Raw genomic sequence first — 55,433 nt, 5'->3', positions numbered from 1 at the left:
CGGAGTGCAGCACGCCGCCCACGCGGTAGTAGATGCCGCCCAGGTCGGGGCGCACGACCAGCGGATCACCGTAGGCCGGCCCGGCTCCAGCGTCGGCAGCCTGTGGTCGGGACACCGCGACCTGATGGGAAGCGGAGGCGTAGTCGAGCACCCCTGTTGAGGCGAACCACGGCACGGTGAGTGGTCCGTGGTCGGCTTGGTGCCAGGTAAGTGTGAACATGTCCGGGGCGATGACGATCGACGCGGAACCCGCGGTGGAAATGGATCGGGACTCCATGTCCGGAGACCTCCTGGCGGCGTCGCGGCCGGCCCGGCGGGCCGACGCCCCCAGGACGTGGGGGCGGAGTGCGATCCGCCGCACCTGGGGCGGGGTGTCCAGCGCGGTCTGCTGGACACCCCGCCCCAGGTGCGGCATGCTTCCGGCGTCCCCAGGGCTGGCGACGGTGCGCCTCGCGTGCCCCTGGGGCACCGTGCGGGACGCTGCCGTCGCCGCAGCGACGCGACTACACTGAAGACGTCGGTCGGGTCACTGAACCCCTCGCGCCGACACTGCCGATCGCAGTCTTGGCCGATCTGCCTCCGGGCGGTGAGCCCTTCGGGGCTTGTGCGAGCGGCACCAAGGCGTGTCCCGTCTTCGGGCGGGACACGCCTTTCCTTTTGTCCGGGCACCTGCCCCCGCCGGCATGAACGGCAACTCCTCCGGACCGTAACTCCGTCAAGCACTGGATACGAGTCCATCCGACGTCCATATGAGTTGGCTCTGCGGGGTACCGTGGCGAGCGAAGCGGAATCGGAGTACAGGTCATGGGGAGGTCGAGAGATGGCCGAGTCGACGAAGTCCGGGCGCGGCCGTACGCGCCGGTCAACCAGGGTCAGCCGCCAGCTTGAGCTGGCGCGGCAGCGCAATGCTGCGCAGTTGGCACGGCAACGGGAGCAGGAACAGGCTGTCGAGCAGTCACTGCAGGTGTTCTTCGACGCGGCTGATCAGCAAGTCGCGGCGGAGGAAGACTGCCGGCAGCGGATCGAGCCGCACGAACGTGCCATCGCGCAGTTGCGTGAGCAGCGCGACCGGGTGTTGGCGCAGCAGGAGAGGAACCAGGCATTGGCCGCACTGGCCATCCATGAGGCGGACCGGACGGTGGAGCAGGTCGCCGAGCTGTTGGGACTCGGTGAGAAGGCCGCCCGGCGGCTGATCGCGGTGGGACGTGCGGCCCTGGCAGAGGACGCAGCCGCCGAACAGGCGGCGGACGGCACGCAGCCGTCGGGGCTTGCATCGGGTGAAGTGGCACAGGGGCGGCGGGCGTCCGCCAGGCACGACGCTCCCGTGATCGCACGGCCGACGGCGCCCGACGGTCCGGTGGGCGGCGCGCAGACCTGGCCTGGCGAACCGACTGGTGGCCTGGGCGGGTCGGAGGCCGCCACGATCGGTGCATAGAACGGGCGGTGGGGGCGGACCGAATCGGTCCGCCCCCACCGCCCGTTCAGGTGGAATTCAGTGCTTTCGGGACAGCGACCGCTGCTGCTGGGGCTCGGTGTACATCCGAGGCCGTGCCCTGGACGTGGAATGCGTGGCACGGAACCAGCGCGCCCACGGTACCGCCGTGGCCACTGCGCCGATCAGCATCAGCAGCAGGGCGACATTGAACAGAGCACCCGGCTGGCCGACGGCGACCGTCAGCGGCGCGAGGACGGCACCGGCCGCAGCGCCGAGGAGTACCCGATGACCGGTTACCCTGGGCAGCAGCCAGAACCGGGTCAGCCGGGCGACGCCAGCGGTGAGCAGTGCCCCGAATACGGCCAGGACCGGCAGTGCCGTCACCCACGTGCCAGCGGGCGAGAACACCCGGCCGGTCAGCACGACGATCAGGCCCGCCGCAGCGGCGCCGACATAGGCGCCCACACCGGCCGCGCCGATCAGGCGCAGGAAGACGACGAACGTGGTGACCCTCATGTCGTCCGAGGGTAGGGCACCCGCACGGCGTGGTCTTCCGACATTGTCGGTCCGGGTCCGCCGCGCAGGCCGTGGCGTGCCGGTGGCACCGGCCAGCCCTGGCCGGTGCCCGACCGGGCTGGAACGAAGTGCGGTCACTGCGGTGCCTGCCCGGTACGGCCGGGGTCCGCGCCACAGGCGGAGCGGTGTGACCTCGACGGTGTTCGGCGGGACCGGACCGCACCGATGACGCCGGACGTGCTCACCGGGCCTGCTCGGCTACGGCGCGAGCACGGGTGGCCTGCTTGCGCAGCTCCTGCGCGGCGGCACGCGGACTGCGCAGGGCGTACCGGAACCAGGCGACCTGTCGCGCCCACTCCTCGATGCACAGTGAGCACCGTTCCAGGCTCGGCGGGTGTCCGGTGGTGTGCCAGTACGAGTAGACGCGACGACCACCGCACGCCTCGCAGTGGGCCCGCCAGTACTTGCAGACCGGGGTTTCGGTGAACCAGCCCTGACTGTCGCACGACGGGCACAGGCACTGGCCCACGCCGACCGCCGCCACGGGCGGAGTGCTCGGCAGCGCGATGCAATCCGGGCCGTCGCCGAAGAACATCTCGTAGCGCAGGCCGCCGAAGTCGACGGCGTGGTCGAAGGCGTCGGCGCCGGGAGCGTAGGTGCCGATGGGCATGCTCGGAGACCCTCCTACAGAAGTGATGGTGAAGGTGGCCGGGGCGGTACCGGTGCTGTATGGGAGACCTGCGGATACCGGCCGCGATGCCGGGCAGTAACCACGTACCTGGCACCGCGCGAGGTCAACGGCCGATCTCGGTCCGGTGCCAGGCGGTTGCGCCAGCGCAGTCGAAGCTGTAGCCGATCTTGTGCGCGGTTCCGCGGTCGCAGTAGCCAACCGGACAGTCGAGGTGAGGGCAGTCGGCGAAGTCGCCGTGCTCGCAGCAGCCGCAGACGAAGGCGTACAGACCTCGAACGTCACGCACCAGCACCACCTGGCAGCCCGTGTCGGGCAGTTCGTATATCGCGAGCACGTCGTAGTCGCCCGGCAGGTGCACCGGGCGTCCGACGAGACTGGAGCCGATACCGGCGATCTCGTCGGAGGACAGCCGACTCGTCAGCTCCTCCTGGCCCTCTTCGTCGGGAACGGCTGGCGGCACCAGAGCGAGCAGTCCGGTGCCGCCAGCCCACCCCAGCAGGAACGCCTCGGCTAGGCCGCGCGAGTCGAACGGGCCGGACCATTGGCGCGGCGCGTCGGCGGCAGTGGCCAGCAGCGCGCTGGTTGCCTCGTCAACATCGACCCCGCCGGGGCGGGGGCCGGCGACCGGGTCGAGGCCCGGATCGCGGGGCGCGGCGTGGAAGCGGCCGCCGTCGGTCACAGTCAGGAATCCGAGCAGGGTGTGGCCGCCGTTGTAGGACACCGCCTCGAGCACCGTGTCGCCGAACCTGCCGAGGACGACGTGGTCGAGCAAGGCCAGGCCAGTGGGCACGCAGTGCTCGGCAGGCGACATCGACGCCGGGTAGCGGGGCAGATCGCCGTCGACGCAGGTCGAGGTCGCGGCTGACGGCATCACCTGCCGGTGCGGCGGCGACGGGGTGGCGGCGGAGTCGACGTAAAGGCGTGGCCGGGGGCGGGGCGCGGGCGGCAGCGGCGCACGGTAGGTGGCGTTGTCATGGCGCGTCCAGCGCAGTTCACCGGCCGTCTCGTGGGTGGCGTGCGGAGTGGCCGCAGTCAGGCGAGGCGTGACGGGATCCATGTCGGCGGACCAGTCGTCCCAGTCCTGGTGGTGCCACAGCTCGGTGCCGTTCCCGTCCTCGTCGGTGCCGAGCACGGCGATCAACTCGGTCCGGCGGCCGGTGAGCTGCACCAGGATGGCGGTGGCGTTCCGGTGCCGCCACCGCAGCAGCTGCGCGACCCGGCCCATGGTGTGGCGGAACCTGAGGATATCGATGATGCGGTTGTCCGTTGTGGCTTGGCTCATCCAGTGTTCTCCCAGGAAGGCAACTGGTTCTTTTCGAGGTCGAGCGGGACGCCGCGCACGCGTCCACTAGGACGGCGCCAGGCTGAGGCGGCAGGTCGGCGGCCGCGTCGGTGGAGGGCGCCCGGCCGGTCAGAGCGGTCGCCCGTCCCAGCCGACCAGCTCGCCGTCCCAGCCGATGCGGGGCATGACGGCCAACCAGTCCTGCTCGCGCTGTTCGTCCTCGGTCAGCTCGTCGTAGTCCGGCTCGTCATCGAAGCCGTCCTCCGGATGTGGCGACGCAGGAGTCGTGTCGAAACTGTGCTCGATGCGGGCACGTAGGGCGTTGGCCAAGCCTGTCGCGAGGTCATGGTCGACCAGAACGTTGATCCGGCCGACCAAGTCGTCCCCGAGTTGGTGCAACAGGTAGGTGCAGGCATCCGGGTCGACCTCGTGCACTGCCAGCACGGTGTCATGCATCAGCTTGGCTGCGCGGTCGCTGGCAGAGAGCCGGGTGTTCGGCTGGCTCATCTCGTCTTCTCCCTGACGATCTTCGTGTCGGTCCGGGGTCGGCGCTTCGATGCGTCGTCCCGCTGATCCGGTTGGCGGGTGACAACGGGCAAGGGTCCTCGGCCGGGCACGGCCACCGGTGAAGTGGGCGTGCCCAGCCGAGGGGTGAGCGGGCAGCAGCGTCGTGCGGGGGTGACGCGCGCCTCGGCTCTGCGGGAAAGCGCAAGCTGTTCGGTGGGGTGCGGAGAGCGAAGTGCCCGCAGGACCGGCGGAGCCGCGACACTCCGCGTCTGGGAGGGCTCTCACCATCTGACCGGACGCGATCGTGACCGTGCTCGGCACACCGGATCGTCGATTGACGCTCGCACGATGGTTCGTGCAGGCGTCAACCATGTGGGGCGCATGACGACGGGATTGCTGCCTGATCGCGGGAAGGTCAGGCGCAGGACTTGATCAGGAGGAGGCTGCCGCCCCCTGGGTTCAGGAGGTGGTCGAGGAGAGGCCCTCCAGCTGCAGACCGGCCAGGTCGTCGATGGCCTGGATCTCCTTGCCGCAGTACACGGTGCCATCGTCGAGTTCCATGTCTGCACGAAGTTTGCCCAGCAAGCGGCGGAGGGCCCGAAGATCACCGGACGTCATCGGCGTATACAGGACAGAGCTCGCTGCCTAGCAGGGAACGGGATGTGCGGGGCCGGCCGGGCTGCGACGTCCGGCCGGCCCCGGTCGGTCAGAACGGCGGCTCGTCGCCGAAGCCGCCGCTGCCAGCGGGCGGAGCCGAGCCCCACGGGTCGCTGGCCGGCGCGCCGTTGTCGCCGGAGCCCTGTCCGTCTGAGCCCTGGGCGCGGGTGACCTTGTTGACCTTGGCGGTGGCGTAGCGCAGCGACGGACCGATCTCGTCGACCTCCAGCTCGACGACGGTGCGCTGCTGGCCTTCCTTGGTCTCGAAAGAGCGCTGTCGCAGGCGGCCGGTGACGATGACCCGGGCGCCGCGGGTCAGCGTCTCGGCCACGTTCTCGGCGGGCTGACGCCAGAGGCTGCACCTCATGAACAGCGGATTGCCGTCCTCCCATTCGTTGGTCTGACGGTTGAAGAAGCGGGGGGTGGAGGCGACGGTGAAGTTCGCGACGGCCGCACCTGCCTGAGTGAAGCGCAGTTCCGGGTCGGTGGTGAGGTTGCCGACGAGGGTGGTGACGGTCTCTCCGGCCATGGCGGACACTCCCTTGCGGATCGGTGGTTCGGCCACCGACACCCCTCAGCCTTGACTCCACCTGCTGGCAGTGCCATCGAGTGGGTTCGGCCCCGAGGGGTGTCGATCTGCGGAGTGCGGATCAGGTCGTGACAGGGCCCCGAAGGGGGCGGCGGGGGTTCCGGCCCGTGCTTTTGGGCCGGGTTCATCGGCGCGGACCCTGCCATGACCTGATTTGCTTGGAGCAGATCGACACCCCCGGTCTGAACCCGCGCCTGCCTCTATCGCCGACCTATCATTTTTCCGATCATCCGGCCGTCGAGGTGTGCAGGGCGGTCCAGCGGCGCAGGACCCTCCAGCCGTCCCTGGTGAGGTCGAGCCGGTGGGTCTCGCACGACCGGCTATCGACGTCGGCGAACAGCCACAGCCCGACGTATACCAGCCCGGCGTGGCGCAGCCGACGGATCAGCTCGGCGTCGCGAGGGTGGGGACGGACGGCGCGCTGGTAGCCGTGGTCGTCGACGAGGACCTCGTAGAGGTCGCCGCCCCAGACGGTGAACCGGTCCTGTGTGACCTGCTGCAGGAGTCGGTGCACAGGCCAATCGGCCAGCGGGCCCTGGTGCGGGCGGGCGCGTGACACCGGCAACGTCCCGGCGTCGAGCAGTTCCTCCTGGAGCGACTGCTGCCGTCGACGGCGCCGCGCGCGATGTCCTGCTCCGGATGCCGGTGGCGCGGGCGGTGCCGATGGTGCGGCACCGTTGCGGCAGACCGGACATCGGTGGTTGACCAGGGTGATCTCGCCGCCGGCGGCGGCGGTGAAATCGACGTCACCGCACTGTGCGCACTGGTGGGACAGCAGCGTAGGGTCGGCGCCGCGACGTTCGCAGACGACGTGCAGTCCGCCATAGATGATCGTAGCCGCCAAGCGCTCGGCGACCTGTTGCTCGGCCAGTTCGGCGACGACCTCGGCGGTGGTGTCGGTGACCAGGGTGGCCAGATGTCCGGCTCGGTGGGCGAGCCGGGAATGGCGCAGCGGGTCGCGGCGGCCGTCGATGCTCAGCGTGAACTGGTCGGCCCGCCAGTCGAGGGTGACCGGAACACGGACGCCCGCGGCGGCGAGGGTGATCCGTGCGGTCGCGGTCAGCCCGTTGGTGTCCCAGTCGATGGTGGGCACCCAGACCTGCGGGGTTAGGTGCGCCACGACGGCGCGGCTGAGGGTGGCAGCGGCCGATTCGCCGGGCTGGTGGGCTTCGGGCAGCGTACTGCCGGTATCCGACGGGACAGTGGTACGGGCATAGGTCATGTGGGACTCCGGGACGCGGAATGCCCGCTGTGCGGGCGGCAGAAGATGCCTGCAGGCTCGGCAAGGCGTATTGCGGCCCGAGGTCGGCGACTCCTGTCGGTTCCGCGGGTGATTGGGGCGCTTGGACCGCACGAGGCCGCCACGCCCCGGCCGGACCGTGGCGGGAACTGCTGGAGGTCGTGTTTGGACGCGGGACCTATCGGTCGGCCAGGCGTTCGATGTGGACGGGCACGGTCGGGGACACCCGACCAGGAGGTGACGATCCGGCCACCCCGGTGGCAGGCGGTCACGGCATCGTCGGCGCACGTCGGGAACTCCGCTTAGGCGGCGGTGAGCGCGCCGACCTCGGCCCCGCACGCTGGCTGCGACACCGGGGTGGAGCGGTGCACGCCTTCTATGGAGGCGGTGTAGGCGGCCAGCGGGCCTGTACCACAGTGACGGCGGGCGAGTCGGACGGTGGCGCCCGGCGGGCGGTCCGCGCGGCCAGCGCGATCAGCAGTGGCAGTTCGGTGTGGTCGAGGTAGCCGTCGCGGTCGGCGGTATCGAGCAGATCGCGCACGGCTTCGACAGCGTCGGCCGCGTAGCGATCGACGTCGACCTTGGCGGTGTCGTCGATGACCTCCCGCAAGTCCACGAACCATTGGAGGCCTTGGACGGTGTCGAGCAGAGCCACTGCGGCGGGCCAGGAGTCCGCTGCTGGCCAACTGACGAGGGTGGGCGGCAGCGGACTCCTGTTCAGGACAACGTAGGCATAGGCGCGCCGCGCTCGAACAGGGCGCTCCTACGGATGGCGGGCCCGCTGGTGGCGGGGAACGTGGTGGTCCAGATCCCTGCCTCGCGGGCGAGGCGGACGGTGTGGGTGGCTCCCGGCGAGTCGTTCAGGATGAACGCCAGGCACCGTTCGGCGCTGAGATCGATGGCGGCCTGCACCATCTCCTCGTTGCGGCGGAACCCCGCATCGTGGCGGTACCGGCCGTTCTGGACCCACTGCGCGGGGTACCGGTCGACCCGGCCGCCCCAGTGCGTCCAGCAGCCCTCGCAGAGCCGGTCGGCGCCACGCGGGCAGGCCCCCGACATCAGGATCGTGTCCGGGTGCCACACCGTCGCCAGCACGTCACGGATGATGCCGACGCCGGTCCACAACTGCGAACCGGTGATCAGCACCCGTTGGAACGGCCACTCCGGCACAAGCCACCTCCGAAATCGACGAAGTCCCGCCGTATGCGGGGCGGAGGCGGTCTACGTGGTCGGGGCTGTGGGGTCCAGCGCGGTGTGCTGGACCCCACAGCCCCGACCACGTGCCTTGCGCCAGCCCCGCACACGGCGGGACTTCGGTGTGTGCGCGTCGAGGTCCCTCACCGATTGGCTTTCTCCCGTGCTTCGGCGCGGGCGATCCGACCGTTCAGCACGGTCAGCCGCTGGCTCAACCGGGTGTAGGTCTCCAGTGCCCGGTCCATCCGGTCGAACCGGCGGCGGCCAGCGCTACGGGCGGCGCGGGAGCTCGAGCGCGGGGAGAGGTTCGCTGCGGCCCTGTCCGGCGTGTCGTCCGTCCCGGCGATCGCGGCCATGCGCTGCACCAACTGGTCGCGTTCCTGGCGCAGCGACTCGGCGGAGCGGTAACGGCGCGGCCTGCGGACCGGACGCGTCGCGGGCGCGGGTTCGGGCAACTGCACCAGCAGTTCTTCGCCGGGCAGGATGAACCACTCCAGCAGGGCGGGAAACCCCGGCTTCATGCCGGGCTTGGTGTGCTTCTGCTCCCACGCGCGTTGGCGCTCGACCAGAACCTCGATGTACTGCTCGCCGGTCATCGGCATGGTGATCGGGGCGAAACCGTCGACGATGAGTTGGACGCTCACTGCCCACCTCGCGGGACGGCGGCGCCCGCCGGCTTGACGATGATCTCGATCAGGAACGCGACGATTCTGTACTTCACTGCGAGTCCTTGTTCGGCTATCGACCGCAGCGCGGCATCCGCGCGACGGATGGCAATGGACCGAAGGTCCGAATCGGTTCCCGCGCGGGAACCGATTCGGACCTTCGGGTACGGCTGGAACAGTGATGGTCAGTGCAGGTGACGGGGTCGGTCGTCGCAGCCGACGAGGTGGTGGGCCAGCCAGCGCGCCGCAGCGTCGGGTCTGCTGTGGGAATCCAGCAGACCGACCAGCGCATTCACTTCACGGCAGGTCAGGACGACGGCGATGTCGGCTGCGAGGTCGGGGTCGGCGAAGACATCGAGGAACACGTCGAGCGGGTCGTAGACGAGCGGTCCGGCTCTAGGCATGGCGGGACCTCCTCTCTGGAACCGGTGGGAGCTGCTGCTGGCGGAAGGGATCGGTGCATCCGGAAGCCGTCACAAGGGGAGGGCACACACCGCCGTCCTCCCGTGCAGTGGCGATCAGAGAGCCAGACGCGCGTTGTCCCACGCCTCGTTGCTGTCGAACACCGCATTGCACCCGTTGGTGTGCTCGCGGCACGCAACCTGCTCTGGCTTCAGACCGATCTGCTCAAAGTAGAAGATTTCGCCGCTTGCGGGCAGTCCACACGCGCTGCTGTGGGTGCACACGCCGTTGCGACGCAGGTTGTGCAGCCGGTCGGCCTCCACGGCGGCCTCGGCCATTTCGATGTCGGCGTCGCGGATCAGCGGAGGATCGGGGTCCTCCCAGGGGTCGAACTCCTCGTACATAGGGACTCCCTCGGGTAGGTGGTGTGCGATCGGAAGCGAAATGGTTCGCATTGCGTTGGTTGTGCTCTTCGCACCGGGCGGATCGGTGGGATGGAGGGGGCACGGTGTCGGTCACCCGACCGTGTCGCGTGAACCGGGCACTGGCATGGGACGGCGTGTTCGGGGACCACGTCGGGGCGGGTTCAGCGGCGGGGTGCGGCTAGGGTGAACGCGGTGGCGGGCAGGATGCGCGGTCCCCACGCGCCGTGTACGGTCACGGGGACCTTCAGCGATCCGAACCCGCCCTGGTCGGCGATGTGTTCGGCCAGTTCGACGAAGCGTCTGCCGTCGTGGAAGCGGGTCCAGCCGCAGGAGCACACCGGTGGGCTCCCGCCGCTGCGGGGAACGTTGGACGGGTAGTGGGTGTCCTCGTAGTGGCCGGGGTGCACGATGGGGCCGCTGTAGACGTTGCGTTCCGACAGGCACTCCCAATTGGCGTACTGCTCGGGGTGTCGACGCGGATGCCTGTCCGCGTGCGGCACTCCCGTGGTATTCGCGGGGCGGTCGCGGTTGTCGTCAGGGCTGATCCCTGGTGTGGGCGGGTACAGGTCGCCTCCTGAACGTGGTCGGGGCGGACGGCGGAGGCGGGGCTGGGGGTCAGTGCACGCGGAAGCCGCCGTGCCGGGCGGCGGTGCGCAGGAAGGGAACGAGGTCGTCGGCGAACGCGGCCGGGTGCAGCGCGCCGGAGCCGGTGGCGGACTCATAGGCAGCCAGGGCCTCGGTGCACTCCTGGGCGGTGACGTGCCAGTCGTCGCCGCTGGCGAGCTTGTGAACGGGAATGCCGGGCAGCCAGTCGTCGCCGTGGCTGCCGTGGTCGACCCGGACGAGCTCCAGGGCCTGCACGTAGGCGCGGGCGCGGTAGGTGACCGCCTCCCCGTCGCGGAAGTCGCTGCGGTCCAGGTGGTCGCCGTCGGGAAACTGCGGCACTGGGCTGGCGTGCGCCATGCCCAGGTCGAGCATCGCACGGCACAGGTGGGTCGTGTCGAGGCCGAACCCGCGCTCGATGCGGGTGTTCCGCCCGGCGTCGGGGGCGTCCTGGACGGTCATCGCATAGGGCACGCGGGATTTCCTTCCGCTCAGTGTCTGCCGATCACCGGCCGCGCTGGTCGGTTCCGGCGGTGGACGGTGCTGCGGCCGGTCCGCACCCGTGAGTCAGGGCATGGACCGGCCGCGGCAGCGGTGTGCTCAGTCGGAGACGGACTCGGCGTCTTAGGAAGTGGCGGGCCGGCCGTGGGGGTCGCGCGGGCGCCTCAACCTGCCGGGGCCGGGTTGTGACCGGTCGAGGTGGTCATGCTGCGGTGCGGGTCGCGGCGGGCTTCGCGGTGGCGACGGGCTTGACAGCGGTCTCGACTGTCGGCACGGCTGGCTCCTCGTCCTGCTCCTGCTCATCGTCGGGGTCGTCGAATGGCTTCCCGGTGCCGTAGCGGATGCGGTCGCAGATCGCGTCGACCAGTTTGGGTGCCGCAGGGAGTACGACCACGCCCATCATGACCATGCCCAAGATGGCCAGAGCACCGAGAATTTCATTCCACATTGGACAAGCTCCTCGTGTCATGGGTGCTGTTTCTCCGGTGGTGGAGCGCGGCCCGGTGGCACGACCGGGTGCGTGGGGGCAAGTGCGGTTCTTGCCCCCACGTGACCGGTCGTGCAGGGTCGTCGCGATCCACCACCGGAGGGGCGGCACCCGTGGGGACTCCCGGCGTCGGTCAGGACTCGTCGTGCAGTTCGGACACGTAGTGGTCCTGGCCGCGGTGGTCGAGTTCGGCGTAATCCAGGCCGAGAGAGTCGGCCAGGTGTCGCAGGTCGCCGAGCAGGTCTGCGATGGCGGTGGCCGGGTACTCGTCGTTGTGGTCGTTCAGTAGACCGGTGTGCTCGGCGTAGGACACGACGGCACGGGTGGCGAATCCGGCGCGACGGCCGTTGTCGTGCACTACGTCCTCGGCGCTGTCGCCGTAGCGCATCCGGCCGTCGCCGTCGTACCAGTCCAGCAGGTCCTTCAGTCGGCTCACCGTCTCCACCGCGGCATCCGGGGTGGCCACCAGGTGCCCGGTGCTTTCCCTTGCGGTGTCCGGAGCGGATGGGGTGGTAACGGCGGGAATCGGTTCGACGTCCGATCCGGCACCGGAGAGCAAGATAACGGGACCGCAGACATCTCGCCCTCCGTGCTCTGCGGCGGGCTGGATCGGGTGGGCATCGCTCTGTCTGCGAGCAGCACACGGATCGAGGTGTCCTGGGGTTATCACTTGAGGGTCCGTCCCCGCCGGGTCGATCTCGACGTGATCACGTCGTCGACGATGACGGCTGTGATGGCCACCCCGGTAACCGCCATCGTCGGGCGCGCAACCGGGCGGGAGAACCAGACCTCGCCTCCGTACCGGGTGTTGGTGTCGTCGTGGAGACAGGCGGCCAGGAGTCGCGGCTGCTCGGCCTGGAGCAGGTTGACTTGATCGGAGGTGGGCAGCGGGCACCAGCAGACGGTCCGGCCGTCCTGCTCCTCCGGCTCCCACCACATGCCAGCGGTTTCGGCGCCAATCGCTTGAGCGAGCAGGTATTCGATGTGCGCGACGACGGCAGGCCAGGCGGTGCCCTCGTCGGCGCGGTAAGCGGGCTGCACTGCGCTCTGAGCGCGGCCGTGGCCCCACAGCGTGCCGACCTGGCCACCGGCGATGGTGGGACCCCAGACTTCGCGCAGGCCGACGCGGAGAGGCGGCTGGTTGTGGTGGTGCCGGTCGTTGACCTCCAGCACGAGGTCGGTGGCGGTCGGCAGGGCGTCGCGCACGATGCGGGCCACATCGCCCAGCAGCGCCTCGTGCAACTGGTCTTGGGCGGCCTCGACGGACTGCCGGGCCCGGCACAGCCGGGTCTCCAGCGCGCCATCGGGTTTGAGACTGGTCAACGGTTTCTCCTGTCGTTCGGTTGCGCACGGCGCTGTGGCGCGAGGTGGTCTGCGGCGTGTTCGACGACGACGCCGGTGGCCGGGGCGAGTGCGGTGTAGACGTCAGGGGCGACCAACCAACCCGGCATCGTCGTCCACGGCTCGCCGTCGTGGCGGCAGGCCGCCACGACGGCGAGCACACATGACCGTGGCCGAACGCGGCGTCCCAGTACGGGCTGTGGGCGTCAACGATGGCCTGGCCGTCGCGGGTCCGGAACTACTCCTCGAACTTGCTGTCGGGGCCCAGAGTCATGCCGTCCGCAAACAGTCCGCTCTGCCCAACACCTCGCAGTGCGGCATCGGTGTCTCCGCGCCGTACACGGGTTGCCGGGAATGGAACTCGACTGACATGCCACCTCCGAAGGTGCCCAGCAGGGCGGGTCGGATCTGCAGCTCGACCGCGCCGGGTGGGCCATCGACGATGACGTGAACCAGCGACCCGGACGGGTGGGGCAGCAACCGCAGTGACAGCGGTGTGGGGACGGACACGGACCTGCCGTCGCCGAAAATCGCCAGGTCGTTGCAGGACAGGGGCTTCTTCCTTGGGAGTGGTCAAGGCCGGGTGAGGGCGCTGACGGTCGTCAGGAACCTTGGGTTCAGGTGGTCGGGGTGAGCACGGCGCGCACGGGCGCGTTCGTGTCGAATTGGGCGGGCTCGTGGTCGCTCTCGTCGAACCAGACCCGGACGATGTCCCCGTCGAGGGACAGCAGGTGGACGCGGTGGCCGTCGTTGTTCTCGTCGACGACGACGCTACCTAGCGTCAGCTCGATCGCACGGTGTTCGGTGGGAACTCCGCCGAACCGGTGCCGGTAGTGAGCGAAGGTCTCGGCTTCGTAGACGTCATCGGCGGTGACGTAGCAGCTCCAGCGCACGGTCTCGGCGTTCTCCTGCAGGTCGCAGGTGTCGACGTGGCCGGGGAGCACGGCTGCGATCTCCAGGACCCCGGTGGCGCGCTGGACCAGGCCGACGACGGTGTACCAGCTCACCGGCTCACCCCGCGATCGGAGGTGCGGGAGCGGGTTTCGACATCGGCGATGATTTCGTCGGCGATGACCGGCAAGGCGTGGGGGTAGCGGTAGTGCTCGGCCCCGGCGAGCACCTCGTCGGCGACCTCGACTTCCATGCCTCCGCAGGATCCACTGCGGCAGGCGGCGGCGAACCGGGCGTCACTGTCGGCGTGCTCCTCGTCTAGGCAGGCCCCTACTGCAGCCAGGCGGACGGCCTCGACGGTGCGCGGTTCGGTCGTGGCGAGCACGCGAGTGCTGTAGTTCTCGCACCGCTCGGTACCGGAGGGATTGAAGACTCCGCACCGGCACAGCAGGGGGAGATCACCGAGGAGGGCGACGCGGCGGATCACTGCGGCCTCGTGCTCGGCTGCCTTCTCGAACAAAACCTTGAGGGTGGTGGGTGCATTGACCGGGACGAACATGGGTTTCTCCGGCTTGTGAGGTCGGCGCGCCGGCCGGGGGGGGCTTCACCCCGGCCGGCGCGGACATGGAGCGCGGTGCGTCAAGGTGGGGCGCCACGCCGGTGTGATCGGGTCGTTGATCGGCTATTCCGCTTAGCTTTCCCGCCAGGCTTGCGGCCGGTGAGTACCCCCTGGTCCGGGTATGTTCCCTTCGCGGGCGCATAACATCGGCCTTCGTGCTCAGGGCCCGCCCGGCACTGCGTCGGGCAGGACGCATCGCGGTCAGACGGTCAGCAGGTCCCAGGTGAGCTGCTTGCGCTTGGCCACGTCGTCGCCGACCAGGACCCGGTTCGCGCGGATGTCGGGGGTCTTGGCCGGGGCGTGGTGGTCCAGGTACTCGGTGAAGGCCTGGAACGCGGCCCAGCGGCTGCCACGGATGGGTGCCTGGGTCTGCGCGGAGGTCCACAGGCGGGTGAGCTGGCCGATGCGACGTTCGGCGTTGTTGAGGGTGCGGGCCGTGGCGTTATTCTTGACCGGCCACACCTCGCGGATCAGGTCGTGGAACTCGGCGTCGCTCATCGATGTACGGATCAGCCGCTGTGCCTCGGCCTCGAACGCCGAGCTGTAGGCGTAGAGCAGGCCGAGCTTGCTGCGGATCTCCTCCACGTTGATCGTCGACTTCCTGGTGTGCCGGATGGACACGCTGGAGACCTGCTCGCGGATAGCGATGTTCTGCTGGTTGGCGCAGAAGGGTCGGAACGGCACGATCATCACGCGGAACGCGGAGCTGCCGTCGTGGCTGTTGAACACGACCAGGTGCAGGGTGAGGACGTCGGTGCCGTCGACGTGCATCGTGCCGGGCAGCTCGATGGTGACGAAGGTCCTGCGACCGTTCTCGATTTCGCCGGCGTAGCCGGTGCCGCGGGCACCGGACTCGGCGACGAGGGTGTCGATCAGGGCGGCGCCCGCCTCGTTCTGGTGCACGCCGTAGTTGCGACCCACGGTGGACAGGTAGCGCGGCTTCCCCGTCCGAGGGTCGGTGCGCACGAGCATGACCTTCTCGGGGTTGTCGATCGAGGTCACCCCGTCGACGCTCAGGGCGGCGCCGCTCATCTTGACCTTGCGGATGTTCCATCCGGCCAGACCTGCGGCGACCAGCGCCTCCTGGGCGCTGCCAGCGTTCGCGACGTTGGTGCCCAGCCTCGCCCAGGCGCTGCGGCGGCCCGGGGCGGCCGGAGTCAGCGGCGCGCCAGGCACGGTGGTGTTGGGGTGCAGGTAGTACATAATGTTGTTCCTCCGTTGAATTTTTCACTATCCACAATGGAGTTCGCTACTCTCGCGGACAGCGAGCTGGTGCCGCCCCGGTCGCGGTGGGGCGCACTCGTCCGGCGTCGGCTGCGGGAAAGGGGGCAAGCCCCTGCGGTTGGGTCTTGCCCCCGGCCCGCTGTCGGCGCAGAGTGCGGTCGCCCCACCACGACCGGGGCGACGCGGGTCAGGGCCGTTCGCTGTGCATCCCGCTCGGTCGTTTCCGGATTTCGCTGCTGCGACGCTCGACGACGGTGCCAACGGGAAGTCCGCGGCCTGGCCGCGGACTTCCCTATCGCGATGGGGACTGTGCGACGAGCAGATGCAAGGGCGTCGGTTGCTTCAGCCGCGGACGGGCAAACGGCGCAACTGCCACACCCATTAGCAGAAGTTCAGGCGTCGGGAACGTGGGACGGGCGGCAAGGCGTACACCGCATCGGTGTCGACATCGATGCCGATGCCGAAGATCCGGTCCTCGACGCCAGCGGCCTGCTCGGCGAGCTCGCGTGAGGAGAACGGAGTGGTAACCAAGGCGGTATCGCGGTCAGGGCCGACGAAAAACAGCTTGACCCGCACGGGGGCGGCTGATGGGGCGTCGAGTTCGACCGCCGCGGGGCTGGCCAGGCGGCCGGTGATTTGGAGGCCCTCGTCGGTGTCGCCGGCGGCGCAGACCAGGTACTCGTCGATCAGCTCGCGGTTGTCGGACAGGTAGTCCCCGGTGAGGTAGTCAGGGTCCAGCAGCAGCTCGTTGAGCCTGTCGACGGGGACCGGGATTGCCGCAGTAAACCGCCAGTGGACGTCCTCGCTGGCGTGGATGTGCATCGGTACGGTGATCTCGTCGGTGTCGTCGGGCGCGATCGCGGTGACCTGGAGCCGGGTTCCCGGCCTGTCGCCGGGGGCCTGCAGCGCCTGGTAGTACCCGTCGATCAGCGTCGGCAACGGGTGTTCGGTGCTGGGCACGGGATCGTGCAGCAGGTGGTCGGTGTAGTAGCGCAGCGAGGTCGGTCCCACTTGGCGCAGCTTGGCGGCGTTGCCGTGCAGGCACAGGTAGACCACCAACTCGCACACCCGCATCGCCGGCAGTGCGGCGAACTCGGCCTCGTGCTGCGGATCGGTGTGCTTGCTGGTGAACCAGTCGATCAGGAGACGGGCGGTGTCGCGGATGCCGACGGCCACGGTGGGCTGGTCAGGGTGGATTCCGGTGGTGAGGTCACGGCGGGCGAGGGCGGATAGCGCCAGGTGGGCGGGCGTACCGGTGTAGGTGACGGCGTAGCCGTCGGTGAACCGGTAGTCCGTGCCGGTGTCGGCGGTGATGCCGACGGCGGCGGCAACCTGGGCCGCGTCGGGAGCGTGAGCGAGGGGCACGACGGGCTCCTTCGGGCGGCACGGTGCGACCTTCTGTATGTGGAAGGCGCGGGCGGTCGCGGGACAGCGTTGGGCGGGGGCGGCTCAGTAGGCGAAGTGGGCGATCTGGTCGCCAGCGGTGTCGAACACTGCGGCGCTCGTCTGCTCACCCAGGCCTTGGACCAGCGCGGCGAGGTAGGAGTGGGCGTCGTCCAGAGGGCTGCTGTTGTCGGTGCGCACGTGGATGATCAGGCCGGGTTCGTCCGCTGTCGGAGCGGTGAGCATGGAGGTGAACCGGGCAGGCATGCGCAGCGACCGGGCGGCGGCCGTCGCGTCGGTGGAGACGTCAATGCCGAACTCGGCGAACCACAGGGAGAGCACGGCGACAGTGTCGCCTCCGCTCCAGCTGCCGTCCCCGTCCTCGATCCGCTTGATTCGAGTGAACAGGTCCAGCACCGCGGCGGCCGGGGCGAGGCTGGATGCGGCGGCGTCGGTCGAGCCGGTGCACGGCCTCGGAACCGGTGCTTCGCTCGACACGGCCGCTGTCGCCGCGGATGTGGCTGGTGCTGCGGCCGCCGTGGTGGCGTAGGTGGCAGCGAGTTCGTCGAAGAGCGGGGTGCCGACATTCGGTGCTGCTAGGGGCACTGGGGCGCTGGTGTCCTCCGCTGCGGTGACGGCCGGTGTGGTGGAGCGGTCGGGTTCGGTGAACCAATGGTTGCCGCTGGTCATCATGGGGCTCCGTTCGATCACAGGGTGGCCGCTTCGGCAGCCGGAGGTGGTCGAGGACCTGGTGCTGCGGCCCGCGCGAGGGCGAGGAGGAGGCGCTGCTCGCGTCGGCTAGTGGCTCGACAGCGCCAATTGGCCGTGCCGTTCCTGCGCGGCTTCGGGGCGCGCGGTGGCTACGGACCGCTCGGTGAAATCGGCGTGCACGATCTCCACCTGCGAGGCGATGCCCTGCCAGTCCTGCCGGTACTGGGTGGTGTCGATGCCGCAGTTCATCTCCAGTTCGATGCCGGTCGCCGCGGCGAACTTGCGGTACTCGGCATCGCCTGTGCCCGATTCGATCCTCGGCATGCCGGAGTAGCGGAAGGGGACCGCGACCTGCGGGACCAGGAACACGCCTCGGCGGGCGACCATCGCGGCCAGGGCGATGGCGTGGTATTCGAAGCGGCGGCCGCGGTAGCCGCTGGTGGCGTCGACGGCGCGGGGAATGGCGCCGTAGGGCGGGTTGGAGATGACGCAATCGAACTCGCCGAGGGTGTCGCGCATGCGCGGGATGGCCGTGATGTCCGCGCAGATCCATCGGGCCTCGGGCAGTACCCGGCGGCCGACGCGCACGTAGGCGGGGTTGCGCTCGATACACACGAGCTCCGGTCCGGGCCGCGGCGGGCGTGCTCGCAGGTCGCGGCAGTGGAACGCGAGCCGGCCGATGCCGGCGGCCAGGTCGAGGATCCGGTCCCCGCCGACGTGCACAGCCATGTCCCGGGCCAGCCCAGCCGGGGTGAAGTACGCCCGGTCGGAGGCCGATCTGGCGGTGCAGGATGCCTGCCAGTTGTCGAGGACGAACGCACGTTCCTCGTCGGTCAGGTCGCGGGGAAGGTCGATCAGCTGGCACGCCTTGGCGTGCTCGCGTTCCTGCTCATGGGACAGCTTGGCCACGACGAGGCCCCCTTTCGTGCTCGGTTTCGGGCGGGCGAGCGGGTGGTAGGTCCTGCGGGCGCGGATGCGCGCCGGGGTGCCGAGCCGCATGTCCCGCAAGGGGATGTGCTTGGTCCTAGTCACCGGGGTGGTGCCGCCCCGTTCGGTGGGGCGCGCTCGGGTGGCGCGGGCGCCGGGCAACGGGGTCAAGCCGGGTGCTGTTCCCGGCTTGACCCCGGCCTGGCGTTGGCACACCGTGCGAGCGCCCCACCGGGCGGGCCAGCAGCGCCGACTCCCTCTTTGTTGCCGAGTTCAGGTTGGTGGCCGGTGGCTGTGGATCAGGCGCGGGGGAACTGGAGGGCGTCCATGCCTGGGATGGGAATATCTGCCAGGGCGCGCAGCGTCTGCTCGTGCTCGTCATGCAGGACGAGATCCCTCTCAGGCGCGATCTCCAGCAGCGAATCCCGGTTGTCCCGCGCTGTGTCGGCCAAGCGACGCAGCCTTCCGGGGAGGTCGGGATCGCCGTCGTGCGGTCCGGTGGTCGACGGATACAGCCAGCGGCTGCGGGCCTTCCAGTACCGCAGCCCTTCGTTGGGCGTGGGGCGCTGCATGCGCGCCCATTCCGCGCGGTCGGCCTGGCCGGCGTGGGCCCATTCGTAGTCGTGCAGGGCTTCGGCGAGCTGGAGCAGCATCGTGTTGAGCTGCTGGAGGCGGCGCAGGTGGGTGGGGAAGTCCGGAGCGGTCCGATCGAGTTGGTCACGGCGGCGTGATTCGGCGTCCGTCCGTAGGTAGAGGTAGTCGAGGTAGGCGTGGCCGAAGCCGTACAGGGTGGCCTCGGTGAAGTGCGGGAGAGCGGCGGTGGGAAACGCCGCGGTCGAGCCATGGACTGCCTTGTAGACCCAGGGCAGGACACCGTAGCCCCAGGGCCGGATGCCGTCGGTGGTGGCGAGAATCAGCCACCGGCGTTCGGCGTCGAGTTCCTCGGCCATGGCGGCGGTGCCCGCCCACAGGTGGGCAGCCCCGACCGGGGTGCGCAGGATCCAGGCATCGGTCACGCAGTCCGGGGCGAGCCCGAGCTGGGGTGGGCCGAGCCGGTCGCGCAGCTGGTGGACGCTGCTGGTGAGGTACCCGACACAGATCAGGCCGGTGGCGGGCGGTGTATCCGGGTCGGCGATCGTGTCGATGGACAGGTCGGGATTCAGGACAGCCATGCGTGATCCATTCATCGACACCGGGCAAATCGATGGCGGCTGGCCGCTGGCATACGACAGAGGTGCGCTCCGGCTGGGGTTGGCGGCGGTGCGGCAACGAGGCGCGGCAGCGCGGCGCAGATCCGCTGGGCGCCGGCGCGGTGAGGCGGTTCCGGTGGGTGCGGGCCGCCGGAAGCCTGGCGGCCCGCGGTCCGGTCAGGCGGGCACGGGGATGACGTCTTCGAGTACGTCGATGCCCCAGGGGGCGCTTTCCCAGGCGGGCAGGGTTTTGTAGCGGTAGGTCTCGCCGAACGGTCCCTTCACCCGCTCGCCGAGGTCGGGGTGCCGCTCGAGGACCGCGATGTGCAGCGCCTCCATCAGGTCGTGGGCCTCGCTGTCGGGCCAGCTCGGGTGCTCGCAGCTCTGGTACTCGAAGCAGGCCACGGCCTTGAGCACCACGATCGGGTCGAGGGTGGCCTCGGTGGTGTGCAGCTCGTAGCGCGGCGTGCGGGTGTCCTCGCGGTAGCGGTGGTTGACCGACTTGTGGTTCTCGGACCACAGCGCTTGGCCCAACTCGCGGAACCTGACAGCGCCGAGATCGGAGGGAACGACTCCGTACTGCGCCAGCGCGTGGACGAGAACGTCGATGTGGCCGCTGGAAACAACCCATGCAGACATGCGGAAGTTCTCCTGAAAGGGATTGGGATGAGGGAAATCCGGTACCGGTACCGGGGATTTCTTGTGGGCATCTCCGGTTGGTGGTCACCGAGGTGGTGTCGCCCAGGTCGGTGGGGCGTGCTCGGGTGGCGGTGGTGCCTGCGGTAAGGGGTCAAGCCCTGCTGTTGGGCTTGACCCCGGCCCGGCGCCGCCGCACCATGCGAGCGCCCCATCGGGCGGGGACGGTGCTCAGCCGACGCCACGGCCCGTCATGGCGAGGCGACCGTCGGGCACGGAGACGAGGCGGTGTGCGAGCGCGACGATGAGCACGCGCACCGCAGCGGTCGGGCCGCCGTGCCAGGTCTGTTCGGCGATGGTGATCAGTCGTGCCTGGTGGTTGGCGTCGGTGTCCCAGGCGGGCCTGACGCGGTAACCGTGCCCGCCGAGCTGGTCGATCAGGTGCATGGCGAACTCGCCGGGATCGCCGGCGGCGCGGGCCGCGCTGCGCAGCGATGCCGTGCCCTACCGGTGCGGTCTGGGTGAACTCCTACCGGCGGGTGACGCGGAACCGGCGGCGGTCGGCGTCCCGGTCGATGCCGCGACTGGGTCCATCGTGCGGGCGCACGATCCACAGAGGAGGGCTATTGGGCACGCGGCTGCGGCGTAGCCAGCCCTGTTCGGGCGGGTTCATCGATAGGGTGACCGGCTGCGGGACTGGGCGGTTCGGTTACCGGTCGGCAGGTGGGGCGCAGTACGGGGTGAGCAGGCGGTGGATGCCGTTGTCCACGGCGGTGCCCACATCGCGCTGGACGACCTGGCCGACGTACGCCACGGCGTTAAGCCCGGTGATCGCCACGGCGGCCACCGCGGTGCAGACTGTCACGAGGACGAGCGCGCCGACGACGCCTCGGAGGATCAGTGCCCTGCGCGACGGTGCCGGGCGGCACGTCCGCGGAGCCGGAGGGCGTCGATCGGCGGAGAGTTCGGGCATGACGGGTCCTTGTCGTGAGCGAGGGTGGTGTGCCGGGGTGGTGGGCGTGCCCGGCCCGCGCCGCCTCGGCTGGTCGGCCGGGCGTATCCGCCACCCCGGTCAGTCGAGTGGAATGACGACGATGTGGTCGATCGCCTCCGAGGGGATGCCGAGTTCCTGAACGACGGCGATGGCGAGCGCCTGGCGTAGCTGGGCGACTCCGTCGAGTACGCCGGTGAACCAACTGGTGAAGTTCTCGTCCAGCGAGGCCGGGGAGCCCTCGGTGCCGACGCCGGTAATCAGGCACGGACCGTGGATGACCGGGAGGCGGTCGGGGGTGTCGAGCAGAGCACGAACGTGATCGCGCTCGGCGTCGCCAGCGACGTAGCGGCCGTCGCGGACGGCGGCGAGCAGCCGATGCAGGAACGTGGTGGCCCCGGTGTTGACCGGGCCGGTGGCGCTGTCCTTCCCCACCCAGAGCTGCATCCGGCGCAGGGGAACGATCCGGTCGACGCCGGGGTCGCCGACCAGGCGGACGATGTCGGAGGCGGGGTCGGTCAGGCTGATGTCCGCCGGTCGGACGCCGTTCATGGCTAGCTCGACCGCGGTCATGGCACCGGGTGCGGGCGTCGCCCACCGGGACTGGGTGTGCTCACCGGTCGCACTCCAGCTGGCCGCGTCGTCGGTGAGGGCGTCGATCCGGTCGATGATGTCCGGATTGTGGGATTCGGGCATGATTTCCTCCGTAATCTCCTGGGCTGGGGCGTTGTGAACCGGGTGCGTCCGTGTCAGCCGCTGAGGCGCTGGCCGCTTCGGCGCGGCGCTTGCCGTTTTGTTGGCGCAGGGGCCGGGTCAAACCGCCGCCGTAGACCGGGTACCGCCCGACCAGAGGAAGGGCGGTGGCACTCGATCCGCGTGGTTTGGCGCGGACGCCGGAGTCGGCCAGCGTGCGTCGCGCCGACCAGGGCAAAGCACCTCCGAGAAGCACGGACAGGTGAGCGGCTTTTGTTCTAGAGCAACAAAAAGCCTGAGTCGTGTGCACGGTCGGGGCAGGTCGGAGCGGGAACGAGAGAGTGGTCAGTCGTCGAGTAAATCGCCCAGCACAGTGGCGGCGGCCTTGGCCTCGATGAGGTGGCGGGACAGCAACTGCTCGGTCGCGACTTCGCCGAGCTGGTCGACCAGGAAAGGAATCTGCTTGTCCAAGCCACCGTTGTTGATGGCGCTGGCCGACTTGTCGACCAAGTCGTGCACGGTGTCGTCCAGGTCGAGCGGGTCGACGTGGAGGGCTTCGGCGAGGGCCAGCAGACGCTGGTCCGGGCGTGAATCCTCTGCGGCGTCGAGGTCGTCGCGGAGGGCGTAGTTGTGGTTCCCGTCGTCGTGGGCGAGTCGGTCTTCGTGGAGGTCGGACAGTGCTCCCACCCAGCTGGAGGGCGGGCCGGGGGCGGTGGGCGCGTCCGGGAGGTCCTCGGGGGTGTTGAGCCATCGCCACAGTTCGCCGGCGCAGTGGTGCAGTCGGCCGTCGATCTCGATGTAGAAGCCGGAGTCGCCGCCGAATCCAACCGCATCGCGGTAGGCCCAGACGCACACGACCGGCAGTCCGGAGACCTCGCTGATGCGGCCGAGGACCCGGTTCACACGCTCGGCGTCGTAGCCGTCGACCATGCTGCCGCGCAGGTCGGCGATCTCCTCGGCGTCCTGGCTGTCCATGCTGTGGACAATGATGCCGAAGGCTTCCGGGATGGAGGAGTTCGGGATGGCCTCGCAGATCCGGGCCAGGTCGTGGCCAGTCAACGTTCGGCCCGCCCACGCCTCCAGCTGTCCGTGCGTGATCAGCGACGTGACGTCCGCGTCGAGCCGGTGCCGCGCAAGCGCGGCCGCGACTTCCCAGACCCGCACGGCCTGCGGTGCCTGGAGCAACCTGGGACCTGCCTGAGCCAGGTGCTCCCAGGTACTGGCGACCCACGCGGGATCGCAGTCGACCAGCTCGCGGTAGGCCGTGACCTCTGCGGTGGGTACGACGCGGATTGAGGCCGGGGCGGCGGGGTCAACGGCCCGCAGCGGGTCGCCTGGGAAGTAGGCGATCAACCAGGTCATCGACGAGTGGAGAATCACTCCTCGCTCGATTACCGAGTGGACGGTGTACCGATGGGCTTGTCGGAGCTCGACGGCGGTTCCGGGCGGCGGAGCAACGTGCGACATGAGATGTTCCTCCATGGTCTGGTTCTGCGGGTGCGGCCAGCCTTAGCTCGTCGCCTCAGTCACGGATCGTGGGACCGGTGATCTACCGACTGGTGACGGTCGCCGCGGTTGGGAAACGGGAGCTGGAGGTCCGGCTTCGGGTAGCGGCCGACGGCCATGCCGATGACGGTGCGCGTGCGTTCACCGCGGGTGCGGCCAATCCACAGGGCGTAGCGGTGGTTGCCGGGATGGCAGACGCGGCGGCTGCCGATAGCATGCAGGGCTTCACGCAGCCACCGGTGAAGGTCGACGTCGTCCTGCGGAGCTGTGACCCTCAGAGCGACCAGGCAGGCGATGACACTGGCGGCACCGGTCTCGTGGCCGGTGACCTTGGCCTGTGCGCGGGTGGTGAGCACCTTCGCATCGGGCAGCAGGGGCAGGGGGCGGACGGTGGAGTGGCCTAGGTGTGCGAAATTCAGTGCCTGGTAGATGATTTCGCAGTGACCGGGTTTGATCAGCTCCGGCCTGTTCGGTCCGGAGCGCCAGCGTTCGACCGGATCGCCGAAGGACACCACGCTACGGACGCCGTGTCCAGCTACGTGCCAGAATACCCTGGTACAGAACCAGCTTTCCCCGTTTCCCGCCACGTCCTGGGCCAGGACGAGCCGGTTGAATTCCAGACTTTCCTCGTAGGGGTTCAGGCCGGGGAAGGGATTGGTGAGGACCTTCTCGCTCATCGGCACACCGAGGGTGGCCACACCGACCAGTCGCGGCCGGTCGGCGTGCTGGTCGAGCAGGCCGTATCTATAGGTCGTGCTCGGCAAGGGCTTGGCGTGGCGGGGCAGAGTAGTGGGGTGTTCTCGGCGATGGGAACGGCCTCGTACCGGTCAGAGGCGAAGCCTTCTCCGTCTGCTGGGCGCCACCTCGATGTGCCGAAGTGTCAGCGTTGCGTCCGGATTGGCACCGGCTCTTCTTGTCCTGTGCTGTTCGGAGTGGACACAGAGCATCCCGGTCGGGCGCCAGAAGGCGTAGCTCCCGACCGGGGTCTGGAAAGCGGGCCGGTGAGGAAGTACCGGTCCGCTCATTTAGATGGTCAGGGGTGACATGGGACGGCCCGGAGACCGGAGTGCTGCCATCGGTAGGTCCGATCGCAGCGGCAGTGATCAAGCTGGCGTCGGACAACAGAAGTTCTGCCTAGTGACGAGCGTCGTGACCGCGTCGGGAGCCGACATCGCGCGCCGGACGCGGTAGGCCGAGACATCCGGCCCACCGCCGCGACGAACGGGTCAGAACGGTGCCATGGCCGCAGTGAGCCCATCGGCGGGAACCGCATCTCCCCACGGGCTGGGAACGGGCACGCGGGCCGCTAAGTGCGCGAGGAAGTCGCCGTGGCAACGGTCCGGTGCGCAGGAGCACCCGAGGGTCTTCTCGGCCAACTCGCCGAGCGCGGCCATCAACTCCGGTTGGTCGGGCAACCACTGCTCGTAGAGATCGCAGACCTCGTCGCGGGTACCGTCGATGCCGATGACGAAGGGGTTGCCCCACTTCGATCCCCGGCCGATGTAGACGTCGTACCGGGCGTACCTCTGGTGGACGACCAGCGGATGTGCCAACTCGTGCTCCTTTACCGTGCGGGCTCGACCTCGCCCGCCGGGCAAACGCTCACCGGGCGGGTCCGGCTTTGAGAGGGCTGTCGCTCCGCGTGCCGGACATCAGGCCGTGGCCGGGCCCCGAAGGGGGCGGCGGGGGTTCCAGCCCATGCTTTTCGGGCTGGGTTCATCGCCGCGGACCCGGCGCGGTCTGATCGGCTTCGCGCGGAGCGACAGCCCCGGCCGCGCCCGCTCCACGGCTCTCCCTCCACCGACCCCACCGCCCTCCCGACAGGCGTCGCCGTCGGCCTCGTGCTCAGAGCTCGATGGCGAGCTGGCCGGTCGGCGAGTAGACGCAGTCGACGTCCTGGTTGTTGTGGCGTCCGTTGCACTTGATGGCCCTGAGGTGGCGGCCGGGAACGGTGAGCTTGCGGCGGGCGAACTGCTCGTGCTCGTCGATGAGCGAGCTTTCCAGGGCCTCGTGGTAGCGACCGGCCTCGGTGAATCCTGGGATTTCCGGCAGGCCCGCGGCCTGCCACATCCGCAGGCACAGGCCCGTGGCCGCCGAGGTCAGCGGTGCCAGCAGGCTGGTGTGCAGCAGCGCGCAGCACACCTCGGCCGCGGTGCCCGGTCGGGTATCGGCGCCGGCCGCGACCCGGTCGAGCAGTTCGCGGCAGTGCGCGCGGTAGACCGTCTCGCTGTCGGCCAGCCGCGTGAGGTCCGGGTTGGCCAACAGCAGCAGGAAGCTGTGGTGGATCCGGTCGGCGTGTGCCGGGTGCTGGTGGCGGGCGGTCTCGATCTCCTCCTCGGCCCACTGCATGCTGTCGAAGGATGCACCGACGGACGCGAAGACCCTGCCGAATCCGTGGCTGAACAGGACGTTCGTGGCGGTGTTCACCTCGGAGCCCGGCAGGTCGATTGTGCTGTCGCGGCCGGGCGCGGTGCGGGTGGTCATGGTGTAGGCCCCTTGTGGACGGGTAACTGGTCGGGCGGGTGGCGCGCATCCACTGCGCGCTGGTGTAGCCGAGTTCGTCGATGTGCTCGGGCGGGGTGCCGAGGGACAGGCTCAGTGCCGCTCGCCTGTCGGCGAGCGAGGTGCGCCGGTCGGCCCGGCGAACGGGGGCGTGTTTGGCTGTGGTGATGCAGGAGCCCAGCCACAGCAGTTCGAGTACGTTGCGGTCGGTGATCGGGCCGTGGGCGTCGGTTCGGGCCAGGGGGCGAGGCTGGTGTGGTGCCAGTTGTCGCAGTTGCGGTGGGGGTGAGGTCCACCGGTGTGATCTCCCGGCCGCTGGTGGTGATGTCGTCGAGGGCACCCCATCGCACCCGTAGGGTTTCTCCCACCACGCCCTACAGACCGGTCATGGAGCGGATCCGGACATGGACCATGTCCAGGCCGTGGAACAGGTAGCGCCCGAGGATGTCGAACTTGACTGCGACGCTCTGCGAGACATGGCAGATGGCGCTTCCGAAGGGCTGGTCGGGGACGTCGAGAGGCACGGTGTGCGCGTCCACGGTTGTCATGCACCCGCCTGGCGGGCGTCGCGCGCAGCCGTGGGCCGCGTGCCGCAGTCGGGCCACCGCTGGGGTGCCGGGGTGGGGACGCGGGGAGAGCCGGTGCCGTTCACCCCTAACGCGGCGCGGGCGGTCACGTGTCCCATCCTTGTGGGTGGAGGGTGTGGGCATAGGCGCGCAGCTGGGCTACGGTGTGGCTCTGGTCGGGCAGATCCACTCCAGAGGTCTCCAGGATCTCGGCCGAGGTATGGATCTGCCCGACCAGGAACTCGGCCCGGCTGGGAAGGGCTGGCGCGCCGTCGACGCCGTGGTTGCGGATGCATACGGTGATCAACAGCATGGCCGTGTACTCGACGGTGTCACTGCCGAACACGCCGTCGACGGTGACGGTGATCGCCTCCCCTGCGGCTTCCTCCCGGGCCTCACGCTCCAGGACCGGGGTGAGGGGAATGCCGATGAGGGTGGCAACGGCGGCGGGGCGGTCGGGCCAGTTGGCCGCCGCCGCGCGGACGAGGTCGCCGAGCGGGGGCGGGGGAGGGCGCGGTCGGCAGGGTCGAGCGACCAGGGCGGCAGGGGCGGCATCGGCGGCGATGCCCGGCGCGGCCAGTGCCCGGATCTCCTGCATGGGGTTTCATGTCCTTTCGGCACCGGATCCGGCACCGTGGTTGTCGGGGGCGTCGGGTTCGACCAACCCAGGCCGGTCGAGGCCGGGCGGTTGTGGGTGGTGGGCGCACGTGCGTGTGCCAGCGCAGAGTGCCACCGCCCCACCGCCCAAGAGCCGTCCGTCATCCGCGCTGGTGGGTGTTGTCGCAGCGTCAGCGCAGCCGCCACTGCGCGTCGTCGGTGTCGGTGATCTCGTCGCCGTACAGCCAGGTGGCCAACAGCGGTCGCAGCGGTTCGGCTATCGCCCGGTCGATCTGGGCCAGTGGCACCCCGGTGTGGTGTTCGCGCCGGTGATGCGCCCAGACGGTGAGTACACCGACGAGGGCGTCGGCCAGCGCACGGGTGGGCGTGCCGGGCGGGTAAGCGGCTTGCAGCGCGGTCAACATCCGGTCGCTGTCCGACAGCGGGGTGCGCACCTGGTAGTAGTGCAGGTAGGGCAGGGTGATCTCGACCGTGGTCTGCGGTTGTCGCCCGGCGAGCACGACGCGGTTGTTGCGCGTGTCTCCACCGCACTGCACCACCCAGACCTGCGACCAGTCGGTCCAGCAGCGGGTGATGCCCTTCATCATCAGCTCGGGCAGCCGGGCGCGGACCTGCTGTTCGAACTCGCGGCGCAGACCACTGCCGATCAACGCGTTGCCCAGGTCGCCGACATCGCGCACGTGCAGCTCCCGGTAGGGCGGGACGAACGCGGACACCGGGCCGGGCATCACCGCACCTCCGGAACGGTCGCGGACTGCGTGGGAGTCGTCCGCCGCAGCGCCAGCGCCTGCTCGATGTGGCGGCGCGCTGGCGGGGTGAGGCCGTCGAGGTCGGCCGCAGTCCAGGCCATCCGCAGCACGGCACCAGCGCCGCGGTGGGACAATGCCCCGATCCGCAGGGCGTGGTGGATCGGGGCGTCCACCGCAGCGGGCAACGGCCGGGAGTGCAGTACCTCCTCGGGCACGGTCGCGTTGGTGAACACGGTGTCGGAGCCGGACGCGGCCTGACTCCAGCGGGTCGCGGCGCGGGCCCGTGCGCGCAGGACACGGGCGCGGGCTTGGGCGCGGACGCGCCCGATCCGGTCCCGATCGTCCTCGGGCGGGAGCATCACAGCCCGGGGGGAGGCGAGCCGGAGCCGGATGTCCAGGGTGTCCAGCAGCACCGGGGCAAGCAGGGTCCGCAGCCCAGGGGTGCGAACGCAGGTGGCGAACAGCTGGCCGAGGGCCGGGTAGCGCAACTCGTGCCCGCCGTGGGCCAACCGGACTTGCCGGTCCAGCAGTGCCCGGCGCAACGTCTCGAGCGCGAGGGGTGCGAACCGGTCAAGGTCGCAGGCCACCAGCACGCCGTGGTGGGCGCGGCTGACCGCGCCGGGCACGCTGCCGCCGACCAGGGTGGCGAGCGAGTCGCTGTGGTGGGCGGTCACCATCGGCGCTGTAGCAGTCAGGATCGCGCCGTCCTCGCGCGGGCCGGTCAACGACCGGATCGCGGCGAGCTGGAGCTGCTGGTCGGGGGTCAGGTCGGGCAGCAACTGATGCAGCCACTGCGCGACCAGCAACGTGCCCGAGCCCTCGACGGCGTCGAGCAGTAGGTGGTGCCCGCCAGCGGCAGCGACTTCCACCGCCTGCAGCACCGGGGTGGTCAGCGCCCGCCACGGCGGCTGTGGGGTCTCGGCGACCAACCCGGTGGGCACGCCGGGCCGGTGCAGGGCTGTGTCGGTGCCGCGCAGCCAGTCGGCCACCTCGCTCAGGGTGCGCGCGCCGAGCACCTCGACGCCGTCGACGAGCACGGCTTGGCCCAGGGCGTCGGCGGGCACGATCACCCGGTGCAGGCCGTGCGCGCGCACGGCCTGCACCGCGGGCAGCACGCCGCAGGTGGGGCGCAGGCTGCCGTCCAGACCGACCTCGCCGAGCACCGCGGTGCCGGCTAGCCGCCGCGCACGGACGCCCAGGATGACGCAGAGCGCCGCGACGGCCACGGCGGCGGCCTGGGGCGCGGCCTCCGATGGGCCCAGGTGCACCTCGATGTGCCGGCTCCGGTTCGGCTGGCCGGAGTTGGCCAGGGCTGCGTGCACTCGGTCGCGCAGCTCGCGCTGGCTGCGGCCGTTGCCGCCGGTGAGCAGGATTTCGGGCGGGCCATCGTCGGCAGTGACGGTGAGGGTGGACACCTGGCCGGTCAGGCCACGCAGGGACACGGTGTGGACGGTAGACATGACGAACTCCCCAGAGGTGATGTTGTTCGGGGTCAGCCCGGAGCACCAGGGCTGAGGGGGCGAACGCCCCATGTCGGGGCTTCGTCCGGGAGTTGCCGCGGTGTCGCGCGAGCCGGTCGAAGGCCTCGCTGGCACATTCCTGACTCGGCCGAGCCCGTGCTGCTCGGGGGAGCCCGGGAGTCGGGTGAGGGCCATACCGGGGTCCCGCTGGTGCTGCTGCAGCTGTGCGTGGCCGGTCAGCTCGCCCGGCGGGCCAGGCGGTCCGGGTCCAGGATCAGCACGCTCCTGCCCTCCAGGTGCAGCCAGCCGCGCTGGGTGAAGTTGGCCAGTGCCTTGTTCACCGTCTCGCGCGAGGCTCCGATCAGCTGGGCGAGCTCCTCCTGGGTCAGGTCATGGGTGACCCGCAGCAGCCCAGCCTCCTGGCTGCCGAAGCGCACCGCCAGCTCCAGCAACGCCTTGGCCAGCCGGCTAGGCACATCATTGCGGATCATCCCGCTCACCATCGAGTTGGTCCGGCGCAGCCTGCGCGCCAGGACGCGCAGAAACTGCTCGGAGATTTCCGGACGGTGGGCCATCCACTGCCGCAGGGCAGGGCGGTCGATGCTCAGCACCTGCACCTGGGTCACAGTGGTGGCGGTGGACCCGCGGGGGCCGGGGTCGTGGATCGACACCTCGCCGAACATGTCGGACGGGCCGAACAGGGCCAGTAGGTGTTCTCGGCCACCGGGCGTGGTGCGACTGATCTTCACCTTGCCGGACCGGATGACGTAGAGCCGGTCGCCCGGCTCGCCTTCGGAGAAGATCACGTGACCGCGGGGGAACTCGGAGGCCTTGCCGACGATGTTCAGGGCGGAGAGGATCGGATTGTCGGCGGACAGGCCGGTAGTGGACATCATGGACTCCTGGTGGGTCGACCGGGCGTGGAGGGCGGGTACGGATCAGTGATCCGGCATGCGGTGGTCACCCCGATGCGCTGGGCGGCTCGGCCATGACGGCGGTGACGGCCAGAGCGAGGGTGCCCGGACCCGCGTACTTGCTGTCGACCTCGTCGTGGCAGGAGCGGCAGACCACGCCGCCCTCGGCCATGGCCGAGCCCTTGCCGCTGGCGTGGCAGCACGGGGTCAGGGCGATGAGGTACTCGGTGCCGTCGTCGTGGTGGATCGGGTTGTCCGGCTCACCCAGCGGGACAAGCAGATCGCCGTCGGCGTCGATGCCGCGAACCCGATCAGCGACCCTCGTGTGGACGGCGATGCGGCGGCCGTCGACGAAGGTGAGTTCCACGGGGTCGGCGGAGTTGGTCGGCTTCACGATCGGGGACCTTCCGATGTCGGCGGTGAGGACGCGACAGGGTGGCCGGTGCCCCTCCGACATGTGGTGGGTCACCGGCCGTCGAGCTGGGGTGTCGGGTCAGGCCAGGGAGGCCGCGTAGCGCATCGCCTGGTAGTTGATCTCGATGGCGCCGCCGTTCATGGCCACGGGGTGGACGCCGCGGCCGGCCAGCAGGCCAGCTTCGTCCGGGTCGGCGGCGTAGTCCCAGCCCTCGCGCTCGCGGACGTCAGCGTAGATGTGGTCGTGGCCGTGTTCGCAGGTGTGACCGCGGTCGTCGGGCAGGTGCCAGGACAGCCCGCCGCACTCGACGACGTACTCCTCGCCGTCCTCGTGGTTGAAGCGGGCAACCAGCCATCGGCACGCCCAGACCTCGTCGGCCAGGCAGCAGGCGCGCACCGCGTCAACGCTGGCGTGCACGACCGGCTTGCCGTCGGTATGACGGCTGCGGTTTCCGCAAACAGGCATGGGTTCTCCCATCTGGTGGTGGTGCGTGGACGGGCGGGGCACCAGCGGGAACGCCACCGCGCGGAAAGGGGGCGCAGGCTCGCGCAGCGACGCCGAAGGCTCCCTTGGAGCGCGGCGGCGTTCCTGCTTCCATGTCCCCGTCTACGCACCACCACCAGACAGGGCTCCGTTCCTGGGCACTACTGGTTTCGAGGCAGGACCATCCAGGTGCTCACCGCAGGTCGTTTGGCGGCCGGTGGTCGCACATCGCGGGCGGCTGGTTCATCCCTCCTGTGGAGGGCACGCCCGGCGAACCATCTGTCGGTGGCGCAGGTCGAGCAGGGCGTCGTCGACGGCGGCGTGATCCACGGGCTGCGGCTCGCCGGTGACGGTGTGGTCGGTGGGCGACTTCGGGCAGGGGCACGGTGTCGGTACGGGGACATGACGGCTCCGAGTTCGAGGGTGAGGAGTCGGTCACGAAGAGTGGTTACGCAGCGTGATTGCCAGCGCGGATGGGCGCGGCGAGGTGCGTTGCAGGTGCAGATCGACCAGAAAAGCCAGGAACGGCAGCGACGGTGGGTAGCGATGCTCGCCGTGCAAGGCCGGGTCGTCGGCATCGGTGGGGATCTCGCCGTCGACCGTGACCTGCCAGTGGTCGCCGCGCGGTCCGTAGGGAGCAGACTCGACGCGGGAGACAACAGTGACCAGCCGGTTCTCGCGAGTATGCAGTCGGGCAGTGACCTCGACGCCGACCGGCAGGTGCGGCGCGACGCCGAGGGCGTCGTGCGGGTGACGGGCCACCAGTTCGCGGTAGTGCAGGGCCAACGGCGCGCCGCCGAGCCGGAAGTGCAGCTCGACCAGGTGGCCGCGGGCCCAGTCCCAGGCGCCGCACTCGCCGGCCGCGCCCAGGCGCGGGATGTTGCACTCGACGTCGTTGGGGAGCAGATAGCAACGGCTGGCGTCGTACGGGGTGATCCAGCGTGGTCGGGTGGTCGGACGCAGCGCGGCGGCGGTCGACACGGCACCTCCTGGCGGGTAAGGCGGCGGTAGGCGGGAAGCGGCCGGCGGACGATGGTGTAGGCGTACAGGACTGCCGGAAGCACCGAACTGCGCGGACTCGGCCAGCGGCCAAGGCGTGGCAGGCCGATCGGGTGGTCGCAGACTGGATTCGGGTCAGGTGTGGGTGCCTTGGCTCTATTCCGGGTCGGTGGCCAGGGCCTGCTCGACCAACGAACGCAACCTCTCCGGCGGAAGTCCGGTGTCGAGGGCTTGACGGATCAATCGGGCGAGACGATGGTCGGGAGCCGCCGCCTGCGCGTGATCCAGTGCCACGCTGCTCAGGACTCCGTCGCCGCGCAGGTAGGCCGACACGGCCAGTAACACGGCCGGTTGTGCGCGTTCGGGGACAGGCGACTGCCGGGTCAGCTCCGTCCACAGCCGTTCGGCTGCGGCCGCCTGGTCGGTGACTGCGAACCCGAGGCAGGCACTGTGGACTTCCAGGTCACCGAGGACGTATACCAGTTGCGCGACCTCGGTGTCGGTCAACGCCTCGGTGCGCAGGCCGGCACGGGTGACGTGATCAGCGACCAGGCGGTAAGCGTCCGAAGCCGCAGGACGCCCGGCGGCGGCAAAGCCGAAAAGCAGCATTTCGCAGCGGTGCAGAACCTCCTGGGGTGCTGGCTCCAACGTCGCGACGAGCTCGGCTCGGCTGGCGAAGGTCCGCTGGCCCTGTATCGCTGTGGCAGCCGCTGCCAGGGAGCACGCGGGGTCGGCGACGGTGCCGGTCCGGGAGGGATCGTGGTAGTTGCCCCATCGGGCGCCCTCGGCGATGCCGGTCGTCCAGAAGGCCGCGACGTCGACGCCCAGTTCGGCGAACCTCCGCGCGATCGCGTTGATCAATGCGGCATGAGGTGGGGCGTCATCGTGGTGCTGATGCTGGGTCGCGACCAGGATCAGGATGGCCTCGCCCTCGGCGTGACCAATCAGGGTGTCGAGAAGTTCCCCGGTCGATGCCGGTTCGGCGGCGACGTCGGAGATACTGTTGCAGCACAGGGTTTTGATGATGACGCCGTCGCGGACGAAGTTGATCACCAGTGCGTCGTGGGGGAAGTACCCGATCAGGTACGGGATGGTGGCGATGAGATCGCCGGGGTCGTCCACCCGGACCGTCTGCTTCCGGTCGAAAAGCGTGTGTCCGGACGGTGGCGGATTCGACGACGAGTCAGCGATCACTGTGGTCTCCTCGGGGTTCGACGTGAACGGGTGGACTGGGCGGGACTGCGGACTGAGTCAGCGCGGGTGGGGCGGGCCAGGAGCCCGTGGTGGCCGGTTACATCGGGGTGGTCGGGCCCACGCAGAGAGGCAGGCGTGGGCCCAACCACCTAGGGGGTGCGGCGATCACGCCGCCTGCTGGTCGCAGATCTGCTTGTCACCGGTGGTGACAGGGGCGAGGTGGGGCCACTTCTCGTGGTCGAGGGCGGGGTCGAGAACCACCTGCTCGATGTGAGAGAGGGGGTAGCCCAGGGCCTGCAGCAGCTCGATGTAGAAGCGGGTGTCGTCGTTGGGCGAGCGCCAGCTGGCGTCGGCGGTCTCGGTGTACTTGGCGTTCCAGTGCGCCTCGCAGGCACCGACGACCTGGGCCAGACGGATCAGGACGGCCTGGGTCTCGGTGGTGGTCTTGCGCCGCAGCAGCACCGCGATCGGGTTGTTGGTGCGGCGGTGATCCTTAGGTTCGCCCAGCTTGAGCAGGGCGCAGGCGTAGGCGTGCGCGTGCCCGGACTCAGCGAGGTAGTCGCTGGCCAGCACGGGGGCGAGCGCGAGCCAGTGTTGCAGGCGCGCTGGCAGCGCAGTGGCCTTGCGCTTGCGCCAGTCGGTGAAGTACTTGGTCAGCCACTTGCGGCGGGCGATCTTGGCATCGCGCCACAGCCGGTTGTTCGCGGTCGCGCGCTTGCGTTCACCGGTCTGATAGGCGGCGTCGCGTTCGGGCTGCGGCGCAGCCGGTGCGAAACGCAGGACGTGGCCGTGCGCGGCGTGGTCGGTGCAGACGTATCCGACGTCGGTGGTCGACCGGAAGGGGATGTCGATGACGTAGGCCGCGTGACCGGGGCAGCCGGCGTGGTCGGCGGCGGTGAGGGCGTGCTGGGTCTGCTCGTCGGCGAACAGCCGGGACAGGGGGACCACGCCGTCGGCGGCGGGGTCGACGATCGGCACACCCTCGGCGCGCAGCCGGTCTTTGGCGGCCGCGATCCGCACCGAGGCGAGGGTGCGGTGCCCGTACGCGACGTAGTTGAGGCAGTACTGGGCGACCTCAACCTTCAGCTCGCCATCCACCCACACCGAGACTGCGCGTCCTGGGCAGCCAGCGTGCCCCGCGGGGTCCAGCGGGTCGACGCCGTCGCCGACGCACAGCTCGTCGAGCCGCTCGGTCCCGTCGGGCAGGTCGTCCTCATCGTCGACCAGCACGTAGCCCAGGTCGGTGAACTTCTGCGTCTCCTGAGCCAGCATGGCTCGCTGTTCCCGCTGGTCGCGCAACTGCTCGATCTTCCACTGGAACTGATGGGGGCGGGTGGTCAGGACGTCGACGAGCACCTGGTGGGCGTCCTCGTCGTCGCCAAACTCGGCGAGCTGGGACAGCAAGAGCATGTCTGCGGTGGGCAGGGCCTTGCTTGCGGCCCGGGTGCGAGTGCTGGCGGCGACGGCGAGTCCGGCCTTGATCTGTTCGTCGGGCAGACTCAGCTCGCGGGCGATCGCCTCGGTGTCCATCCCTTCCAGGGCGAGCTGGCCGTAGAGCTCGGCCTCCTCGACCGTGGTGTAGCCCTTGCGGTGGATGTTCTCGATGCCCTGAACCACCAGCACCTCCCGCCTGGTGCCGGGTGCGTGGACCAGCAGGTCGACGGTGAGGTCGGGGTTCTCCCGTTCCTTGACCGCAACGGCGGCGGCGTGGCGGTGGAAGCCCACGAGCACCGCGAGGACGCCGTCGGGGGCCGGAGCCACGTTGATGATCGAGACCTTGGGGTCCACGCCGTGCTCGGCGACGGAGGCCACCAGTTCGGGCCGCGTCTCGCGGATGTCGACGACCACACGGCTGTTGCCGTCCGCGCGCAGCCCCCGCGGGTCGACCCCGTGCAAGACGAAGGGGTAGACGGTCGGCGTGTCGGTGGTGACCTGGTCGATGGTGATCAGGTCGGGCACGTTGCTGTGATGGGCGGTGTCGAGGGTAGCGGTCATCGCGTTGGCCTCATTCCAGGTGTTGCGGGCATGGCAATGCCCTGACGTAAATGCGGGAATGTGTTGGTGTTGAAGGTGAAGTGGCGCTGTGTCCGGTGAGTTGTGGGGCCGGTCTGATTCGGTGGTGCGCCTGCTGTGCGGCTCTTCCGGGGTGGGGGTGTCCAGCGTTTTCTGCTGGACACCCCCACCCCGGTGGAGCACGCTGGGCGGCGCCCACCGGACCTACCGGGCCCGCACGTTCGAACTGGAAACGTGGTCTCGGGCGGGATCGCGGCGAGAGCCTCCCGGCCTCGGTGTGTCGCCTGGGTGATGCGGTCATGGCGGATCGGTCGACGGGTCAGTCGGGACCGGTGTCCGGAACGCTCGGGCCGATCGCGTCGAAGGTGGCGAGGGTGGTGGCATCGAGTTCGCGCGCCGGTATCCAGCGGTGGTCGTCGTGGTTGCGAAAGACACGCAGCACCGACCCGTCGAAGGCGTACAGCCACCGGTAGAGCCGAACGGGACGGTCGGACAGGCGACTGGTGATCGGGTGCATGGCCGCCCCGGCAAGGCGGTAGCCGATGCTGCAGTATGACTGGACGTTTTCGGCGGTGAATGGAACATGCTGGCCGGTGTCCAGCTCGTGGCCTGCGGACTAGGGGTTGTGGGACTCCCAGTCGTGATGCAGGATTTCCGTCACCAGCGATCGATGCCTCCGTTGTGATAACGGTGCAGGACCTTGCCCAGTTCGGGCATCTGGATTTGGGGGGCACCGGCTCGGTTGCACGGTCGGGTGGTGTAGATGTCCCTTGCGGGAGCGAGTTTCCCGATCAGGGATGGAGGTGACATGGTCGTTTCTTCTCGTCGGTTCCGACGTCGCACTGGCGGCTTGGTCCGACAGGGCGAGGCCGGGGCCGCATCCCCGACGCGGTCGCCGCTAGCGGCCGTGGCCGCTTCGGAGCGACTGCGAGCGGCGCAGAGCGGCCAGCACTTGGCGCTGGTAGCCGATGCCCGGAGCCGTCTGGTAGGCGTCGCGCAAGGACACTTTGTGGCCGTGGCGACGCCGGATCAGTGCGACGGCGTCGCGTAGTCGGACCAGGTACGCCTTGGGCAGGAAGACGACGACCTCGGTGTCGTATCCGGCGAGGACGGTCGCGAACTGATCTGCCAGCCGGTGGGCGTCGACCGCGCTGGCGGAAGTCATCGTCTGCTCGTAGGGTTCGATCTCGGTGTCGGGATCGAGCAGTCCGTACCGGGCGGACAGGATGAGAACCTTGGTAGTGGCGCCCGCGCTCGCGGCGAGGACGGCTTCGCGTTCGGCGGTGGCGAAGCAGTACCGGAACATCTGTCCGATGTAGAGCGATCGGGCCGGGGCAGGGGTGTCGAGTTTGGCGCGGCCGCACGGGACAACGAACACCAGTTGCCGGTTTTCGGCGGGTGGCGTGTCGCCGATGGAGTGCTCGCTGGTCGTAGCCGTTCCTCCTCTGCCGTAAGGTGCTGCGGGCATGGCGGTGACCTGACGTAAGTGCGGGAATGTGTTGGTGTTGAAGAGGGAAGCGGCGCTGTGGCCGGTAACTTGTGGGGCCGGTCTGATTCGGTGGTGCGCCTGCTGTGCGGCTCTTCCGGGGTGGGGGTGTCCAGCGTTTTCTGCTGGACACCCCCACCCCGGAAGAGCACGCTGGGCGGCGCCAACCGGACCCACACGTTCGAACTGGAAATGTGATCTCGGGCGGGAACGCGGCGAGAACGTCCTGGAGGCACTTCGGCTGACCAAGGCCGCGCTCCGATGGATCCACCGGGGACAGAATGTGCGGCTGGGTGCATATCGGGTCAGCAGGATTGCCGAGGTCGACGGGGCGCGGAGCCGGGTTCGGCCACCGCCCGCGCCCGCCCATCCGGGGGGTTGTCGTGGACGATGCCGACAACCCTGGATATGCACACCCGTTCGGGGCGTAATGGGTGCTGTGGCCTACCAGTCGAAGATGGGCAGGCCGTTCAGCTGAGGGCCGTCGGAGTCGAACAGCACGTAGGAGCAGTCGTTCCTCTGGGCCAGTTCGACGATCGGCACGAGTTCATCGGGCCAGTCGATGTCGCCGGCGGCGGCCTCGTCGGCGGGGTCGGGTACGAACAGCAGCCAGCCGTGCCGCAGGTTGTGTGCGATGACCCCCTCGTGGTCGTCGAGCTGCCGGCAGGTCTGCGCGCGAAGGTGGCTAGTAGACAGGTCGAGGAAGGCGCGGATGGCAGGCTTGGTCATAGGCGGATCCAGAAGTGGTTTCGGGTAGGCATTTGTAGCCCTATTGATGGATGGCGAGGTCGATGTCGAGTGAACGGTGAAGTTGCGTGGGTTCCCTGGCGACAGTCGACGAAGATCCAGAAGTGGTTGGCTGGGGTTCCGTCTCGGCCACCGCGGTGCTGCGTCCGGTCGATGCGTTTCGGATAGGGACGTTGGCCTGGCAAGTTCGACGGGATCGGGTGTCGGTATCGCGGCAGAGGCAGCCGCTGGGTACCGCAGTGCTTCGACCGTCGTGCTCTGCAGCGATGGGGGCGTGCCGACCTCATTCGTTGGTGCGCAACCGTTTGTCCCAGCAGTCGCCAACCCAGCCGTTGTGATGCCGGTGCGCGGTGGCTGGCAGGAGCTCATCTCCGCAGAACGCGCACACGCCCAACTCGACGTCGATGCCATGGTGGCGCAGCACCTTGGCGATCTGCGCATCGGTGGGATACTCGTCGAACGACTCCTCGGCGAGCACTGTGTCGTCGGCCAGGCTTACCAGGTCGTAGGATCGGCCGTCGATGCCGTTCCAGACCAGCTCGCGCACGACGTACTGCTCTCCGACTGTTTCGAATGGCTCGTGGTCGATTTCGCGGACCACGACACTTCCGGGTCGTGAGCTGTTCCCCATAAGAATCAACATCTTTCGGGTGCGCAGGCTGGACGGTCGACGGATGCAAGAATCGCCGACCGGCGACAGGATTCACTCGCTTCATACGGCGAGAAGGTCCAGTTGTGTGGAAGGTTGTCGGTCCGCCGTCGCCCCGGTTGGAGATGCGACCGACCACGCCGAGGTCGGGTGCATGAGTTCGGCGCTGTAGGCCACGCTGCGGTCTGTCTCCAGTTTGTTGAACCTGGTGACGGTGAACGAGCAGGGTGCCTCGATGCCGGTGTGTACCCAGCGGGTGCGGGCCTCGGCCCGGACGGTGCTCACAACCCCCCGGAATCAGGGAAATTCGGGCCGATGAACCGGCCTGGGACGGCGCGAAGGCCCGGCACGGTTCACGGGAACCAGCGCCGGGCCTTCTGTACCGGGGTGAGGCGGACAACAGGGCCCGCAGTCAGCCCTTGACGACCTCGCAGCAGCTCAGCGGCACACCGGTCAGGTCGTAGGAGGCGCGGCCAGCGAGGTGGCCGAACTTGGTCGAGGAGAACGCCAAAGTATCCGTCGATACCTTGTCCAGGGTCACCGTCGCGTGCGGCTTGCCGTGGCCGCGGACGATCTTTTTCACGACGCCTGACAGGCCGTTGAGGTACTTCGGCGAAATGTCGCGGATGGTCACCGTCGCGTTCTCGGTGACCTCGGCCGCAGACTTCTCACGCAGGACGCCGTGGCGCGACTTGACCGCCTGCGTGATGCTCTCCAGAGCGCTCTTGTCGGCGTGCTCCAGCACGAAGCCGACGACATCACGCAGCTCCGGGACTATGGTGGGCATGCGTAACTCCTTGTGGGATAGAGGGAATCGGAACCGTGCCATCAGCGCATCCGGGCTACTCCGCCGCCCCCCCCGGCGGTGCGACTCGCTGCGGCGGGGGGCGCCGGTGCAGAGTGCGGTGCCCCCGCCGGGTGCGGGACGCGCCGCGAGTTCGCGCGAGCAGGTCCCGGCACCGTGCGCCGAGGCCCTACCAGACAGGCGGGTGTGGGGAACGCCGTGGCGCAACCCCGGTGCGCCGGGACTTCAGGAACTGGCCCAGCCGAAGAACAGCCAGCCAGCCACCACGGGCGAACTGGTAGTGGTGACGAGGTCGTCTCCGGCCAGGACACGCCAGATGGCGGCTCGACCGGTGAGGATGCCGGAGTCAGTCGATCAGCAGGTATGCGTCCCATCCGGAGCTCGGTTTGGCGTGGCCGTGACCTCCACCTGCTCGACGATGTCCCTGTTGTCGTTGACGATGGCGTCGTTGGTGGTGGCGATGTTGACGGTGGTGTCGCGCTCGGCGGCGGCGTTCGTGGTCGTCGTTATAGCTCTCGTTCGATGTGTTGTGGACATGACAGTGCTCTGATGTGAAGGAGAAAGTGTTGATGTGCAAGCAGATTCGAGTGGATGTCGGGGCGCTGTGGCCACCGAACGGATCCGATGACGCGCCTGCCGCGCGGCTCCGCCGAGGGGATGGAGTGTCCGGCGCTTTTTGCTGGACACCCCGACCGCGGCGGAGCACGCTGGGCGGCACCCCACCGGGCACGACGGCGCCCAGGTCTCCGGGGTGTCGAACGGGTCCCGCTGAGGCGGTCTTGTGCGTGGTGTCCGGGTGAGCCGGGCAGGTCAGGCTGGCACGATCACTGATGCTTTGTGCGCCAACTCGTCGGAGAGGCGCCGCAGCGTCGTGAAGCCGGGCTCGCGACCTCCGGTTCCCCTCCCACTCCAGGGCGAGGTGCTGTCGTACCAGTTCGATGAGTCGTTGCCCACGACGTTCGATCACTTGCGGTCGGCGTCGAGCACCTCGGCCACCGCGAAGGACTGCATCTTGTAGCTGTCGCGTTCGATCTGCACCCGGAAGGTGTGCTCACTGCGGCGGTAGAAGCGGGTCAGGGGCTAGCGATGGCGGTCCGCGTCGGTATTGGCAGTCTCGTGGAGCTGGGTGAGGTCGTCGACCGCGTCGAGCCAGCCTCGGATGACGGTCAGCGCGTTGAAGACATGACCGGGCCGGTCCTGCGGAGACTGCTCCTGGTGGTCGGCCTGCTCGGCGTCCCAGTTGTAGTCGACGACGGCGGCGATGGAGGCGACGATCTCGGGTGGGGCGATCCTGGCGGACTGTGGGGTGTGGGACATGAACGTTCTCCGGGTCGGTGTGAAATGGAGTGCCCCGGTTGATTCGATTCGGTGGTTGCGTCTGCGGAGGCGATTGATCGGATTGCCGACTTGTCTGCAAGTCGATGAGGAATGACATGTCGTAGTCAAACCGCTCGGCGAAGCCACCTGGTCGGTGGGGCACACTCGGCAGGCGGTGCCGTCGGGGCTGTGGGGCAAGCCATCTCTTTTGGTGGCTTGCCCCACAGCCCCGCGGCGCCGCAGAGTGTGCGTGTCCCACCGACCAGGTGGTCGGAGCCTGCGGTGCTCCTTGAGTGGCGGCCAACGTGTAAACCGGTACGGCCGGCAGATGCTGCGCAAGCAGATCGCAATAATGCTCGCTAAACTATTTCTGGATTGAAAGTGTTCGCCATCGCGCTGCGAGGGTTATTGCGACCATAACGCCGAGGGCACGGGTGACGAGGTGCGGACAGTTGCGGCAAGCTGATCGCCTGGGCCACCGCCACCGGCCGGAGCTTGGTGCTCCTGCCCGAGGCCAGCACCCACGAGGTCGCCGCCGAGGAGGTCACCGCGCGCGTGCTCAACCGCCTGGTCGAGGAATCCCGTCGCGCCGGGCACGACCTGCTCTCCTCCCCGCCGTACCTCCGCCCCCGCAGGCACGAGCGTGGGCGAGATCGTCTCCATCGACGCGGTCACCCGCCAGAAGCGCCACTACTTGCCGGTCGTCCTGCTCGCCCACGCTGCGGCCGAGTTCGACGAGGTGCGCCTGACCCTGGTGATCGACGCCACCAGCACCGTCCACGACCAGGTCCTGACCGAGATCGGCGCCGCCGCCAAGCTGGGCACCAGCGTGCGCGCTCCACTGGGCGAGCCCGATCTGTCCGAGCACCTGCGTGCCCGCCGCGCCTCGCACGAGAGCGTCCGCGTCCTGCAGCGCCGCGTCGACGCCATCCCAGCCCACGAACTGCCCGACGACGACGGGCGGGCGGTCTCGGCCGCGACCCGCGACAGCGTCACCGCACGCGCCGAGCTGAAGGCGCTGAGCGTGCGCAGCGTGCCCGTCTTCGAGCACCGCGAACTGCTCCTGCACGCCCTGCGCCAGGCGAGCGAGCGGTTCCGGCTGGTCACCTCGAACGTGCGCGACGCCGTGGTGACCGAGGAGTTCGTCGAACAGGTGGAGATCATGCTGCGCCGACCTGGCGTCACCGAGCACATCGGCTACGGGCTCACCGCCCTGGACAGGGACCGCGAGAACATGGCCGTCACGCGCCTGAAGACCCTGGCGTCCCGCTGTCCCAACCTGCCCCTAGCCCACGCCGAGGTCGAGCACCCCCATGCCCTGATCTTCGGCGACACCTGGATCAACAGCTCGTTCGACTGGCTCGGGCACCTCGGAGGCGACCTGGTCTTTCGCCGCGAGGAAGGCACCCTGATCCGCGGCGACCAGGCCGCCATCGGGCAGCATCTCGCGGTGGCCCGCGCTGCGGGACTGCTGGAGCGGGACCGGCAGACCCCGACCGCCAAGGCGCGGGCGCTCTACGACCGGTACGGGCTGCCCGCGCTCCCGCCGGGGCACGCCTACCTAGCGTGGGCGGGATCCCCTGGTCGACGCCGTTCTAGCAGACCTGGCAGACATCGGGACGAGCCCGCTGCAGGAGAACGCGTGAACTACGGGGAGCGCACGCCCGCTTGTGAGCGGGCGGGCGGTGCGCGGCGCAGGCGCGAACGCCTGGCACACCTGGACGGGCATCCCGGCGCAGTGGGCGTCGATGGGCAGCGAGAGAGCGGGTTCGCGCGGGCGGTGAGCGGCATGGAGTACCGGGCCGCCCTCCTGCGTGCGGAGGGCCGCCTCGCGTCGCCGGGCGAGACCTTCCGCTCGGAGGGGACATGACCTACGCCCATGCTCCCTGCGAGGCTGCGGGAAGCGTGGTGGCACCGCCGCACACGGCGCGGTTGCCGCGATGACCGGCATGGTCGGGGCGGTGGCGCAGCCGACGCACGACACCGACAGCGGATACAGAGGAGCGGCGGACGATGGGCTACAGCTACTACGCGGTGGACACGGGTCTGGCGGCGGTGGAGCGGTGGGCCGGGCACGAGACGGGACTGCACATCGGCTGCGCATCGGCGCACTGGGAGTTCCTGTTCCGCGCCCACCCGGACGAGGGGCTGGTGGACTGCGCGGCATGGCGTGCCCTGCTGGAGCGGTCGGGGGTGAGGATCATGGCCGAGTCGGGCTACGAGGTGCCGCTGGAGCAGTTCTGGCCGGAGGCGATCCTGCGCCCGGCGCAGGCTCCCGGCGGCCACCACGCCATGAACTCCTGGAGCGACCAGTGGCGCGCCGACAGGCAGCCGACGGGGCGGGAGCACTGGACCGACACGCATGGACACCCCTTCGAGGCACGCCCTTTCACTGAGTAGCGGGCAAGCCCGCCCGGTTCGCCCGACGCGCCCGCTCCCGTCGAGATCACCGACCCGGCCGGGGCGGGCCTGCCGAGAATTCGCCACGTCACCCGAGGAACGATGAGCGATCAGCAGCACGTCGACACCGACACCGCTGACGCGACCGACGCCGACGACCGCACCGCCGAGGGCGGGACGAACACGCCCCCGCCCCGCTGGCCTTCCGGCGCGGCGACGAGAGGCGGAAGGCAGCACAGGCGGACGAACGGCTGTGCGAGTTCTGCTGGCGCCACCACCGCAGGCCCGCCAGCCGAGGGGGGCCGCACCCGCGGCACTGCGCGACCGTGCGGGGCCAGGACTGCCGGGGCAAGGAGGTCACCTGCCAGCGCCTGGACGAGGTACACGACCTGTGGCTGGCCGCCTACGGCGGCACCGGCCCGACGGCCGACCTCGACGTCGCAACCCAGGCCCGCCACCACACCGACCTGCGGACTGCCGTCGAGGCGCTGTTCGCCGCGCTCGACCCGATGCGCGGTGACCTCACCCAGCTCGACCAGCGCCTGACCGGCGAGGTCGTCAAAGCCCTGGCCCACGCTGAGTTGGCCGCCGCTGAGGCCGAGCAGGCCCGCCGCGAGACCCGGAAGGCCAACGCAGCCCGCGAGCAGGCGCTCAAGGACAAGAAGGCAGCCGACGAGGCCGCCGCCTATGCCAGTCGGGGCAGGGGTGCGGCGCCGGTGGAGCGCGACGAGGCCAAGGCAGCCGCGCGGACGGCGGCGACGCGGGAAGCGGACCGGAGAAAGCGGGCCGACGACCTGTCCACCCTGTTGCAGGAGGCCACCAAGACCAATGCCGACCAGGTCGGCGTCATCGGTGAGTTCACCGGCGCCAAGAACCAGCTCATCGCCCAGGTCGACAGGATGGGCGAGAAGATCACCGAACTCGAAGGCCAGCGCGAACGCGAACGCGCCACCGCCACGGAGCAGGCCGAGAAGGCGGCCACCGCCGCGCAGAAGAAGCTGGACGACCTGTGCGAGGCGCACACCCTGGCCCTGGAGGCCCAGCACAGGCAGTTCGCTGGCGAGCACAAGGCCGCCGAGCGGGAGTTGGCCGGGACGATCGTCGAACTGAGCACCGAGCTGGCCACGGCCAAGGCCGACGCCGAGCACAACTGGCGAGCCGCCGTCGAGGTGCGGCGCCTACGCGAGAGGCTGCTCGCGAGCCTGGCCGCGAACGGACCGGACGGCGACCTCGCGCAGCTGCGCGACCGGGTCACCGCGGCCCTGGGCGAACCGGACGCGGACGACGAGCCGATCACCTCGGAGAGGTAGGCACCCGATGACCAGGAGCAGAAGCAGGCACACCCCCCGTGCGCCCCGTACACCTCGGGAACGCGCTCCGCTGCGGCTGCGTGTCGAGGGCGCGGTTCCCGAGCACGTCGCCGCAGTCCTCCACGCGGTGGATGCCGTCCTGGACCTGCCGCGCCCGCTCCCCGAACCGGCGCTCGGACGCAAGGGCGACTACCTCGTCTACGTCCTCCCCGCCGGTGTCCTTCTCGACGCGGTGGACGCGGCCCGCACCGCAGGCCCCGCCTGCGCCAGCGACGCCGTCGTTCCGGCGGGGCGGGTGCCGCAGTTACCGCCGCTGATCAGCCAGCAGTGGTACCCGCTGCGCCCCGGCGACGTTGTCCTGCACCACCCCGACACCAGACGAGTCGGCGCCCGCACCTACCTCGCCGAGTCCGTCGAGCACGTCGACCCGGACGGCTGCACCCGACTGCGCCTGGTGTCGGGCAACCCGCCACCCCGCCCCACTGCACCCGCCGACGAGCCCGCGCCCGTCGACCTGGACGCCCTGTTCGCGCCTGACGACGGGCTCACGAGCTTCGGTGCCCTGTGGGCCAGCTGCGGGCCCGAAGACCTGACCGTGATCCGCGCTGGCCGCGCCGTGTTCGACCGGGCCGGTGGCGCGGAGGCAAGGAGCTGAGCAGGCCCGCAACGCCTCGCCGCCGTGCGACTGCGTCGCCATTACTCCGGTGACGCCGACGTCGACTCGCTCGCGGGACTGTCCAGGACAGGACGAGGCACCTTCGTGTCGAAGCGGGACCACGCCCCCGCCGACGTTGCGGGGTGGTGGCCTTGTGGTGGACCGCGCCCGATGGCGGGTGGGCGCGGTCCACCCGCCATCGGGCGCGGGGAGCAGCAGACCTTGTCGCAGTAAAGTCGTGCCGCCGCGTCCCTTTCCGCTGGCGTGGGGCGTGGGGCGTGCCGGAGACCTCAGGGGCAGACGAGCATGACCCGCAAGGCCGATACACCGCCTCAACGAGCGTAAGAAGCGACTGCGCGTTAACCACACCATCGCCGAACACGCCTTCGGCTAGGGACAGATCGGTGCCGATGACTCCTCCGACGGCTGTCCCCACCACCGATGCGGCCACAAGGGGCGCGACCGTGACATCGCTAACGAGGAAGATTATGTGTCCATGTGTGGTGCCTCGGGCTGTCGCTGCGCTCGACCGTCGTGGGCCTGGGTCTGCGCCGATTCCTTTAGACGGGGGCGACGGCATCCACTACTTCACAGCACAGTGCCGAGATGGTGCCGCTGAGTTGCTGCCCGTTCCATTTCCAACGGAAGCTGCCTGAAGGGATTCCAGTTTGTGCAGGATCATCAAGCTGTCTTACGCAGTCGCAGTACGCTCTGCATGTCGCGTTCGACGAGTTCGAGGGCGTGCCTTCGTCGTCCACGACAGGTAATTTCGATGTCTGGGGTGGCGAGTACCTTGGCATTGCAGGTAGGCATCGCACATGTACCTAGGTACCTCAGTTCGTGATTCCCGCAGATGATGGCCTTCCCCACACGCAGCGAGGCGGGTAGCAACACAGTTTCGGTGCATACCGGGCATGGTCCGGCGTACGAGGTACGTCCTGCGGTCGCTTTGGCCTCTCCCGCAGCACCCCAGACCGGGTCGGCCATTCCGCCCGCAGGAGGGGACAGCACGGGCGTGGGAGCAGTGCTGGTCCGTGTGACGGGCAGGGAGCCGTCCTGACCGTTCATGTGCGTGCTGTCCGATCGTCGGGACGCAGGCTTAGAGCCTCGTCGGGGGAATCATGGAATCAGCAGGCTAGCGGATCACAGCAGGTCAATCAGTTCGCCACTATGGCCGGTACGCACGAATGGAGCAGCAGCCCGGCTTGTCTATGTGCCCGGTCGGTTCAGCGCACGGGCCGCCACAGCGCGGTCGGGTCGTCGTTGACCAGTGAACGAATCCGCAGTTGTAGCTGGTCGGCGTGGGCAGGGCTGTCGGCGGCCAGCCGCAGATACGCGCCCAGTGAGTGCAGTTCCCCGATGGCCTGCAGCACTCGCACTTCCTGCTCGTGGTGCGTGCTCGGGCCGTAGGCGCCCCAGAACAACCGGCGGTCGCTTGCGTCGGGGCGTGCGAATCGGCCGGGGAATCCGGTGGGGAGCAGGTCCAGCACGCGGGGGCCGAGGCAGGCGCCGTCCCAGTCGATGAGCAGCCACCCGTGCCCGGTGGGCAGCAGGTTCTCGGGGTGGGCGTCACCGTGGACCAGGGCGTGGTCTGTGCGCGGGAGCTCTTCCAGTTCGTTCCGAAGCAGCCGGGCCTGCTCGATCAGCCATCGCGTGTCCTGGGGGGTGAGCACCGGGTGCTTGCGTGCGGCGTCGACGGCCAGCGCCTCGTCCAGGCGGTGCAGCGGTCGGTAGGAGGGCACCGGGATCGTGCTGGGCGGGGCTGGTAGGGAGTGCAGCCTGCGCAGCACGGCCGCCACCTGTTCCGGTCCCGGCTCGCCGAGCGGGGGTCGGTAGGGCCAGAGCGTGACCACGGCGCCTGGGACGAGGACAGGGGCGGGTGCGAGCGACTTCAGCGGGGGCAGTGCGATCGGTGGTTTCTGGGTGGCGAGCCAGCGGGAGAGTTCCACGGCGGTATGGGCGCGTTCGCGGCGGGTGGGAGTGTCCGGTGCCAGGCGTGCGACCGCGTCGACGGCGGGTAGGTGCCAAACGGCGTTGGAGCGGCGGTGCAGCAGACGAGCGCCTCCAATGTCGATCCCGAGGTGTTCGCCCAGCAGTCGCAGGTGCGTGGGGCCGGGGAGTGTCGCGTCTGTTGTCGACGTCGGTCCGCTCACTGCGGGACGGTGGTCGTCAGCGCGGTGTCCAGTCGGAGGCGCAGGTAGGCGATGTGGGGTACCGCGGTGCGTCCGGTGGTGGCAGCGCGCAGGTCGTGCAGGCGTCGGCGCACGCGGGGTGCTCCGAGCTCTAGGACTGCGGCCGTGGCGGTGAGGCCGGTCTCGATGGCGGCGGGGTCGCCGCAGTGCAGTTGGGCTTCGGTCAGGCCCAGGCTGTTGACGGTGCGGGCCCGGCCGTAGGCGTCGGGGTAGGCGTCGACGGCTCGGCCCAGGTGCAGGCGGGCGGTGTTCGCGTGGTGCAGGCGGTCCCGGCGGGGCAGGCCGGAGGTCTGACGGGAGAGCAGTAGGTGGCAGTGCCCTGTCATCCCGGCGATCTCGGCGGTGTCGAGATGCCGGGTCCACTCGTCGGGTTCACCGGCGTCGAGGTGGCGTAGGGCCTGCTCCCAGGCGCGGTCGACGGCGTCGGCATTGCCGAGGGCTGCATGGCACCAGGCGCGGTGGGCGGCCAGGTGGGCCAGGGTGGCCTCGGTGCTGACCTGTCGGGTCTCGTGGGCTGCGGTCTCGACCAGGACCAGTGCTTGTCCGGGATCGTTCTGGTGTAGGGCTTCGTGGGCGCGGCCCACGGCGATGGTGACGGCCAGGTCCGCGCCGCGCGGGTGGTGCACGCCACGCACCAGCTCCTCGGCGTCGGCCCACAGGGTGCGGGCGGTCGGGTAGTCGGCGGCGTCGTAGGCGGCCCAGGCGGCGGTGTGCGCTGCGGCGGCGACGGCCAGGCGCAGGCGGTCATGCGCCTTAGGGGATGCAGGCAGGGCCAGCCTGCCTCGGGCGAGCGCGTAGTGGGCATACGCGTCGTGGGCCATGTTTCCGCCGCCGGCCCGGAACGCCATGTGACGCAGCACTGCGGTAATTCGCTCGACAGCCTGCACCTCGTCAGTGCCCACGGTGCGGACACGGTGGTGGGGTACTGCGAGGCGCTGCTCGTGCTCAGTCGGAATGCCTGCGGGCAGCACTGCCATCACGCCCAGGTGCAGCATGCTTCTGCGGTCCACGCTTTCGTCCTCCTCCGCTGGGGCAGCAGGTCCGCCGCTTTGCACGGTACCCAGGCGGAGCAGTCCTTCGGCGAGGTCGGCGGGTATCGCGAGTATCCGGATCATCCGGTCCAGCACGGACTGTGCGGACTCTGCGGGCAGTTGGCGCGCACCGGTCTCGACGTGGGAAAGCGTGCCCTGGCCTATTCCCAGCTGCTCGGCCATGTGTTTCTGCCTCCAGCCCAGTGCCTTGCGGGCTGCGCGCAGCGTCGGGGCGGGGTTGCCGCGCAAGAGGGAGACACGGATCTTCGGGGTGGTCCAGAAATCTTCGGGCAGCGGTGGCGTGTGCATCCTGCGCTCTCGTGACGTACGGAGAGCATCACCCTACTGGTCCAACGCTGTGACGTAGCCGCATTTGTGCGGACGCGATATACGGATATACGCGGTTTGGCATGTATATACGTACCCCTTTCGGGTGATGACGGTATTTGGGGGTATGGGCGGTCGTCGTACTCGGCGACGGTGGGCGCGCTGTCAGGCGTGATCACCGTCCGGGCGGTGAGCAGCCCGTTACCGCGAGGAGTTACGTGCGCTGCTCGCCGAACTCGACCGGCCTGTGGAGGAGCTTTCCGTCTGACCGGGCGGGGTTTCGGGCATAGCAGGGGGTTCCGCCTCCATCCGGCACGACACGACGGCACAACCCCGCCCCGAGAGATCGAGGAACCGATGAAGATCAGGACAGGTCGACGGGGCACGGGCGGTGAACGGCACGAGCTCGCCACAGCCATGAGGAAAAGGTACGAGGAGGGGGGCCAGTGTCCGTGCTTTGGCGTCCTCGATCGGCCGCTCCTGCAGGTTCATACACCGGCTGCTCACCGAGTCGGGCGTGCAGCTTCGACGGCAGGGCGGGCACACCGGCCCCAAGAAGAACGGGTTGCCGTACCGCCCGGACGGGCAGGCGCCGTCCCCACCCGGATCCTGAGCCAAGAGCCCGCGGCGGCCTCGTCCCGAAGCCCTGTCACGCCGCGCTCGTGGCGCTCTCTCGCCCGTTCGCCTCGTGGCTTCCCTGACCGCCGATCCCACCGGGACACGGCACTTGTAAATCCATTACGGACGGAAAACTGTTGAGACGAATCCTTCACCACAGGACCGGTCGTGCGCTGTCGGCGGCGCTGCTGACGCTGGTCGCGGCGACCGCGTCCCCGACGGCTGTCGCCGCTGCACAGGGCGAGCCCGACATGGGCGCTCTGATCGTCGGCGGCCGCCGCGCCAGCGAGGTCTACCCGGCCGTGGGTAGCCTGATGTTCGACGTGCCCACCGCCGACCGGCGGGGCGTGCACACCTGCGGCGTGACGCTGATCGAGCGCGGCTGGGCGGTGACGGCGGCGCACTGCGTCACCGACCCGCCCACCGAGCCCACCGCCGCCGCCAACCGGTCCTGGCTGACCCCGGCGGGCACCCCCGTGCGGGACAAGCGATTCCACCTCTCGCTCGGCGCGATCGACCGCACCGCAGGCACCCCGGCCGGGGTGCGGAACATCGTCGTGCACCCCGGCTGGGCGTGGGGCGCGGGTCCCGGCGATGTGGGAGACTGGGCGCTGGTCCGGCTCGACCGGCAGCTCGAGCTCCAGCCGATGGAACTGGCCGGGCCGCCCGCCCGGCTGGGGGCGCCCATTAGGCTGCTTGGCTGGGGCCTGACCGCCCCCAACGGTTCCGGTACCCCGCCGATCCACCTGCAGGAGCTCGACACCCGCGTGCTCGCCCCCGTCAGTTGCGCCGCGGTGGGCATCACCACCGCCGAGCTGTGCCTGGACAACCCCTGGGACGTCGCCGGACCCTGCAGTGGCGACTCCGGCGGCCCGGCGCTCGTGCGCGCTAACGGCCGTTGGCAGTTCGCCGGGGTCGCCAGCCGCAACACCGGTGCCTACTGCGGTGACGGGCCCGCCGTCTACACCTCCGCCCCCGCCTACCGGGAGTGGGCCTACCGGGTGATGCGCGGCCAGCTCCCGCTCGTGCCGCTCGCCCCCGCCCAGGGCGGGCCCGTCGACTCGCCCTGGGCACCGATCCTGACCACCGACCACCGCGGGTAGGGGCAGAACCCGCCGCGACCCGGCTGATGAACCGGGGGCCCGCCGGAGATCACGCGACAACGCGCTCTCCGGCGGGTCGTCTCATCTCTCGCCCTCCCTGCTTGCCGGATTGATGTCTTCCCTGCTACCGCAAGGAACCCAGACATGCCCGTGGACCCGCCCTTCATCTGTCCCCACCCCTGCCGTCCCAAGCTCCCCCTGACGACCGCAGCCAGCGCCAAGGCTGTGCTGCTGTTCGACCTGGACGGCACGCTGATCGACGACGGCCGGGTCACCGGCCCCGCCGTGCAGGAGGCGCTCGACGAGCTCGACCTGCCGGGCACGCCGCCGGTGGAGCGGTTCCGCGCGCTGTCCGGAATCGCCCTGCTGCGGATCCTGCGCCTACTGGACCTGCCACCCGAGCTGCAACCCCCCTATGTCCAGGCCATGACACGGCTCATCGTCCAGGGTGCGGCCGTTACGTTTCGCGGCATGGAGGTCGTGCTGCGTGCCCAGCACGAGCGCGGTCTGCCGGTGGCGGTGGTCACCAACAAGGACCGGCGCCGATCACGGATGGCGCTGCAGGCCACCGGGCTCGCCCCGTGGGTGGACGTACTGCTCACCCCCTCCGAGACGGCCCAGAAGCCCGGCCCTGACATGCTGCTCGCCGCGTGCGCACGGTTGGGGATCGCGCCGGACCGGGCGGTGATGATCGGCGACTCCACCACCGACCTGCGCTCCGCCCGCGCGGCCGGGATCGACACGATCGCCTGCATCTGGGGCGCGGGCACCCGACGGGACCTGGCCGCCGAGCAGCCCCGCTGGCTGGTGGAGCAACCAGCCGCGCTGGCCGCGCTGCTGGGGCGGATCACCGTCCCGGCAGCGCACGGGCAGCGCTCCCTGCTGCTGCCCGGAGGCCACGCGTGAGCGTTGTGCACATCCCAGGCCCGCAGGACATGGCGGTGCAGGCCCTGATGGTGACCGCCGCCGCGCACGGCACCACCACGCTGCGCGGCCTGCCCGACACCCCGGCCGTCGACGCCCACCTCGCCGCGCTGACCGCGCTGGACTACCGACTGAGACGGGAGGAACCGGGGGAGTGCACCCTGCAGGGCACCCCCGAGGGCCCGCCCGCAGGACGTCGGGAGCCGGGCGCCGACGGCACGAGCGCGCTGCTGCTGCCGGTGCTGGCCGACATCGCGGCGGGCACCCGCCACGCGCCAGACGACCTCGACACCGCCGACGCCCAGGCACCGGCGGTGCTGCTGCGTAAGCTGGACTACCGGGGCATACAGCTCGGCGACATCACCCCGCCCTACGGCATGGTCGCCCACGGCCTGCGTGGCGACTCGGTGTCCCCGCCCGCGCACGTGGACCGCAGAGCGCTCGCCGCGCTACTGCTGACCGGCCCGCTCACCCCGCGGGGGTTGGAGCTGCGCCTGGAAAAACCCTTGACGTGTGAGAGAGCCCTGCGGTTGATGCGCGAGTGGGGCGCGCGGGTGGCCTGCGATCCGATGGGTGATGGGGAGCGGCTGCGCGTGGACCCCGGCGGCTATACCCTGTCCCCCGACCCGTCGACTGCGGCGGCGCTGTTCGCCGCCGCCGTGATCACCGGCGGCGTAGTCGTGCCGGGCCTGGACTGCTTCAGCCCCGAGGAGGGCCTGGCGTTCCCCCAGATCCTGGACGTGCTGGGCGCGCAGGTACGCATCGGCGAACGAGAGACCACCGTCACCGGACCCGCCGCCGGCGCGTTGTTCGGTGGAGTACTGGAACTGCGATCGTACCCGGCCCTCGCGCCGCTGGTGGCGGTGGCACTGGGCCCCTGGGCGAGGATCCCGTTGCACCTGGTGCTGTCCAACGAGCTGGTCAGGCCGGTCGCCGCCGCGTTGTACACGCTGCGGATGCCGGTGAGATCAGGGTGGGGCTAGCTGCAGATCAATCCCGGCGCCTCGACCCCTGCGGTCATGCCGGTCGCCGGGAACGCGGACCTGGCGATGGCCGTGCGGGTGCTGGGGCTGCGCGTGGACGGCGTCACCGCCGACGACCCGCGCGCGATCGACGCCGCCTGCCCAGGCATGACCGCCCTGCTGGCGACGTGGCGCGCCAGGCGCCTGTCCTGATGGCCACCTCCACGAACCGCTCGTCGAGCGAGGAGAAAACGATCATGAAGCACACGAAGAAGCAGTGGATCAGCAGGGGCCAGGCGTGCGGTGGCGGCCTTGGCCGTAGTCACTGCGATCGGGATCGCCGTCGTGATCGGGCTGCCCGAGTCTGCTACGGCTGCGCGTGGTGTGGCAGAAGCGACAAGTTGGATCGCCGGCACGCTCACCCCTTCGGTGCTGCTGCTCCGGTGGGCATTGGGCAGATCCAACGCCGCACCCGAGGCACCACCGGTTCCGCAGCCCGTCACGTCATCGCCGCCCGAGGACACACCCGAAGCGCTGCTGGCTCCTCAGCCTGTCACGCCGACCCGGCCCGAGGACGTGAGCGCTCGCCCCGACAGGGTCGTCAACTCGGTCCAGGGAGATGTGACCGGCCAGGTCATCCAGGGCGGAACCATCGGCTCCATCAACCTTGGCGGTCCCCTGTCCCACCGGCACCCCGACAGAGGCGCCTGAAACCCGTGATGCCTTCTCACCGCCGGATTCCGCGATCGACACTGCATGTCGACGCCACCGCGCGGCTCTTGCCCACGTCGACCCAGGCGTTGGCGTGGCTGGAGCGCAACCTGGACAGCACTGTCGGCCACGTCCGACTGCTTGACTGCCACGTCCAGCACCGGAGTCTGTTGCACCTGGTGGACTGCCTGACCTCGCTGTGGCCTCACCGCCACCACTACAGGACGTCCTTGGAACTGGCGAGGATGGGCGAGCAGGCCGCGCAGGCGACGATGCCCCTACAGACCGGGACCGTCCTGACCGCGATAGGCGAGCACGAGCAGGCGCGGCGTGCGCTGGACTGCAGCCAGATCCTCTACGTTGCCTGCGGCGACCGGCTCGGCGATGCCGACGCGCGCCTGAGCGGCGGCGAGCTGTTCAGGGCCTGCGGCCAGCATGACGACGCGACGCGCGAGATCCTGACCGCGCTCGCCCTCTACGAGCACCTCGACGCCCGCCACCGGGCCACCCTGGCGCCCGCCGCCCTGGGCGCGACGCACCTGGACGCCGCCCACCACCCGGCTGGCGATGGCATGGCTGGAACGGGCACTGGCCGCACTGGAACAGGACTGCGACCCCGCACCCCGTGTCCTGGGCCAAGTGCTGACCGACCTCGGCCGCCCCCATACCCTCCTGGGCGACGCGACCACCGCCGCCACCGCGTTCGTCCGCGCCCACGGACCGGTGCGGATGTGGGACGGACCTCTGGAGCGGGTGCGGCTGCTGCAGGCCCAAGCCGGTCTGGCGGCACCGCGACAGCCGGGCGTGGCCTGCTGGAACGGGCCGAGAAGTCACTGGCCGCAGCCGGGGCGCTCCACAGAACCCGCGTCCACCGAAGCCCGGCCGCCCGGCCCGGAACTGCTCGATGAGCGCTGGGCCACCGCTACCGCCACCGCCATGCGATGCCGCGACACCGGCGGAGCGAGACATCCCGGCCTGCCGTGCCCGTCGCCGTCAGTAGATCGCAAGAGCACGACATGACCCGGTAGATCCCTCGCCTCGTGCCGGACGGAGATCCCCTCGGGTGCTTACGCGCACGACATCAGCCCTCGCCACGTCCACCCCCCTTCCATGCTCCCGGAGGACAACCGTGTCAGCACGAACCCCCGACGCCCACACCCCCGCCGACGGGGCCGTGCCCGAGTGCACGCCATGGCGACATGGGCACACGACCCCGCTGCAGCATTCCCGACTGGCCCAGCAGCACTTGGCCGCCGGACTGCGCGAGTTGCGCGGCACGAAGCTGAGCACCCGCGTACTCGCCCGACTTCTCGACGTTGCCCAGTCCACAGTGTCGAAGTACGAGGCAGGGCTCCTATTGCCTGCCCCCACCACCGTCGAGAGGCTTCTCGACGCGATGCCCACCGTCCCGTCCGAGCGGCGCGCCGCCCTCCTGGAGTTGGCCCGACTGCTCGACAGCGAAGCGAAAAACAGACGCCTGGTGTTGCATCTGGGCTCCTCCCGCGCCTATCAAGCCCTGAAGGCCCTGCAGCGGAAGGCAACGCGCGGGCTCCATTTCGCCAACGCCGTCATCCCCGCCCCGCTCCAGACGGAGGACTACCGCCGTGCCGTGTACTCCACCGCAGACCCGCAGGAGACCCATGACCGCCACGAGGGTCCGCAGGGGCCTGCGGGCGAGTTCGTGCTCACCGAGAGTGCGTTGCGATGGCGGGTGGGCCCGCCGGAGCTGATGGCCGCGCAGATCGAGCACTTGCGGGAACTGGCACGGCGGCCGGAGGTCGATCTGGGAGTGATCCCCGAGGACGTGGTGCTCCCCGACACCCATCTGCCACATGGTTTCCAGGTGATCGACGCACGGGCAGTGACCTTCGACGGCTACACCGCGTTCGCCATCGACAGGGACCCGGACAACATCGACTACTACACGCGGTTGTTCACCCGGCTCCACTCATTCGCCGCACGCGAAGATGCGCTGCCGCCGCTGCTGGACCGGATCACCGCCGGTTTCCACACGGCCTGACGCCTGTCCTCTCGACCGCCCACCCCCGTGTCACGGCCACCACGAAAGGCTCGGTCCCGCCCATCTCCCCCCTACACCTCGCGCCAGGTCGTACCCGCAAAGCCCGACACCGTCCCCCTCGACAACCGACACGGCCCCAGAAACCCCGGAGCGCGCTGCGGACATCCTCGACCGGCCCGACCCATGGCTTCCCGACAGTTCCCAGGCAGGCCCGATGACCACCTCCGGCGCCCCGCGACACGCGCGGGACGCCCTGTCGACGCGCCGGCTCTCCGTGCGCGAGGCGAACACCGTCGCCGTGTTGCGCGCGATCATGGTGCTGTCCTCGGCCTCCCAGGCGCGCCTGGCCCGGTGGACCGGCCTGTCCCAGGCCACCGTCTCCGGTGCGGTCGCCCGACTCCAGCAGAACGGCTTGGTCGAGGTCGGGCCGAACAGGGACGAACGCGGGAACCGGGTGCGCTGCGCGCCGATGATCGGGGCAGCGGTGGGCATCGAACTGGCACACGACCGGGTCGTGGTCGCGCTCCGGCGCGTCGACGGTGGACGCGTCCTGCACCAATCCAGCGTCCACGGCGCCGGGGAGGGAAAGGAGTTGTGGGCGGGCACGGCCGTCGCCATGGTCGACGACCTGCTCGACACCCTCGGCATGGACAGAAACGACATCGTCTCGCTCGGGCTCGGCGTCCCCACCCCGGTCGAACATCAACCGCCCTGGGAGAAGGCGCTGATCGAGTACCTCCCGGACGTCCAGGCCGTGGTGGACAACCTCGGGAACATGGCGGCGTTCGGCGAGTACCTCCATGGCACCGAACACGACGACGACGTGCTCCTGCTGGCCGTCCACGCCTCCCACGAGGTCGACGCCGGACTGGTCTTCGCCGGAAGGGTGTGGCGGGGAGCGAGTGGGCACGCCGCTGCCCTGGGGCACATACCCGTCGAGCCAGCCGGAAAGAGGTG

Annotated in this window: 64 protein-coding genes and 1 pseudogene (2 of these 65 running past the window's edge); 13 read left to right on the top strand and 52 right to left on the bottom strand. The window is 69.8% G+C overall.

Going from position 1 to position 55,433, the window contains the following annotated elements; genetic code table 11:
* Positions 1 to 277: the start of a hypothetical protein gene (locus LV78_RS27660; protein ID WP_253848576.1), read on the bottom strand. Its footprint begins 1,046 nt before the window's first position; the window shows 277 of its 1,323 coding nt (coding positions 1-277); its start codon is at positions 275 to 277; the stop codon falls past the left edge of the window.
* Positions 278 to 820: 543 nt separating this feature from the next.
* Between LV78_RS27660 and LV78_RS27655 the strand changes: the two genes are divergently transcribed.
* On the top strand, positions 821 to 1,435 hold the full coding sequence (locus tag LV78_RS27655) for a hypothetical protein (protein ID WP_253848575.1): 615 nt from the start codon (positions 821 to 823) through the stop codon (positions 1,433 to 1,435).
* Between the two features lie 57 nt (positions 1,436 to 1,492).
* On the opposite strand, the gene LV78_RS27650 is transcribed toward LV78_RS27655, so the two are convergent.
* The 48 genes from LV78_RS27650 to LV78_RS27415 all read right to left on the bottom strand — a co-directional run bounded on the left by LV78_RS27650 (position 1,493) and on the right by LV78_RS27415 (position 40,223).
* Positions 1,493 to 1,951, bottom strand: coding sequence for a hypothetical protein (locus LV78_RS27650; RefSeq protein WP_253848574.1), 459 nt, complete (start codon positions 1,949 to 1,951; stop codon positions 1,493 to 1,495).
* Between the two features lie 241 nt (positions 1,952 to 2,192).
* The gene (locus LV78_RS27645) at positions 2,193 to 2,621 is read right to left on the bottom strand and encodes a hypothetical protein (protein WP_253848573.1); all 429 of its coding nucleotides are present in this window, start codon (positions 2,619 to 2,621) and stop codon (positions 2,193 to 2,195) included.
* Positions 2,622 to 2,745: 124 nt separating this feature from the next.
* Positions 2,746 to 3,924 carry a hypothetical protein gene (locus tag LV78_RS27640; protein ID WP_253848572.1) on the bottom strand — a complete coding sequence of 393 codons (1,179 nt, stop codon included), beginning with the start codon at positions 3,922 to 3,924 and terminating at the stop codon, positions 2,746 to 2,748.
* A 129-nt stretch (positions 3,925 to 4,053) separates the two neighbouring features.
* Positions 4,054 to 4,431 (bottom strand): hypothetical protein, encoded by a 378-nt coding sequence (locus LV78_RS27635; protein ID WP_253848571.1) that lies wholly within the window; start codon positions 4,429 to 4,431, stop codon positions 4,054 to 4,056.
* A gap of 706 nt (positions 4,432 to 5,137) precedes the next feature.
* A complete protein-coding gene (locus LV78_RS27630; protein WP_253848570.1) occupies positions 5,138 to 5,617 on the bottom strand; it encodes a single-stranded DNA-binding protein in 480 nt (159 codons plus the stop codon).
* A 286-nt stretch (positions 5,618 to 5,903) separates the two neighbouring features.
* Entirely contained in the window at positions 5,904 to 6,899 is a 996-nt protein-coding gene (locus LV78_RS27625) for a hypothetical protein (protein ID WP_253848569.1), read from the bottom strand.
* A gap of 394 nt (positions 6,900 to 7,293) precedes the next feature.
* The gene (locus LV78_RS27620) at positions 7,294 to 7,572 is read right to left on the bottom strand and encodes a hypothetical protein (protein WP_253848568.1); all 279 of its coding nucleotides are present in this window, start codon (positions 7,570 to 7,572) and stop codon (positions 7,294 to 7,296) included.
* A 62-nt stretch (positions 7,573 to 7,634) separates the two neighbouring features.
* On the bottom strand, positions 7,635 to 8,087 hold the full coding sequence (locus LV78_RS27615; protein WP_253848567.1) for a DUF2493 domain-containing protein: 453 nt from the start codon (positions 8,085 to 8,087) through the stop codon (positions 7,635 to 7,637).
* A gap of 167 nt (positions 8,088 to 8,254) precedes the next feature.
* A complete protein-coding gene (locus LV78_RS27610; protein ID WP_253848566.1) occupies positions 8,255 to 8,707 on the bottom strand; it encodes a hypothetical protein in 453 nt (150 codons plus the stop codon).
* A 254-nt stretch (positions 8,708 to 8,961) separates the two neighbouring features.
* Complete coding sequence (locus tag LV78_RS27605) at positions 8,962 to 9,180, bottom strand: hypothetical protein (RefSeq protein WP_253848565.1); 219 nt, start codon at positions 9,178 to 9,180, stop codon at positions 8,962 to 8,964.
* 114 nt (positions 9,181 to 9,294) lie between these two features.
* Positions 9,295 to 9,582 (bottom strand): hypothetical protein, encoded by a 288-nt coding sequence (locus LV78_RS27600; protein WP_253848564.1) that lies wholly within the window; start codon positions 9,580 to 9,582, stop codon positions 9,295 to 9,297.
* Positions 9,583 to 9,764: 182 nt separating this feature from the next.
* The gene (locus tag LV78_RS27595) at positions 9,765 to 10,103 is read right to left on the bottom strand and encodes a hypothetical protein (protein ID WP_253848563.1); all 339 of its coding nucleotides are present in this window, start codon (positions 10,101 to 10,103) and stop codon (positions 9,765 to 9,767) included.
* Between the two features lie 115 nt (positions 10,104 to 10,218).
* A complete protein-coding gene (locus LV78_RS27590; protein WP_253848562.1) occupies positions 10,219 to 10,680 on the bottom strand; it encodes a hypothetical protein in 462 nt (153 codons plus the stop codon).
* Between the two features lie 229 nt (positions 10,681 to 10,909).
* The gene (locus tag LV78_RS27585; protein WP_253848561.1) at positions 10,910 to 11,155 is read right to left on the bottom strand and encodes a hypothetical protein; all 246 of its coding nucleotides are present in this window, start codon (positions 11,153 to 11,155) and stop codon (positions 10,910 to 10,912) included.
* Positions 11,156 to 11,327: 172 nt separating this feature from the next.
* Positions 11,328 to 11,630, bottom strand: a complete 303-nt coding sequence (locus tag LV78_RS27580) for a hypothetical protein (RefSeq protein ID WP_253848560.1) — start codon at positions 11,628 to 11,630, stop codon at positions 11,328 to 11,330.
* A 230-nt stretch (positions 11,631 to 11,860) separates the two neighbouring features.
* A complete protein-coding gene (locus tag LV78_RS27575; protein ID WP_253848559.1) occupies positions 11,861 to 12,517 on the bottom strand; it encodes a hypothetical protein in 657 nt (218 codons plus the stop codon).
* A 635-nt stretch (positions 12,518 to 13,152) separates the two neighbouring features.
* On the bottom strand, positions 13,153 to 13,542 hold the full coding sequence (locus LV78_RS27570) for a hypothetical protein (protein WP_253848558.1): 390 nt from the start codon (positions 13,540 to 13,542) through the stop codon (positions 13,153 to 13,155).
* The gene (locus tag LV78_RS27565) at positions 13,539 to 13,985 is read right to left on the bottom strand and encodes a hypothetical protein (protein WP_253848557.1); all 447 of its coding nucleotides are present in this window, start codon (positions 13,983 to 13,985) and stop codon (positions 13,539 to 13,541) included. The genes LV78_RS27570 and LV78_RS27565 overlap by 4 nt, the downstream gene beginning before the upstream one ends.
* 261 nt (positions 13,986 to 14,246) lie before the next feature.
* Positions 14,247 to 15,248, bottom strand: coding sequence for a DUF932 domain-containing protein (locus LV78_RS27560; RefSeq protein WP_253848556.1), 1,002 nt, complete (start codon positions 15,246 to 15,248; stop codon positions 14,247 to 14,249).
* Between the two features lie 402 nt (positions 15,249 to 15,650).
* A complete protein-coding gene (locus LV78_RS27555) occupies positions 15,651 to 16,634 on the bottom strand; it encodes a hypothetical protein (protein WP_253848555.1) in 984 nt (327 codons plus the stop codon).
* An 84-nt stretch (positions 16,635 to 16,718) separates the two neighbouring features.
* Positions 16,719 to 17,342, bottom strand: coding sequence for a hypothetical protein (locus tag LV78_RS27550; protein ID WP_253848554.1), 624 nt, complete (start codon positions 17,340 to 17,342; stop codon positions 16,719 to 16,721).
* Between the two features lie 108 nt (positions 17,343 to 17,450).
* Complete coding sequence (locus LV78_RS27545) at positions 17,451 to 18,362, bottom strand: class I SAM-dependent methyltransferase (RefSeq protein WP_253848553.1); 912 nt, start codon at positions 18,360 to 18,362, stop codon at positions 17,451 to 17,453.
* Between the two features lie 227 nt (positions 18,363 to 18,589).
* Positions 18,590 to 19,462 carry a hypothetical protein gene (locus LV78_RS27540; RefSeq protein ID WP_253848552.1) on the bottom strand — a complete coding sequence of 291 codons (873 nt, stop codon included), beginning with the start codon at positions 19,460 to 19,462 and terminating at the stop codon, positions 18,590 to 18,592.
* A 195-nt stretch (positions 19,463 to 19,657) separates the two neighbouring features.
* Entirely contained in the window at positions 19,658 to 20,119 is a 462-nt protein-coding gene (locus LV78_RS27535; protein ID WP_253848551.1) for a hypothetical protein, read from the bottom strand.
* Between the two features lie 228 nt (positions 20,120 to 20,347).
* Entirely contained in the window at positions 20,348 to 20,563 is a 216-nt protein-coding gene (locus LV78_RS27530; protein WP_253848550.1) for a hypothetical protein, read from the bottom strand.
* Between the two features lie 262 nt (positions 20,564 to 20,825).
* Complete coding sequence (locus LV78_RS27525; RefSeq protein ID WP_253848549.1) at positions 20,826 to 20,981, bottom strand: hypothetical protein; 156 nt, start codon at positions 20,979 to 20,981, stop codon at positions 20,826 to 20,828.
* 207 nt (positions 20,982 to 21,188) lie between these two features.
* Complete coding sequence (locus tag LV78_RS27520; RefSeq protein WP_253848548.1) at positions 21,189 to 21,803, bottom strand: hypothetical protein; 615 nt, start codon at positions 21,801 to 21,803, stop codon at positions 21,189 to 21,191.
* Between the two features lie 342 nt (positions 21,804 to 22,145).
* Positions 22,146 to 23,162: a hypothetical protein gene (locus LV78_RS27515; RefSeq protein ID WP_253848547.1), complete on the bottom strand. Its 1,017-nt coding sequence runs from the start codon at positions 23,160 to 23,162 to the stop codon at positions 22,146 to 22,148.
* Between the two features lie 164 nt (positions 23,163 to 23,326).
* Positions 23,327 to 24,070 (bottom strand): Mom family adenine methylcarbamoylation protein, encoded by a 744-nt coding sequence (locus LV78_RS27510; protein ID WP_253848546.1) that lies wholly within the window; start codon positions 24,068 to 24,070, stop codon positions 23,327 to 23,329.
* Between the two features lie 462 nt (positions 24,071 to 24,532).
* Positions 24,533 to 24,859, bottom strand: a complete 327-nt coding sequence (locus tag LV78_RS27505) for a DUF4326 domain-containing protein (RefSeq protein WP_253848545.1) — start codon at positions 24,857 to 24,859, stop codon at positions 24,533 to 24,535.
* Positions 24,860 to 25,151: 292 nt separating this feature from the next.
* Entirely contained in the window at positions 25,152 to 25,790 is a 639-nt protein-coding gene (locus LV78_RS27500; protein ID WP_253848544.1) for a hypothetical protein, read from the bottom strand.
* 392 nt (positions 25,791 to 26,182) lie between these two features.
* Complete coding sequence (locus LV78_RS27495; RefSeq protein ID WP_253848543.1) at positions 26,183 to 26,356, bottom strand: hypothetical protein; 174 nt, start codon at positions 26,354 to 26,356, stop codon at positions 26,183 to 26,185.
* A 124-nt stretch (positions 26,357 to 26,480) separates the two neighbouring features.
* Complete coding sequence (locus LV78_RS27490) at positions 26,481 to 26,972, bottom strand: hypothetical protein (RefSeq protein ID WP_253848542.1); 492 nt, start codon at positions 26,970 to 26,972, stop codon at positions 26,481 to 26,483.
* Between the two features lie 190 nt (positions 26,973 to 27,162).
* A complete protein-coding gene (locus LV78_RS27485) occupies positions 27,163 to 27,720 on the bottom strand; it encodes a hypothetical protein (RefSeq protein WP_253848541.1) in 558 nt (185 codons plus the stop codon).
* Positions 27,720 to 29,201 carry an ATP-binding protein gene (locus tag LV78_RS27480; protein ID WP_253848540.1) on the bottom strand — a complete coding sequence of 494 codons (1,482 nt, stop codon included), beginning with the start codon at positions 29,199 to 29,201 and terminating at the stop codon, positions 27,720 to 27,722. Before LV78_RS27480 ends, LV78_RS27485 begins: the two co-directional genes overlap by 1 nt.
* 236 nt (positions 29,202 to 29,437) lie before the next feature.
* On the bottom strand, positions 29,438 to 30,094 hold the full coding sequence (locus LV78_RS27475; protein WP_308208764.1) for a Crp/Fnr family transcriptional regulator: 657 nt from the start codon (positions 30,092 to 30,094) through the stop codon (positions 29,438 to 29,440).
* Between the two features lie 67 nt (positions 30,095 to 30,161).
* Positions 30,162 to 30,509, bottom strand: a complete 348-nt coding sequence (locus tag LV78_RS27470) for a hypothetical protein (RefSeq protein ID WP_253848539.1) — start codon at positions 30,507 to 30,509, stop codon at positions 30,162 to 30,164.
* Positions 30,510 to 30,608: 99 nt separating this feature from the next.
* Complete coding sequence (locus LV78_RS27465; RefSeq protein WP_253848538.1) at positions 30,609 to 30,995, bottom strand: hypothetical protein; 387 nt, start codon at positions 30,993 to 30,995, stop codon at positions 30,609 to 30,611.
* Between the two features lie 453 nt (positions 30,996 to 31,448).
* Positions 31,449 to 31,994, bottom strand: a complete 546-nt coding sequence (locus LV78_RS27460; protein WP_253848537.1) for a hypothetical protein — start codon at positions 31,992 to 31,994, stop codon at positions 31,449 to 31,451.
* A gap of 174 nt (positions 31,995 to 32,168) precedes the next feature.
* Positions 32,169 to 33,206: a DUF4192 domain-containing protein gene (locus LV78_RS27455; RefSeq protein ID WP_253848536.1), complete on the bottom strand. Its 1,038-nt coding sequence runs from the start codon at positions 33,204 to 33,206 to the stop codon at positions 32,169 to 32,171.
* 165 nt (positions 33,207 to 33,371) lie between these two features.
* On the bottom strand, positions 33,372 to 35,201 hold the full coding sequence (locus LV78_RS27450; RefSeq protein WP_253848535.1) for a ParB/RepB/Spo0J family partition protein: 1,830 nt from the start codon (positions 35,199 to 35,201) through the stop codon (positions 33,372 to 33,374).
* Between the two features lie 337 nt (positions 35,202 to 35,538).
* Positions 35,539 to 35,736: a hypothetical protein gene (locus LV78_RS27445; RefSeq protein WP_253848534.1), complete on the bottom strand. Its 198-nt coding sequence runs from the start codon at positions 35,734 to 35,736 to the stop codon at positions 35,539 to 35,541.
* Between the two features lie 381 nt (positions 35,737 to 36,117).
* Positions 36,118 to 36,687: a DUF6884 domain-containing protein gene (locus LV78_RS27440; RefSeq protein ID WP_253848533.1), complete on the bottom strand. Its 570-nt coding sequence runs from the start codon at positions 36,685 to 36,687 to the stop codon at positions 36,118 to 36,120.
* 462 nt (positions 36,688 to 37,149) lie between these two features.
* Entirely contained in the window at positions 37,150 to 37,434 is a 285-nt protein-coding gene (locus LV78_RS27435; protein ID WP_253848532.1) for a DUF5983 family protein, read from the bottom strand.
* 301 nt (positions 37,435 to 37,735) lie between these two features.
* Complete coding sequence (locus LV78_RS27430; RefSeq protein ID WP_253848531.1) at positions 37,736 to 37,999, bottom strand: hypothetical protein; 264 nt, start codon at positions 37,997 to 37,999, stop codon at positions 37,736 to 37,738.
* Between the two features lie 514 nt (positions 38,000 to 38,513).
* On the bottom strand, positions 38,514 to 38,888 hold the full coding sequence (locus LV78_RS27425; protein ID WP_253848530.1) for a hypothetical protein: 375 nt from the start codon (positions 38,886 to 38,888) through the stop codon (positions 38,514 to 38,516).
* Positions 38,889 to 39,260: 372 nt separating this feature from the next.
* Positions 39,261 to 39,443 carry a hypothetical protein gene (locus LV78_RS27420; RefSeq protein WP_253848529.1) on the bottom strand — a complete coding sequence of 61 codons (183 nt, stop codon included), beginning with the start codon at positions 39,441 to 39,443 and terminating at the stop codon, positions 39,261 to 39,263.
* 543 nt (positions 39,444 to 39,986) lie between these two features.
* Positions 39,987 to 40,223: a hypothetical protein gene (locus LV78_RS27415; RefSeq protein ID WP_253848528.1), complete on the bottom strand. Its 237-nt coding sequence runs from the start codon at positions 40,221 to 40,223 to the stop codon at positions 39,987 to 39,989.
* A 643-nt stretch (positions 40,224 to 40,866) separates the two neighbouring features.
* On the opposite strand from LV78_RS27415, the gene LV78_RS27410 reads away from it, so the two are divergent.
* The 4 genes from LV78_RS27410 to LV78_RS27395 all read left to right on the top strand — a co-directional run bounded on the left by LV78_RS27410 (position 40,867) and on the right by LV78_RS27395 (position 44,588).
* Positions 40,867 to 42,093, top strand: a complete 1,227-nt coding sequence (locus tag LV78_RS27410) for a phospholipase D-like domain-containing protein (RefSeq protein WP_253848527.1) — start codon at positions 40,867 to 40,869, stop codon at positions 42,091 to 42,093.
* A 143-nt stretch (positions 42,094 to 42,236) separates the two neighbouring features.
* Positions 42,237 to 42,623: a hypothetical protein gene (locus tag LV78_RS27405; RefSeq protein ID WP_253848526.1), complete on the top strand. Its 387-nt coding sequence runs from the start codon at positions 42,237 to 42,239 to the stop codon at positions 42,621 to 42,623.
* 326 nt (positions 42,624 to 42,949) lie between these two features.
* A complete protein-coding gene (locus LV78_RS27400; RefSeq protein WP_253848525.1) occupies positions 42,950 to 43,933 on the top strand; it encodes a hypothetical protein in 984 nt (327 codons plus the stop codon).
* A 7-nt stretch (positions 43,934 to 43,940) separates the two neighbouring features.
* Positions 43,941 to 44,588 (top strand): hypothetical protein, encoded by a 648-nt coding sequence (locus LV78_RS27395; protein ID WP_253848524.1) that lies wholly within the window; start codon positions 43,941 to 43,943, stop codon positions 44,586 to 44,588.
* Positions 44,589 to 45,814: 1,226 nt separating this feature from the next.
* Here the strand turns inward: LV78_RS27395 and LV78_RS27390 are convergent.
* Together LV78_RS27390 and LV78_RS27385 are read right to left on the bottom strand one after the other, a co-directional pair.
* Positions 45,815 to 46,741: a phosphotransferase family protein gene (locus tag LV78_RS27390; RefSeq protein WP_253848523.1), complete on the bottom strand. Its 927-nt coding sequence runs from the start codon at positions 46,739 to 46,741 to the stop codon at positions 45,815 to 45,817.
* Positions 46,738 to 48,120: a helix-turn-helix domain-containing protein gene (locus LV78_RS27385; RefSeq protein WP_253848522.1), complete on the bottom strand. Its 1,383-nt coding sequence runs from the start codon at positions 48,118 to 48,120 to the stop codon at positions 46,738 to 46,740. The genes LV78_RS27390 and LV78_RS27385 overlap by 4 nt, the downstream gene beginning before the upstream one ends.
* A gap of 375 nt (positions 48,121 to 48,495) precedes the next feature.
* Here LV78_RS27385 and LV78_RS27380 point away from each other — a divergent pair.
* From LV78_RS27380 to LV78_RS27360, 5 genes and pseudogenes are all read left to right on the top strand, one after another.
* Positions 48,496 to 48,751, top strand: a pseudogene (locus LV78_RS27380) (helix-turn-helix domain-containing protein).
* A gap of 142 nt (positions 48,752 to 48,893) precedes the next feature.
* Positions 48,894 to 49,859 (top strand): S1 family peptidase, encoded by a 966-nt coding sequence (locus tag LV78_RS27375; RefSeq protein ID WP_253848521.1) that lies wholly within the window; start codon positions 48,894 to 48,896, stop codon positions 49,857 to 49,859.
* A 144-nt stretch (positions 49,860 to 50,003) separates the two neighbouring features.
* Positions 50,004 to 50,765 (top strand): HAD family hydrolase, encoded by a 762-nt coding sequence (locus LV78_RS27370; RefSeq protein WP_253848520.1) that lies wholly within the window; start codon positions 50,004 to 50,006, stop codon positions 50,763 to 50,765.
* Positions 50,762 to 51,766: a carboxyvinyltransferase gene (locus LV78_RS41790; protein ID WP_253848519.1), complete on the top strand. Its 1,005-nt coding sequence runs from the start codon at positions 50,762 to 50,764 to the stop codon at positions 51,764 to 51,766. Before LV78_RS27370 ends, LV78_RS41790 begins: the two co-directional genes overlap by 4 nt.
* A gap of 36 nt (positions 51,767 to 51,802) precedes the next feature.
* Positions 51,803 to 51,958, top strand: coding sequence for a hypothetical protein (locus tag LV78_RS27360; RefSeq protein ID WP_253848518.1), 156 nt, complete (start codon positions 51,803 to 51,805; stop codon positions 51,956 to 51,958).
* 776 nt (positions 51,959 to 52,734) lie between these two features.
* Here LV78_RS27360 and LV78_RS27355 read toward each other — a convergent pair.
* Entirely contained in the window at positions 52,735 to 52,956 is a 222-nt protein-coding gene (locus LV78_RS27355) for a hypothetical protein (protein WP_253848517.1), read from the bottom strand.
* Positions 52,957 to 53,023: 67 nt separating this feature from the next.
* Here LV78_RS27355 and LV78_RS27350 point away from each other — a divergent pair, with 67 nt between their 5' ends.
* The 3 genes from LV78_RS27350 to LV78_RS27340 form a co-directional block, all read left to right on the top strand.
* On the top strand, positions 53,024 to 53,476 hold the full coding sequence (locus LV78_RS27350) for a hypothetical protein (protein ID WP_253848516.1): 453 nt from the start codon (positions 53,024 to 53,026) through the stop codon (positions 53,474 to 53,476).
* A 109-nt stretch (positions 53,477 to 53,585) separates the two neighbouring features.
* Positions 53,586 to 54,476, top strand: coding sequence for a helix-turn-helix domain-containing protein (locus LV78_RS27345; protein ID WP_253848515.1), 891 nt, complete (start codon positions 53,586 to 53,588; stop codon positions 54,474 to 54,476).
* A gap of 214 nt (positions 54,477 to 54,690) precedes the next feature.
* Positions 54,691 to 55,433, top strand: the 5' portion of a protein-coding gene (locus tag LV78_RS27340) for an ROK family transcriptional regulator (protein WP_253848514.1). Its footprint extends 433 nt past the window's final position; the window shows 743 of its 1,176 coding nt (coding positions 1-743); the start codon lies at positions 54,691 to 54,693; the stop codon falls past the right edge of the window.

Source organism: Actinosynnema pretiosum, assembly GCF_024171695.1.
Lineage (GTDB): Bacteria > Actinomycetota > Actinomycetes > Mycobacteriales > Pseudonocardiaceae > Actinosynnema > Actinosynnema pretiosum.
Note: the sequence above shows the minus strand (reverse complement) of the source record. Positions and strands in the feature narration are given on the sequence as shown.

Bases quoted from the DNA above. Each gene is read 5' to 3' on its own strand.
- LV78_RS27655 (WP_253848575.1), top strand. From the start codon at position 821: ATGGCCGAGTCGACGAAGTCCGGGCGCGGCCGTACGCGCCGGTCAACC.
- LV78_RS27650 (WP_253848574.1), bottom strand. From the start codon at position 1,951: ATGAGGGTCACCACGTTCGTCGTCTTCCTGCGCCTGATCGGCGCGGCC.
- LV78_RS27645 (WP_253848573.1), bottom strand. From the start codon at position 2,621: ATGCCCATCGGCACCTACGCTCCCGGCGCCGACGCCTTCGACCACGCC.
- LV78_RS27640 (WP_253848572.1), bottom strand. From the start codon at position 3,924: ATGAGCCAAGCCACAACGGACAACCGCATCATCGATATCCTCAGGTTC.
- LV78_RS27635 (WP_253848571.1), bottom strand. From the start codon at position 4,431: ATGAGCCAGCCGAACACCCGGCTCTCTGCCAGCGACCGCGCAGCCAAG.
- LV78_RS27630 (WP_253848570.1), bottom strand. From the start codon at position 5,617: ATGGCCGGAGAGACCGTCACCACCCTCGTCGGCAACCTCACCACCGAC.
- LV78_RS27625 (WP_253848569.1), bottom strand. From the start codon at position 6,899: ATGACCTATGCCCGTACCACTGTCCCGTCGGATACCGGCAGTACGCTG.
- LV78_RS27610 (WP_253848566.1), bottom strand. From the start codon at position 8,707: ATGACCGGCGAGCAGTACATCGAGGTTCTGGTCGAGCGCCAACGCGCG.
- LV78_RS27605 (WP_253848565.1), bottom strand. From the start codon at position 9,180: ATGCCTAGAGCCGGACCGCTCGTCTACGACCCGCTCGACGTGTTCCTC.
- LV78_RS27600 (WP_253848564.1), bottom strand. From the start codon at position 9,582: ATGTACGAGGAGTTCGACCCCTGGGAGGACCCCGATCCTCCGCTGATC.
- LV78_RS27585 (WP_253848561.1), bottom strand. From the start codon at position 11,155: ATGTGGAATGAAATTCTCGGTGCTCTGGCCATCTTGGGCATGGTCATG.
- LV78_RS27565 (WP_253848557.1), bottom strand. From the start codon at position 13,985: ATGTTCGTCCCGGTCAATGCACCCACCACCCTCAAGGTTTTGTTCGAG.
- LV78_RS27560 (WP_253848556.1), bottom strand. From the start codon at position 15,248: ATGTACTACCTGCACCCCAACACCACCGTGCCTGGCGCGCCGCTGACT.
- LV78_RS27550 (WP_253848554.1), bottom strand. From the start codon at position 17,342: ATGACCAGCGGCAACCATTGGTTCACCGAACCCGACCGCTCCACCACA.
- LV78_RS27545 (WP_253848553.1), bottom strand. From the start codon at position 18,362: ATGCGGCTCGGCACCCCGGCGCGCATCCGCGCCCGCAGGACCTACCAC.
- LV78_RS27540 (WP_253848552.1), bottom strand. From the start codon at position 19,462: ATGGCTGTCCTGAATCCCGACCTGTCCATCGACACGATCGCCGACCCG.
- LV78_RS27535 (WP_253848551.1), bottom strand. From the start codon at position 20,119: ATGTCTGCATGGGTTGTTTCCAGCGGCCACATCGACGTTCTCGTCCAC.
- LV78_RS27530 (WP_253848550.1), bottom strand. From the start codon at position 20,563: ATGCACCTGATCGACCAGCTCGGCGGGCACGGTTACCGCGTCAGGCCC.
- LV78_RS27520 (WP_253848548.1), bottom strand. From the start codon at position 21,803: ATGCCCGAATCCCACAATCCGGACATCATCGACCGGATCGACGCCCTC.
- LV78_RS27515 (WP_253848547.1), bottom strand. From the start codon at position 23,162: ATGACCTGGTTGATCGCCTACTTCCCAGGCGACCCGCTGCGGGCCGTT.
- LV78_RS27500 (WP_253848544.1), bottom strand. From the start codon at position 25,790: ATGACCACCCGCACCGCGCCCGGCCGCGACAGCACAATCGACCTGCCG.
- LV78_RS27495 (WP_253848543.1), bottom strand. From the start codon at position 26,356: ATGACAACCGTGGACGCGCACACCGTGCCTCTCGACGTCCCCGACCAG.
- LV78_RS27490 (WP_253848542.1), bottom strand. From the start codon at position 26,972: ATGCAGGAGATCCGGGCACTGGCCGCGCCGGGCATCGCCGCCGATGCC.
- LV78_RS27485 (WP_253848541.1), bottom strand. From the start codon at position 27,720: ATGCCCGGCCCGGTGTCCGCGTTCGTCCCGCCCTACCGGGAGCTGCAC.
- LV78_RS27480 (WP_253848540.1), bottom strand. From the start codon at position 29,201: ATGTCTACCGTCCACACCGTGTCCCTGCGTGGCCTGACCGGCCAGGTG.
- LV78_RS27475 (WP_308208764.1), bottom strand. From the start codon at position 30,094: ATGTCCACTACCGGCCTGTCCGCCGACAATCCGATCCTCTCCGCCCTG.
- LV78_RS27465 (WP_253848538.1), bottom strand. From the start codon at position 30,995: ATGCCTGTTTGCGGAAACCGCAGCCGTCATACCGACGGCAAGCCGGTC.
- LV78_RS27450 (WP_253848535.1), bottom strand. From the start codon at position 35,201: ATGACCGCTACCCTCGACACCGCCCATCACAGCAACGTGCCCGACCTG.
- LV78_RS27445 (WP_253848534.1), bottom strand. From the start codon at position 35,736: ATGCACCCGATCACCAGTCGCCTGTCCGACCGTCCCGTTCGGCTCTAC.
- LV78_RS27440 (WP_253848533.1), bottom strand. From the start codon at position 36,687: ATGCCCGCAGCACCTTACGGCAGAGGAGGAACGGCTACGACCAGCGAG.
- LV78_RS27435 (WP_253848532.1), bottom strand. From the start codon at position 37,434: ATGACCAAGCCTGCCATCCGCGCCTTCCTCGACCTGTCTACTAGCCAC.
- LV78_RS27425 (WP_253848530.1), bottom strand. From the start codon at position 38,888: ATGCCCACCATAGTCCCGGAGCTGCGTGATGTCGTCGGCTTCGTGCTG.
- LV78_RS27420 (WP_253848529.1), bottom strand. From the start codon at position 39,443: ATGTCCACAACACATCGAACGAGAGCTATAACGACGACCACGAACGCC.
- LV78_RS27415 (WP_253848528.1), bottom strand. From the start codon at position 40,223: ATGTCCCACACCCCACAGTCCGCCAGGATCGCCCCACCCGAGATCGTC.
- LV78_RS27405 (WP_253848526.1), top strand. From the start codon at position 42,237: ATGGGCTACAGCTACTACGCGGTGGACACGGGTCTGGCGGCGGTGGAG.
- LV78_RS27395 (WP_253848524.1), top strand. From the start codon at position 43,941: ATGACCAGGAGCAGAAGCAGGCACACCCCCCGTGCGCCCCGTACACCT.
- LV78_RS27385 (WP_253848522.1), bottom strand. From the start codon at position 48,120: ATGCACACGCCACCGCTGCCCGAAGATTTCTGGACCACCCCGAAGATC.
- LV78_RS27370 (WP_253848520.1), top strand. From the start codon at position 50,004: ATGCCCGTGGACCCGCCCTTCATCTGTCCCCACCCCTGCCGTCCCAAG.
- LV78_RS27360 (WP_253848518.1), top strand. From the start codon at position 51,803: ATGCCGGTCGCCGGGAACGCGGACCTGGCGATGGCCGTGCGGGTGCTG.
- LV78_RS27350 (WP_253848516.1), top strand. From the start codon at position 53,024: ATGGCATGGCTGGAACGGGCACTGGCCGCACTGGAACAGGACTGCGAC.